The organism is Chryseobacterium nakagawai (assembly GCF_900637665.1).
Classification (GTDB): domain Bacteria; phylum Bacteroidota; class Bacteroidia; order Flavobacteriales; family Weeksellaceae; genus Chryseobacterium; species Chryseobacterium nakagawai.
This window is the reverse complement of the sequence record NZ_LR134386.1, coordinates 864,740-920,000: the sequence shown is the minus strand read 5'-3', so window position 1 is coordinate 920,000 and position 55,261 is coordinate 864,740. Positions and strand designations below refer to the sequence as shown.

Annotated in this window: 42 protein-coding genes, 3 tRNA genes and 2 rRNA genes (2 of these 47 cut by a window edge); 19 read left to right on the top strand and 28 right to left on the bottom strand. The window is 34.6% G+C overall.

Translation table 11 applies throughout. The annotated features are described in order from the left end of the window. From EL260_RS04160 to EL260_RS04090, 15 genes are all read right to left on the bottom strand, one after another. Window positions 1-109: ribosomal RNA gene (locus EL260_RS04160) — 23S ribosomal RNA — on the bottom strand; it reaches 2,655 nt to the left of the window's first position. Window positions 110-311: 202 nt separating this feature from the next. Next, window positions 312-385 (bottom strand) — tRNA-Ala (locus tag EL260_RS04155). Between the two features lie 88 nt (window positions 386-473). After that, a tRNA-Ile gene (locus tag EL260_RS04150) sits at window positions 474-547 on the bottom strand. Between the two features lie 209 nt (window positions 548-756). Then, window positions 757-2,273, bottom strand: a 16S ribosomal RNA gene (locus tag EL260_RS04145). Together the 16S and 23S rRNA genes with 2 tRNA genes alongside form the textbook arrangement of a ribosomal RNA operon. A gap of 1,433 nt (window positions 2,274-3,706) precedes the next feature. Continuing rightward, on the bottom strand, window positions 3,707-4,066 hold the full coding sequence (locus EL260_RS04140; protein WP_123858976.1) for a VanZ family protein: 360 nt from the start codon (window positions 4,064-4,066) through the stop codon (window positions 3,707-3,709). Beyond that, entirely contained in the window at window positions 4,059-4,436 is a 378-nt protein-coding gene (gene gcvH / locus EL260_RS04135; RefSeq protein WP_123858975.1) for a glycine cleavage system protein GcvH, read from the bottom strand. Before gcvH ends, EL260_RS04140 begins: the two co-directional genes overlap by 8 nt. Window positions 4,437-4,564: 128 nt before the next feature. Then, the gene (locus tag EL260_RS04130; RefSeq protein ID WP_123858974.1) at window positions 4,565-8,200 is read right to left on the bottom strand and encodes a T9SS type A sorting domain-containing protein; all 3,636 of its coding nucleotides are present in this window, start codon (window positions 8,198-8,200) and stop codon (window positions 4,565-4,567) included. Window positions 8,201-8,207: 7 nt separating this feature from the next. Continuing rightward, complete coding sequence (locus EL260_RS25875) at window positions 8,208-9,278, bottom strand: hypothetical protein (RefSeq protein WP_228445304.1); 1,071 nt, start codon at window positions 9,276-9,278, stop codon at window positions 8,208-8,210. A 142-nt stretch (window positions 9,279-9,420) separates the two neighbouring features. Beyond that, window positions 9,421-10,614 carry a hypothetical protein gene (locus EL260_RS25870; protein ID WP_228445302.1) on the bottom strand — a complete coding sequence of 398 codons (1,194 nt, stop codon included), beginning with the start codon at window positions 10,612-10,614 and terminating at the stop codon, window positions 9,421-9,423. A 127-nt stretch (window positions 10,615-10,741) separates the two neighbouring features. After that, window positions 10,742-17,788: a T9SS outer membrane translocon Sov/SprA gene (gene sov, locus EL260_RS04115; RefSeq protein ID WP_126367242.1), complete on the bottom strand. Its 7,047-nt coding sequence runs from the start codon at window positions 17,786-17,788 to the stop codon at window positions 10,742-10,744. 57 nt (window positions 17,789-17,845) lie between these two features. After that, on the bottom strand, window positions 17,846-18,430 hold the full coding sequence (gene ruvA, locus EL260_RS04110) for a Holliday junction branch migration protein RuvA (protein ID WP_123858973.1): 585 nt from the start codon (window positions 18,428-18,430) through the stop codon (window positions 17,846-17,848). Window positions 18,431-18,512: 82 nt separating this feature from the next. Continuing rightward, window positions 18,513-19,316, bottom strand: coding sequence for a GLPGLI family protein (locus EL260_RS04105; RefSeq protein WP_123858972.1), 804 nt, complete (start codon window positions 19,314-19,316; stop codon window positions 18,513-18,515). A 201-nt stretch (window positions 19,317-19,517) separates the two neighbouring features. Next, window positions 19,518-21,803 (bottom strand): NADP-dependent malic enzyme, encoded by a 2,286-nt coding sequence (locus EL260_RS04100; RefSeq protein ID WP_123858971.1) that lies wholly within the window; start codon window positions 21,801-21,803, stop codon window positions 19,518-19,520. A 15-nt stretch (window positions 21,804-21,818) separates the two neighbouring features. After that, window positions 21,819-22,670, bottom strand: coding sequence for a BadF/BadG/BcrA/BcrD ATPase family protein (locus EL260_RS04095; protein WP_123858970.1), 852 nt, complete (start codon window positions 22,668-22,670; stop codon window positions 21,819-21,821). A gap of 84 nt (window positions 22,671-22,754) precedes the next feature. Beyond that, on the bottom strand, window positions 22,755-23,018 hold the full coding sequence (locus EL260_RS04090; protein ID WP_123858969.1) for a hypothetical protein: 264 nt from the start codon (window positions 23,016-23,018) through the stop codon (window positions 22,755-22,757). Window positions 23,019-23,380: 362 nt separating this feature from the next. On the opposite strand from EL260_RS04090, the gene EL260_RS04085 reads away from it, so the two are divergent. The 4 genes from EL260_RS04085 to EL260_RS04070 all read left to right on the top strand — a co-directional run bounded on the left by EL260_RS04085 (window position 23,381) and on the right by EL260_RS04070 (window position 27,504). Next, window positions 23,381-23,839: a GtrA family protein gene (locus tag EL260_RS04085; protein WP_123858968.1), complete on the top strand. Its 459-nt coding sequence runs from the start codon at window positions 23,381-23,383 to the stop codon at window positions 23,837-23,839. 3 nt (window positions 23,840-23,842) lie between these two features. Further along, on the top strand, window positions 23,843-24,571 hold the full coding sequence (locus tag EL260_RS04080; protein ID WP_123858967.1) for a lysophospholipid acyltransferase family protein: 729 nt from the start codon (window positions 23,843-23,845) through the stop codon (window positions 24,569-24,571). Between the two features lie 40 nt (window positions 24,572-24,611). Then, window positions 24,612-26,381, top strand: coding sequence for an MFS transporter (locus EL260_RS04075; RefSeq protein ID WP_123858966.1), 1,770 nt, complete (start codon window positions 24,612-24,614; stop codon window positions 26,379-26,381). Window positions 26,382-26,475: 94 nt separating this feature from the next. Then, entirely contained in the window at window positions 26,476-27,504 is a 1,029-nt protein-coding gene (locus tag EL260_RS04070; protein ID WP_228445301.1) for a DUF3810 domain-containing protein, read from the top strand. A gap of 410 nt (window positions 27,505-27,914) precedes the next feature. Here EL260_RS04070 and EL260_RS04065 read toward each other — a convergent pair whose 3' ends face one another. From EL260_RS04065 to EL260_RS25470, 4 genes are read right to left on the bottom strand one after another with little or no spacing between them, the layout of a single operon-like run. Beyond that, on the bottom strand, window positions 27,915-28,751 hold the full coding sequence (locus tag EL260_RS04065) for a thiopeptide-type bacteriocin biosynthesis protein (RefSeq protein WP_228445299.1): 837 nt from the start codon (window positions 28,749-28,751) through the stop codon (window positions 27,915-27,917). A 6-nt stretch (window positions 28,752-28,757) separates the two neighbouring features. Beyond that, window positions 28,758-30,950: a lantibiotic dehydratase family protein gene (locus EL260_RS04060; protein ID WP_123858963.1), complete on the bottom strand. Its 2,193-nt coding sequence runs from the start codon at window positions 30,948-30,950 to the stop codon at window positions 28,758-28,760. Continuing rightward, window positions 30,951-33,128 carry a prolyl oligopeptidase family serine peptidase gene (locus tag EL260_RS04055; protein ID WP_123858962.1) on the bottom strand — a complete coding sequence of 726 codons (2,178 nt, stop codon included), beginning with the start codon at window positions 33,126-33,128 and terminating at the stop codon, window positions 30,951-30,953. 12 nt (window positions 33,129-33,140) lie between these two features. Beyond that, complete coding sequence (locus EL260_RS25470) at window positions 33,141-33,311, bottom strand: hypothetical protein (RefSeq protein ID WP_164466602.1); 171 nt, start codon at window positions 33,309-33,311, stop codon at window positions 33,141-33,143. 542 nt (window positions 33,312-33,853) lie between these two features. On the opposite strand from EL260_RS25470, the gene EL260_RS04050 reads away from it, so the two are divergent. The 11 genes from EL260_RS04050 to EL260_RS04010 all read left to right on the top strand — a co-directional run bounded on the left by EL260_RS04050 (window position 33,854) and on the right by EL260_RS04010 (window position 44,567). Further along, on the top strand, window positions 33,854-35,287 hold the full coding sequence (locus EL260_RS04050) for a helix-turn-helix domain-containing protein (RefSeq protein ID WP_164466601.1): 1,434 nt from the start codon (window positions 33,854-33,856) through the stop codon (window positions 35,285-35,287). Between the two features lie 142 nt (window positions 35,288-35,429). Beyond that, complete coding sequence (locus EL260_RS04045; RefSeq protein ID WP_164466600.1) at window positions 35,430-35,714, top strand: TIGR04139 family peptide modification target; 285 nt, start codon at window positions 35,430-35,432, stop codon at window positions 35,712-35,714. Window positions 35,715-35,783: 69 nt separating this feature from the next. Continuing rightward, a complete protein-coding gene (locus EL260_RS04040; protein ID WP_123858959.1) occupies window positions 35,784-36,644 on the top strand; it encodes a hypothetical protein in 861 nt (286 codons plus the stop codon). Continuing rightward, a complete protein-coding gene (gene gwsG / locus EL260_RS04035) occupies window positions 36,622-37,524 on the top strand; it encodes a grasp-with-spasm system ATP-grasp peptide maturase (RefSeq protein ID WP_123858958.1) in 903 nt (300 codons plus the stop codon). The genes EL260_RS04040 and gwsG overlap by 23 nt, the downstream gene beginning before the upstream one ends. Then, entirely contained in the window at window positions 37,521-37,706 is a 186-nt protein-coding gene (locus tag EL260_RS04030) for a hypothetical protein (RefSeq protein ID WP_123858957.1), read from the top strand. The genes gwsG and EL260_RS04030 overlap by 4 nt, the downstream gene beginning before the upstream one ends. After that, window positions 37,703-38,803 carry a grasp-with-spasm system SPASM domain peptide maturase gene (gene gwsS, locus EL260_RS04025; RefSeq protein ID WP_123858956.1) on the top strand — a complete coding sequence of 367 codons (1,101 nt, stop codon included), beginning with the start codon at window positions 37,703-37,705 and terminating at the stop codon, window positions 38,801-38,803. The genes EL260_RS04030 and gwsS overlap by 4 nt, the downstream gene beginning before the upstream one ends. A gap of 110 nt (window positions 38,804-38,913) precedes the next feature. Then, window positions 38,914-40,422: a vitamin K epoxide reductase family protein gene (locus EL260_RS04020; protein WP_123858955.1), complete on the top strand. Its 1,509-nt coding sequence runs from the start codon at window positions 38,914-38,916 to the stop codon at window positions 40,420-40,422. A 94-nt stretch (window positions 40,423-40,516) separates the two neighbouring features. Next, window positions 40,517-40,681: a bacteriocin-like protein gene (locus EL260_RS25465; RefSeq protein ID WP_164466599.1), complete on the top strand. Its 165-nt coding sequence runs from the start codon at window positions 40,517-40,519 to the stop codon at window positions 40,679-40,681. An 82-nt stretch (window positions 40,682-40,763) separates the two neighbouring features. Continuing rightward, window positions 40,764-42,956 (top strand): peptidase domain-containing ABC transporter, encoded by a 2,193-nt coding sequence (locus EL260_RS04015; RefSeq protein WP_123858954.1) that lies wholly within the window; start codon window positions 40,764-40,766, stop codon window positions 42,954-42,956. A gap of 71 nt (window positions 42,957-43,027) precedes the next feature. Further along, on the top strand, window positions 43,028-43,222 hold the full coding sequence (locus EL260_RS26245) for a bacteriocin-like protein (protein WP_449506069.1): 195 nt from the start codon (window positions 43,028-43,030) through the stop codon (window positions 43,220-43,222). A 46-nt stretch (window positions 43,223-43,268) separates the two neighbouring features. After that, window positions 43,269-44,567, top strand: a complete 1,299-nt coding sequence (locus tag EL260_RS04010) for an HlyD family secretion protein (protein WP_123858953.1) — start codon at window positions 43,269-43,271, stop codon at window positions 44,565-44,567. 425 nt (window positions 44,568-44,992) lie between these two features. Here the strand turns inward: EL260_RS04010 and EL260_RS04005 are convergent. The 7 genes from EL260_RS04005 to greA form a co-directional block, all read right to left on the bottom strand. Beyond that, window positions 44,993-45,066: transfer RNA gene (locus tag EL260_RS04005), tRNA-Met, on the bottom strand. 44 nt (window positions 45,067-45,110) lie between these two features. Beyond that, entirely contained in the window at window positions 45,111-46,403 is a 1,293-nt protein-coding gene (locus tag EL260_RS04000; protein ID WP_123858952.1) for a peroxiredoxin family protein, read from the bottom strand. Between the two features lie 62 nt (window positions 46,404-46,465). After that, window positions 46,466-46,678 (bottom strand): signal peptidase, encoded by a 213-nt coding sequence (locus EL260_RS03995; RefSeq protein ID WP_123858951.1) that lies wholly within the window; start codon window positions 46,676-46,678, stop codon window positions 46,466-46,468. Between the two features lie 5 nt (window positions 46,679-46,683). Then, entirely contained in the window at window positions 46,684-48,639 is a 1,956-nt protein-coding gene (locus EL260_RS25460; RefSeq protein WP_164466598.1) for a T9SS type A sorting domain-containing protein, read from the bottom strand. Between the two features lie 75 nt (window positions 48,640-48,714). Beyond that, window positions 48,715-49,902: an ATP-dependent Clp protease ATP-binding subunit ClpX gene (clpX, locus tag EL260_RS03985; RefSeq protein WP_123858950.1), complete on the bottom strand. Its 1,188-nt coding sequence runs from the start codon at window positions 49,900-49,902 to the stop codon at window positions 48,715-48,717. A gap of 66 nt (window positions 49,903-49,968) precedes the next feature. Beyond that, window positions 49,969-50,358, bottom strand: coding sequence for an HIT family protein (locus EL260_RS03980; RefSeq protein WP_045492597.1), 390 nt, complete (start codon window positions 50,356-50,358; stop codon window positions 49,969-49,971). Between the two features lie 57 nt (window positions 50,359-50,415). Further along, a complete protein-coding gene (gene greA, locus EL260_RS03975; protein WP_123858949.1) occupies window positions 50,416-50,886 on the bottom strand; it encodes a transcription elongation factor GreA in 471 nt (156 codons plus the stop codon). Between the two features lie 110 nt (window positions 50,887-50,996). Between greA and EL260_RS03970 the strand changes: the two genes are divergently transcribed. From EL260_RS03970 to EL260_RS03955, 4 genes are all read left to right on the top strand, one after another. Further along, a complete protein-coding gene (locus EL260_RS03970) occupies window positions 50,997-51,458 on the top strand; it encodes a hypothetical protein (RefSeq protein WP_123858948.1) in 462 nt (153 codons plus the stop codon). A gap of 8 nt (window positions 51,459-51,466) precedes the next feature. Further along, window positions 51,467-51,916 (top strand): D-aminoacyl-tRNA deacylase, encoded by a 450-nt coding sequence (dtd, locus tag EL260_RS03965; RefSeq protein ID WP_123858947.1) that lies wholly within the window; start codon window positions 51,467-51,469, stop codon window positions 51,914-51,916. Between the two features lie 15 nt (window positions 51,917-51,931). Next, window positions 51,932-52,525: a hypothetical protein gene (locus EL260_RS03960; protein WP_123858946.1), complete on the top strand. Its 594-nt coding sequence runs from the start codon at window positions 51,932-51,934 to the stop codon at window positions 52,523-52,525. Window positions 52,526-52,726: 201 nt separating this feature from the next. Next, window positions 52,727-54,382, top strand: a complete 1,656-nt coding sequence (locus EL260_RS03955) for a S8/S53 family peptidase (RefSeq protein ID WP_123858945.1) — start codon at window positions 52,727-52,729, stop codon at window positions 54,380-54,382. 127 nt (window positions 54,383-54,509) lie between these two features. On the opposite strand, the gene EL260_RS03950 is transcribed toward EL260_RS03955, so the two are convergent. Further along, a complete protein-coding gene (locus EL260_RS03950) occupies window positions 54,510-55,022 on the bottom strand; it encodes a hypothetical protein (protein ID WP_123858944.1) in 513 nt (170 codons plus the stop codon). Between the two features lie 59 nt (window positions 55,023-55,081). Beyond that, window positions 55,082-55,261 carry the final stretch of a hypothetical protein gene (locus EL260_RS03945; protein WP_123858943.1) on the bottom strand. The gene runs 360 nt beyond the window's last position, so 180 of the gene's 540 nt are visible here — the last part of the coding sequence; its start codon lies off the right edge, out of view; the stop codon is at window positions 55,082-55,084.

Here is a 55,261-nt window from a genome sequence, read left to right as displayed (position 1 = left end):
CTGCGGATCAATTCGTGTGTGCCAATCCCCGCAGCTTTTCGCAGCTTACCACGTCCTTCTTCGCCTCTGAAAGCCTAGGCATCCGCCATACGCCCTTAACGATTTCTTTCCTAATATTAAATTAGTTCAGTATTTTTTGATAAATTAAATTTATCGATATTTTTATAAACTCGGCACTCGAAAGTGCTCGGTTATCTCTTTGTGATGTCTTTACCGTTAATGTCAATGATCTTAAATTCTTCTTGTCCAACTGATGAACGAATATTGTTTTTGGCTCTATCCGTAACTTTTAAATCAGTCTTCCAAAACTGTGGAGAATAAGGGAGTCGAACCCTTGACCTCCTGCGTGCAAGGCAGGCGCTCTAGCCAGCTGAGCTAATTCCCCCTCTAGTAGACTTCAGATTTTAGATCTCAGATTACAGACTTTATTGTCTGACATCTGATGTCTTATATCTTCCCGTCTTTTTAATTAGTAGTCTCGGGCAGGCTCGAACTGCCGACCTCTACATTATCAGTGTAGCGCTCTAACCAGCTGAGCTACGAGACTGTCTGTTAGACTAACAGATTTCAGATAACAGATATCAGATTTAACTGACCATCCTATCTTCATCCTTGTCTCTCTCAATCCCTTTACTAATTTCTAGTGGGTTTTGTATTTTTTAATATAATCAACCAAACAAAAAACTAAAGCTTTACTTTGAATAAGTACTTGTATCCGAAGATACTAATTTTGTTTATCGTCTAAAAGACGCTCTAAAATGAGATGTTCCAGCCGCACCTTCCGGTACGGCTACCTTGTTACGACTTAGCCCTAGTTACCTGTTTTACCCTAGGCAGCTCCTGTTACGGTCACCGACTTCAGGTACCCCAGACTTCCATGGCTTGACGGGCGGTGTGTACAAGGCCCGGGAACGTATTCACCGCGCCATGGCTGATGCGCGATTACTAGCGATTCCAGCTTCATAGAGTCGAGTTGCAGACTCCAATCCGAACTGAGACCAGCTTTCGAGATTTGCATCACATCGCTGTGTAGCTGCCCTCTGTACTGGCCATTGTATTACGTGTGTGGCCCAAGGCGTAAGGGCCGTGATGATTTGACGTCATCCCCACCTTCCTCTCTACTTGCGTAGGCAGTCTCACTAGAGTCCCCAACTTAATGATGGCAACTAGTGACAGGGGTTGCGCTCGTTGCAGGACTTAACCTAACACCTCACGGCACGAGCTGACGACAACCATGCAGCACCTTGAAAAATGTCCGAAGAAAAGTCTATTTCTAAACCTGTCATTTCCCATTTAAGCCTTGGTAAGGTTCCTCGCGTATCATCGAATTAAACCACATAATCCACCGCTTGTGCGGGCCCCCGTCAATTCCTTTGAGTTTCATTCTTGCGAACGTACTCCCCAGGTGGCTAACTTATCACTTTCGCTTAGTCTCTGAATCCGAAAACCCAAAAACGAGTTAGCATCGTTTACGGCGTGGACTACCAGGGTATCTAATCCTGTTCGCTCCCCACGCTTTCGTCCATCAGCGTCAGTTGTTGCTTAGTAACCTGCCTTCGCAATTGGTGTTCTAAGTAATATCTATGCATTTCACCGCTACACTACTTATTCCAGCTACTTCAACAACACTCAAGACATGCAGTATCAATGGCAGTTTCACAGTTAAGCTGTGAGATTTCACCACTGACTTACACATCCGCCTACGGACCCTTTAAACCCAATAAATCCGGATAACGCTTGCACCCTCCGTATTACCGCGGCTGCTGGCACGGAGTTAGCCGGTGCTTATTCGTATAGTACCTTCAGCTAGATACACGTATCTAGGTTTATCCCTATACAAAAGAAGTTTACAACCCATAGGGCCGTCGTCCTTCACGCGGGATGGCTGGATCAGGCTCTCACCCATTGTCCAATATTCCTCACTGCTGCCTCCCGTAGGAGTCTGGTCCGTGTCTCAGTACCAGTGTGGGGGATCACCCTCTCAGGCCCCCTAAAGATCGCAGACTTGGTGAGCCGTTACCTCACCAACTATCTAATCTTGCGCGTGCCCATCTCTATCCACCGGAGTTTTCAATATCGAATGATGCCATTCAACATATTATGGGGTATTAATCTTCCTTTCGAAAGGCTATCCCCCAGATAAAGGCAGGTTGCACACGTGTTCCGCACCCGTACGCCGCTCTCAAGATCCCGAAAGATCTCTACCGCTCGGCTTGCATGTGTTAGGCCTCCCGCTAGCGTTCATCCTGAGCCAGGATCAAACTCTCCATTGTATGTTTGTCTGACTCACTCAAAGTTTTTTAACGCTTTAGTTTTTCCTTACTTGGTTGTTATATTGTATGTCAATGATCTTTATATCTTTCGCTTTTTAACGAAGCAATCTCTCTGTCAGTGTCGCTCCGTATTTGCGAGTGCAAAAGTAAAACTTTATTTTCATTTGATCAAATGTTTCGAAAGAAAATTTTAAAGTTTTTTAAGTAACCTTAATCTCTTTCCTAACCCTCAATCTATCTACTCCTGCGCTCCCTTAATTGGGACTGCAAAGATACAAACTTTATTTTAACTCGCAACTTTAAATCCTAAAAATTAAAAGTTTTTTTTCGTCTGTCTCTCTCGTAAAATATAATGTTTATGCTTATCTAAAAGCTCCTCTGCGCTTACCGAATCCCTTTCGTTTTTCAGTGGGGCAAAGATAGAAACTTCATCCATTCCCCGCAAGTTTATTTAACATAAAATTCATATTTAGGTAATATTTTACTCTTAAAGCACTGGTACTATGAGAGAAAAATTTTAAACATTTGTTTGGGGATTGGAGGGAAAGAGTTCGAGGGTATGAGAGTTGGGGAAAAATGGGGGTGTTTCTATATGATATACCATCTATATAATGATGAGTAATAAGTAATGGAAGGTATATATTATATATAATACATGGGGTAAGTTTTCAGAATTATTTTGAAATAGGTTTGGGCTAAAGCCAATGGAAAGGTGCTTAATTTATTTGAGTGGGCTCCTATTGATGAAAATCTGTACGTTGGATATTATAGATAGAGGTTTATTTTGATAATGCGCTGTTGAGATCCTTACAGGATGATAAGAATGGTGCGGAGGAAATAGATAAATAAAGAGACTGACGGATATGATAGTTATTCTCTAAGATTGCTTTATGAAAAAACGCTGTGTTTTTTTTATTTCCCACAGAGGACACGGATTTTCACAGATGATAGCGCTGGTTGTATTATGAGTAGGTTTCTTGTATATCTAATTGAAATAATCATTCGATCTTCTTAAAGCAATAGGTAGCTTTTGTGAGAGCTCTTACGGGAATAGAAGATTAAATCTCGCCAATGATAAAGATTCCAGGAGATGTTGATGTATACTTATATATAAGAAGACAGGTTTTTATAAAAACACATTCTAGTTATTAATCATGTGAATACTTACCTATGTAATAAAACTATCATCTATTACTTATCACTCATTATTTATAATATATGTCCACTACCCTAGCCCCGATAGTAACGGTTACCCCGCAACAGGGTTTGGAAAGGTGGAGGGTTTGAGCGTTGGAGGGTAAAGGCGTGAGGAGTAAGAGTGGATAGCGGGAAATAGCTCCGGAAAAGGTTTAAGGATGGGGGTAATTCTAAAAAGAAAAGTATGAGAGAAAGGTAAGGGACCTCATCCAGAAAGCCTAATTCTTAAAATAGAATTAGAAAAATCGCTTAATTAAAAACTTATAGGTAAAATAGCCAATGAGACAGCCAACCGTGTCTGCAACGATATCCAGTGTTTCCATAGATCTTCCCAATCCCATTTCTTCCTGCAGGATCTCTGTAAGAAAAGCATATATAAGAATGATCTGAAAAAAGTAAGAAAATTTAATTCTAGGAAATGCGGCAATAAAAGAAAATCCTAAAGCAGCAAATATACTTAGGTGCAATACTTTATCGATACCGCTGAACATGAACCAATATTCTTGGTTCTCTTCTCCTGGTTTGAGAAGCATATAAGTAAGAAATGCCCAATAAATGGGCAATATCTTACTAAATATTTTTGAAATTTTATCCAATGATTGCTTTGTAATCGTCTGCAGAAAGTAATTCAGAAAGATCTGCCCCAGCAGCCACTTCTAATTTGATAATCCATCCATCTCCATAAGGATCTGTATTTAACAATTCCGGCTGGTCTTCTAGTTCTGAGTTGAATTCGATAACCTTCCCTGCAATAGGTAAGAATAAGTCTGAAACAGTTTTTACAGCTTCTACACTTCCGAAAACGTCTCCGCCATTAAGATCATCATCTACTGTATCTACATCTACATAAACGATGTCTCCAAGTTCTCCCTGAGCAAAGTCTGTAATACCAATGGTAGCTACATTACCTTCAATCTTGATCCATTCGTGATCTTTAGTGTACTTTAATTCTGATGGTGTGTTCATTTTTTAATTTTTATTTTCTACAAATGTATTCAAAATTATAAAAGGTTCAAAGCCTTAATAGGCATCTTCAATAAATTTTGGTTGTAAATAAAAAAATCGCTGCAAAAGCAGCGATTTGGATTAAACAATTATTTTTTAATAATCTTATTTGGATAATTCTTTCCGTTTGAATCTATGAGGGTTACCATATAAATCCCGGCAGGATATTGAGATAAGTTAACCTGAATAGTATTCAAGGATGATAAATCTTTTGTTATAATTTTCTTACCATCTAATGAATATACGTCTAATGTTTTGAACTTTTTCCCATTAAAGTCTATATTCAATATATCTTTGGTAGGGTTTGGATAGAGCTTCACGGCCCTGTCAATAACAATTTCCTGGTTTGCAAGGGTACCATTAAGTACAATTTCTCCGTAATAAGGTTCATTTCCTAATTTCACGCCGACCTGTTTAAGATAGATTGTTTCATCAGGTGTTTCTGTTATCTGAGGATTAAGCATATCATCAAAAGTAAGAGAACATGCAGGAATATCTGCTGGCAAAGGAGCTTGTGCTTTTGCCGTAAATTCTACGCCGGTTGTAGCAGAAACACTAAAGCCAGGTTTCATTACAACAGAATATTTCCCGTGTATAGCCACACTCTTGTACCCCGTCAATTTCTGTGTTTTATCATCCAAAATTACTGTTTTGGTATCGTATGTATTGGCATTAAAATCATATCCAAAGTTAGGAGATCTGTATAGAAAGAAGTTCAGATTTGGATATGTTAGGTTTTTAAATTCTTCTCTTCCATTAACAACAATACCCGCACTAAAATAATAATTATCCAGCTTTTTTGGACGATGATAAGCTGCTGGATAAAATACATTATCATTATATCTAATATAAGAATGTGCTACATAATCAACTTCTCTTATACTAAACATTCTACGTTTTAGATTATTACCATAATAATCATCAGCGCTGATTATATATCGGTTGTCAAATGCTCCAACATCTTTCCATTTAAGTGGAAAACTTTTATCTTTTATCCAATTTCCACTAGCATCTTTTATAAAATTCTGATAGAAGTGATTTCCATATTCACTTGTCGCAGCTGATGTCCATCCCACTTTAGTTAACTTAATAATTTCATTACCTTTTATAATAAAATTAGACCCTACACCATATACATATCTAAAGTCGGCAGGCATCGTAATGTGGGAAGAACTGGCTGAATTACCAGATAAATTCACCTGTAAAAGTTCAAAAAAACTAACACCATTCGTATTTTTATAGACAACATTATATATATTATCTGATCTTTTAAATACAAAGATCGGATCCAAAATACCATTTCCACCAGGGGTTGATAAAAAAGGATTTGATAATGATGCCTGCAATGTAAGAGCAGCAGAGTTCGAAGAAATGTTATAAATATTCATTTTATTCTGCCCTGGCACAACCATAAAAATTTTATCCCCAACCATTTTTGTATACCCATTAGAAGGCAAATTGGTTATTGGGTTTGTATCTATCTGCCAACCAGCGTTCTGTCCACTATAAAAACATGAATACATCTTTCTGACTGAACTTTGATTTGCTACCAACATTAAATGATCATTATCAAATTCATAATAGGTCTCAACACCCATATTTTGTTGTTGATAAAAAAACGTTTTATAATTTTCAAATACAAGTTCGTTATTTATAATTTTATAAGATTGAAGTTCATAAGTATTATAAACAGAATTATTTCCATTACTTCCAACCCATCTTCTTTCGTCAATAAGAATATGAACTCTATCATCAGTAACTCCTACAACATTTATTGTATAATTATCTAGCTCACCAATTGTTCCAGGGTTTCGCATTGTTATTTTTGCAGGTTTTATATACTTAATTTTATTACAATCAACTATTTTATATATTCCCCAAAGCTGAAGTTTAGGTACATAATAATTTATATTAACATAGCGAATATTATATATATTTTCGCTCATAGCAAATGTATTCTTATTAGGAGACATGACTGATCTATAATAATAAAAATTTGCATCTACGTCTTGTTGTGTATTAGTCCCGCTATTTTCTCTTAAATAGATTTTTTTCCCCCACGTATTGGCAGGATGAACTCTTTCTCCGTTTATATCAATAGGTTCCTCTTCCCAATTTGTTGGTTGGGTTCCTCCTCCACCTCCCGGATTAACAATAACAGGAGCACCAACTTGAATATAAGATGGACAATATGGTCCTATAGATTGTACGTTTGCTCCGTTAGGATTTAGCCATGGAGACATAGTATAATAATTATTAGAAAATCTCGAATAATAAGTAAACCATTTGTTACTATAAATATCCGGATTATTACAATTAAAATGGTTAGGGTCAGGACCTGTTGATAAAGATCCTATTAATCTATCGGAACTATTGAATAATGGAGATCCGGAAGACCCTTTCTCTACAATACCATTTCTCCATGAGTTCTGTAAGAATGTTCCTGATGTATTTGTTGGCCATGGAACAGCATAATATCCGAATAATCCTGATTGTAGTATAGGCTGATTACTCATCACAGGATTTAATTCCTGAACTATAGATATTTTTTTTACATCTCCCTGGGGATGATGTACCGAATATGCATTCGTAGGATTTACCGAATATGCGTTAGGATTGTTATCCCAGCCAGCATAACAAATTTTATATTGAGCTAAGGCACTCGCTGTTGTATTCAATTTTATTAAGGCATAATCTAAAGAAGTTGCTGGGCTTTGCGTTAACAAGGTACATCCGAAAACTGAATTATTGGATAATGCAGCTGGAGCATCTGTTCCATTACTTGTACAGCTTAATGCTTCATAGTTAAATAAAGTAATTAATTCTGTACTCCAATTGATATTATTATTAGCGGCTTCATATCCTATACAATGAGCAGCTGTCAAAAAATAAGGTTCTCCATTTTGAGCAGTATTGTTCATTAAGTTACCTGAACAACTTGCCGAATATTTATGTGTATTGGTCCCCCATTGATATATTGGATATAGCATTAAACCAACAGATTTTATATTTCTTGATTTATTATCAATTGTAAATCCACACGCTATATTCTTATGACAATTACCTGCTGTGCCGTAAACTCCACCATAAAAATCAGTAAAGGAATGAATAACTTTTTCAGTAACTAATAAAGGTTTATTATTACTATCTACAGGATAAGAAAGTTCAATATAAAATGTGTTTCCTGGTATTGGCTGTGTTCCAAATTCTAATCCTTTGTTTTTAGGATCTGGATTATTTTTATCATTAAATTCTCCTAAGATAAACCCATTTTCTGCATATAGGAAAAGCTTACTATCTTTCGGCAAAAGATATTTTTTAAAATAGATTTGCAGTGCTTTAGCATCTGACGACTTAACCTTATATAAATAATAATATCTTCCATCGTACTCAATCCTATTATTATCATCTGCAATATTAATTTCTCTATAAATAGCTTTACCATAAATATTTTGATTAATATAATCTTTATCTTTTAAACCAGCAACCTCATCTATTATTTGCTGATTATTCACTCCATCTGTTTCAAAAGCTTTAATCTTTTCTTTTAATTGTAACAAAGGAAGGTTATTTCCAGAATTGTCTTTATATTCTTCTCTGATTGTAATACGGTTTTCAGAAGTTAATTTTTCATACAAAAATGGGTATCCGTTATCTCCTACTTGGCTTTTGAAAAAACTAATCAAAAGCAGGAACATAAATAAAGTATATTTTAATTTTGTCATTTTGAAATCAGTTTTTAGATTTTAATTCTGAGACTTCTTTCATTAGCTTATCATTATTCTTCTGGAGTTTCTTAAGCTGTTTATTTTGTTCTATGGTATACAGAGTGAGCTCTTCTATTTTTTGTAGCAACTTAATCTGAAACTCACCTATATTCACCCCTTCTTTTTCCATCTCTTTTGCAGATGCTATTTCAGGGAGATGTTTCTTTTCTTTGATATGTTTTTCAACGGCTTCTAACTTGGGTAAATCATAATTTTCATCAAATACGAAATCGGCTGTTGGAGTGAGGGTCACTTTGATTTCTTTTGCTTCAAATTTGCCTTGTAATGAAGCATTACCATTTGGAGAAAGTTTCATAAGCTCTTTCATTGTTACAGGAGCTTCTAAAGGAGTAGCCTGTGCTGGCGAACTTAAGAACCTCACTCCTTCATTATTCATTGTCATGGCAACTTTAGCAAAATTTAGAGTCCCATTAGAAGACAACCATCCTTCTGCTGTATTAGGATCTGCTTTAGCACCAAAACTCATATAAGTTGCGGCTGAACTTCTCAATGATCCCCAGTTACTTAATGATCCGTTTTCATATCTTATCGCAAAAGCATTGATTCCTTCTGTTGAATGGGTAGCTCCGGCTAAAATATTACCTAAAACATCTAGTTTCTCTTTTGGCTGTGAATTTCCCAATCCGACATTTCCGTTTTGGAGAATTAAAAATCTTTCAACAAGATTTGTAGCACTTGTGTTATCATTAACTAAAATGGAAAATCTAGATCCATTTGTATTTCCTGTTTCCTCAGTTGCCATCAACCTTACTTTAGGATAATTCAAATATCCGGCAAATTCTAAGATGGGAAGTTTAGGATTAGCAGATGATGCACTCCAACCTCCTGTTGATATTGTTATTTTACCTCCATTTTGATCAGCTACTTCTAAATTAGAATGAGGATCATGAATTCCTATCCCTACATTCGTAGATCCTGGAGTAGAGGTTGCATTCATACCACCATTAGGGGTATATAATTGTGCAAAAGAAATTTGTGCTGCTAATACTGCAGCCATGGATATTAGTTTTTTCATAATTATTGGGTATTCTTTTAATTTAATATTTCCTGGTTACCAGCTCACGAAATAAATAGCTGTTGCATATCAAATTATTCTGGACGTTTTTCATTTGTATTTCGGTAAATTTCTATGCCAGTATCATTATAATAGTTGATGATTATTTTTTGTTTTTTTTCAAAGCTTTAATTTCTTCCGCTTGTTTTTTCACCTGCTTATTCAGCTCAATAGTGTACAGGGTAAGTTCTTCTATTTTTTGTAGTAGCTTAATCTGGAACTCTCCTACATTTACCCCTTCTTTTTCCATCTCTTTTGCAGAGGCTATTTCAGGAAGATGTTTCTTCTCTTTAATATGCTTTTCAACGGATTCTAACTTTGGCAAATCGTAATTTTCATCAAATACGAAGTCGGCTGTTGGGGTAAGGGTTACTTTAATTTCTTTTGCTTCAAATTTACCTTGTAATGCCATGTTCCCCGCATCGGAAAGAAGAAGCTTTGCTCCATAGGCTCCTCCGTCAGAATAGCTCCAGAATTGTAAAGAATTTCCATAACTTCCAGTCATATTATAAAGCACCCATTTTCTAGCCATGTTGGCGGCTGTTTTTGTTGGATTTTCTAAAATAATAGCACCTCCTTCATTTGAGCTTATTTGAGAAGATAGAGAACCACTTACATCAAACCTATCCCTTGCCAAAGTAGCTATTTTCTTATTGTCTCCTGTATTGGAAATTATATTGAACTGGATCTGATTATCAAGTAATCTCATATAAGAACCTCCAGTACTAGCATTTATGCGGGGAAAAACTTGATTATTGGTACTGTTGTAGTTTTTCACATTGTTACCAATTCCTACTCCTGTATACGTTTCTTGTGGCTCTGAAGCCCAAAGCGTTAAATTGGCAGGACTATTTCCTCCATCACCAGACGAATTCAATAAAATCATCGATCCCGTATGACCACCAGAAACAGTTAGCATTTCAGAAGGTGTACCGGTACCAATACCAAGGTTTCCCATGATGGATTGTTTCCCCGTAAAATTATTAGTTCCCCTAGTTGCTAATTCATTCCAAGAATTCCAAACGTTTGCATCTCCATTTTTTGTTCTAAATGATATATGCTCTCCTCCATTGGGACCATAGTCTGTGTTTAATTGGGCATCGTAACTATTATTAAATCCACCAAAACTTAAGAGAGGGCCATTCCAGGGTGTTCCCGATGTTGCATAAGCAAAGGTATAACCTCCCTTAAAATTATCTGCAGATCCTGCCGCTGCAATAGAAACTGTTGGGGTCAGGCTTTGCGCCATAAGAACTCCTGACGCTAGAGTAAGAAAAGATAGAATAATCTTATTCATCGTTATTAGTTTATTTGTTTAATCACCTATAAAATTAACATTTAATTCAACAATTAGAGTATTATTAATAAAAATTAAAGCCTCTTTCTTCCAGAAAGAGGCTTTATTATAGAGTTTATATTATTATCTAGAATCCGCCACCGGACTCTCCAAATGTAAATGTTGCAGAGATTCCTGCTCTGATCGTAGACAGTGGGAAAGCTGTTGAGATCTTATATTTTGAAGTCATCTGTTCGTAGAAGACTCTCAGATTCAGATTTTCGGAAACATTATAGTCTGCGGAAAGCTTGATATTGAGAAGTCTCTGCCCTCCTGTAATCTGTGAATCATTCAAAAGGATATTCATAATAGAAGTTTTACTATCTCTTAGTGAAATATCTCCTCGGATGTTAAGATCACTTCCTTTTCCTCTGGTTCCTCTTCCTCTGACATTGGCAGTCCCTAGTCTGAAGTTACGAACAATATATCCTAATCTTACTACGTATTCTGAGTTGGAATCTTCAGTCAGGGTATGGTTTACTAATCCCAGCACCATCATTCTGTTTTTGTTGTACTGTAATCCGAACTGCATATTGTTTCTCATAGTAACATCTACTCCAATAAGTGGTGAAAAAGATTCTACATAGCCTACCTGAGCAAAGGTATAAGGGTTAATCTTATCTCCATCATTCAGTTTAATAGTACCGGCATCGTCTACAGTCTGATAATATCCATTCGGATTACTATGGTAATCAATATTACTTTGAATTCCAGTTGCAGTATAAGTAGCTGTATAACCATGTAAGATATCAAACTTCGTGAACTGCCCACTAATGATTGGAATATTCTTCAATCCTGAATAAGTAATTCTCCAGTTCGGCAATGGCATTCCTGCCTTTTTAGGATTTCCTATCGGAGAAACAGACTTACCTTCAAGGGCTGCTCTGAATGCAGGGATCAATACATATGCATTAGCTATACTATAATGTTTTGCAAATCCATCATTTCCTATTTCTGCATTTGGTCCTCCCAGCTGTTGTGAAAGTTTCATTGCATTTTCTCTGATTGCCTGGTATACCGCTGCTCCATCTTTAAATGATGACTTAAGAAGTACCGCAGAATTGGAATAGGTAATCATATCAGTTGCAAATGTAAAGCCTGGGTCAGGAACTCCTTCTGGATTAACATAGTTAAATCCTGAGTGCGAAAAATTACTATTGAAATTATGCAACACATTCAGGTCAATCCTAAAATCATTCATTGGCATCATCTGTAAATTGGCCCGTAATTCTCTAGTGGACATTCTTACATAGGCATCAGTCATATAATTAGAACTGCTTACCCATCCATTTTCCATTACTGTTCTTCTAATATCTGCCTGAGATCCTAGCAGGAACCCGATGGTAGGCCCTCCCAATGTCTGACCAGATCCATACCAGTTCGGTGCTGATAATAACCCAGGAAGTACAGTTCCATTGTTTTCAGTATAGCTTACATCCAATTGCTTGAATGAAGTCAGGAAGAATGCAGCACTTTGAAGTACTGTAAGTTTATTTTTGAATTTATACTTCTTATATGCGTATCTGTTCTTTTCCCATTGCTTTGTATATACATTGTTCAGGGAATCCATTTCCTGCTTACGCTTCTGAAGTTTAGTATTAATATTTTTAAAATAGTTAAACTGTCCGAAGAATTTAGGAATATCTGCCGATGCAGTTGCCTGGATCACATTGGTATTCTGACCTATGGAACCTAAGCTTCCTTCAGGGCTTGAAAGCAAGGCTGTAGATCTTGCATTCCAATTGTAGGTAAATCCATACCCTACTTCCGCATCAATAAAGTCCAGATAAGGTAAATACTGGAATGGCAGCTTATAGTTTAATTGTGCTCTATGATTATACAATACCGGTCTACCCGCTCTGAATACATTCCCGAAAATCGCCTTATTATTCATCGTATTTACGTCAATGTTATCGTTAAGTGTTCTCGTTGCAGAGTTGATCTCCAGCTTTAATGATTTTGTGAAATTGAAACCTAAACCATATTGCCATCCGAAGTAGAAGTTTCTATTTCTGATCGCATCTATATCTCCTGCGGTATTTCCACCTAAAATAGCTTCAATATTTCTAAATTCAAGTTCGTTATAGTTTCTGTCAACCTCCGTTCTGAAAGATAATCTTGTTGGAATAGGATTGATATTAAATTCTTTTACCCATCTCAGGTATTTAGTAGACTTGGCAGTATCACTAATCATTTTATTGAAAGGTTTAATTACCCATGGTTTGAAAGTATAGTTGTAATCAACATACCCTCTCAGATACTGTCTGTAATTTCTCTTTGTATAAATATCTCTGAAATAATCATCATTATATACCGCAGTTACTGAAACGTTTTCGATATCATAGAACTTAGGCTTTTTATTCTGATTGACTCTTTCTTTACGCATATTAACAACTCCGATACTTCTTTGCTGCGTATATGTTCTTGCTACTTTTTTCAGTTGCTCTCTGTTTGGAGCCTTACTAAATTCAACATCCGTATCCAAAGGATTGTACTTCGGATCTTCTATTGTTTGTGAATAAGAATAGTTCAATGGAATCTTTACCCCTGTTTTTTCCGGTAAAAGTTTATCAACATTAATGGCTGTATTGATACTGAACGCAGACTGAGTAGACTGATTTCTTTCTGCCGGCTTAGAATCAATATTTCCGAATCCTACTGAAGTATAAGAGGCATTGGTATTTACGGTTGCAAAATCTCCCAAGTTGAAATTTAAACTCGCGTTTCCTGCATATCCACCATCATTTTCAATTTCAGAAAGACGAATTTCATTAACCCATAAAATTCTATCTATAGAAGTCCCTATTCCTCTTTCCTGTCCATTTCGAATACCAACCATAATAGTTGTCACATTTCCTAAGCTTGGACGTCCCTTAACATAAATCCTTTTATAGTTATCTCCTGCTTCAAAATTCGGATCCAGAAATCGTTGCATAATTTTATCAGCATACATTTTATCTCTTCTGATTTTGGCATCAACAAAATTCTGAATCTCAAGATTCACTTCATTTTCTAGTGGCCAGATTTCCATAGGAGCTGTTGCCGAAGTTGAAGTAAGTTTCAAAGAAGCTTCATATTCATAGTAGTTATCTGTAGCATCATTTCCGAAACGAATAAAGAATTTAGTTTTTTCATCCATTTTACCTACATTAATATCTCTATTTATTGGATCATGAGCATGTACAAAAAGTTTTAATTTTTTATATCTTCTCATATCTAAGGTTGTATTTTTGAATACTCCCTGAGCTTTACTAGCTTCCAAATCCTTAGCTTTCATATATAATGACGCCTCATTCTGTCTTTGTGCTCCTGCATTTCCACTTAATACCTGTCTGTCAATTCCAGGAGGCAATACATAAGGAGGCTGGTTAAGAGCATTTTCTTCTATATTCACACTTCCTACTTCAAGCTTTCCGATTTCAGAATCTATTGTCACCCCTTCATTCGAAGCTGGATCTAACGGTACATTTGAATAAGCAGCAAGGGTCTTAGGATATTTTCTCCAATCTGATCTTACAAGATCCATTGTCCCGAATCTCAAAGTAGATGTGTTTTCAAATCCTGTAAGCATTAACCTTGCAAATCTTACATTATTAAGTACTGTTTCACTATGAGCTCCCTGCGTTTTATCAAAATTAGAAACCGGTATTCTGAAAAGGTACCATTTCACATCACCCGACTGACCGTTTTGGAAAACAGCTTTTACTGTTTTAATATCAACAATGTTATTTGCCCCTAATGAAAGGCTGGCCTGGTCTAATTTTATTGGATATTCATTATAACTTTCAATCTGATCCAGGTTATAATCCCGGTTAATATCTTCTGCATCCGGAGTCTGTGAAGCCACATTCAATGAGTTTGCTTCTGAGTTTCCATCAGGGTTTCTGAAGTATTTATAACGCTCCACCAATGAAGCGGCCTGGCTGCCTGTAAATTTATCTGACAAGTAAAATACAAAGTCATCCACTGCAGGGTCAACAATATTCGTTACCGGGTTTACAAAGGTATTTCCGAATCTCATTGCTTCTTGGTCTGAACTCAAACCGTCATATCCTACATCTTGCGCTTTTCTTCCATCTCCCTCAGTAGAGAAAGCATATAAAATAGGAGGTTGTTTTGGCTGTACTCCCCAATTGGAAGTTGTTGTATTAGATACTACTCCTGGTGCAGGAAGTCCATTTTCATACAACATTTTTCCATCTTTAAGGATATCTTCCGATACGTTCCCCAGGTGTAATAATAATTTCGGATCATCCCCAAGTTTATTACCATCAGCATAAGGATCCATCATCCAAAATTCAACATATTCAATGTTTGAACTTACAAAGTTAGGAACACTGATTGGTCTCATAATTCCTCCCCATCTGCTAACCGCCGGCTCTGTTCCAGGATTTACGTTATAAGGTCCTCTTTCCTTAGGATAAAAAGAAATATCTAAAGTATTGGTATAGGTTTGATCTCCCGCTACAAAGTCTCTGTTATTATAAATTTCAGAAAGCATTACCCTCCTTGAAGCATGGTTGGATACTGACTGTGGAGTAATTCCTCCAGGGGCTTTACCTCCTACTCCCCAGAATCTTGGGTCAATATTATACCATGACAATAATCCTCTTCCATACCCACTGGTGATATCATCACTTGTTGGCGGAATATTGAAAGGAGGTTCTGTATTTTTTTCTGGTCTTGATGCTAAACTCCAGGCTGCAGGTTCCTTTAAAGATATTTTAGAGGTTGTCTGCTCAAAATCATCAATATAAGACTGGCTGTTAGTTGCCTTATTCAAACCAGGAAGAAGGTAAGCTGCTTCCATCTTAAAATTGATATTAGACGGAGCTTCAGTCTTTATCAGCGGAAGTTTATCTGTAAACCTTGTAAGATAAGGAGCCTGATTATTATACATCAAATTAATCCCCGCCATTGTATTATTTACAGCTTCTTGTCCGAAGTTTACCTTTTGGGTAAGTGGAGATTCTGAATAATTAATAACGGTTCCTCCTAAAATAAAGTTTTCATTAAATCTTCTTTCCAAATTCAATCCCAGGAATCTTTTTCTCTGAGTATTGAATGTAAGTTGGTTTTCTAAGGAAATATTAATAGCCTGGCCAGACTGTTTTACATTCTCATTAATGATAGTTACTGTACCAAGCATATAATCTACAGTATAGTCTACCCCTTCAGAAAGCTGTACTCCATTTGCAGAAACTTTTACAGATCCTTGAGGTACATTTACTGCACCAAGAGAAATCCCTTGTCCTTGTACCCCTTTGTAGCGACCTTCAATGGTATATCGTTGAGGAACTATGGTTTGACCATTTGTAGGCTTTATTTGATCATACAGATCATGGAAAACATATTGTGGGTCATTGGTTCCTAATACCTGTTGCATATAATCACCAAAAGGCTGCACCTTGGTAAAAATAATTCTTCCGGTTTCCGGTCTCACCGTAATTCCGTTAACAAAGTCAAAAACCCCATCCCCTTTGGTACCATCTTTATTGTTCTGAATATCACCATTCATATTAAGGCGATCCCAGTTCAGTAATTTCAATAGATTGACATCTTTAACAGAAGTATCCGGAAGATAATTTACTTTACCTCCAGTTTTCTGATCTTTATAATATACATTAAGAATAAACCCATCAGGAGATACCTGACCTGCATCTAAAGAATAAACGTTCTTCATCATCAGTTTCCACATAGGAGAAGATACATCTACACTGTTGTTCACTTTCAATACTTTAGTAATCAAAACCGGGCTTTCTTCTGAGAATTCTCCGACTTTGTATACTTTACTGCTTCCATTTACCGTATATGAATAGGATACGGCAAGAAGCTGCTGATCATTAAGTTTCTGGTTCAATGAAATATATCCCAATTGTGGCTGGAATGTAAATTCATTAGCATTCAGTTTTCTTGCTTTGCTATTAAAAATAAAATGCTCACCGTTTATATAAGGTTGTGATCCCCCAAATACTTGTCCTTGGTAAACACCATTATAATCTTTACCAGCTTCTCTCGTCCCAGCTTTTGCTGAAATTTCATTATATAAATCATTTACGGAGTTATCTGGCAATACACCGCCACCTTCACCAAGATCCCTGATCCCAATGATTCCTTTCTGATAAGCCAGGTTACTGTTTCCTTGATCCAGCACCCAAACTTCAAGTCTGGTGATATTGATCGTTGAATTGATTTGTGGATAATTAAGTAACGCATTATCATATTTATCTAAGAAATAGTGACCTAAAAAGTAGTGCTGATTTTCTTCATATTCATTAGCACTGACTTTAAAGTTATTCATTACTCCACCTCCTTGTACTACGATATTCCTAGCTTCACCCTGTTGTTGCGAAAGAACAACAGTTCCAAAAGTTTTTCCTAGCTGGAATTCTGTTTTCACCCCAAACAATGATTGTGAACCACGAATCAAACTTGTTGAAAGTGGCATATTTACGTTACCAAACTCAACTCTTTTAATGATTTTATCTTCACCACCTTCATTCGGTTTATCCACATTTCCAAGACCTTTCTGCTGAAGGTCTTTCCAGCTCCCTTTTGCCTGCCACACAAGGTTCATCCTGTTTTCAAAAGCAAAACCACTTTGAGTATCATAATTGGCCTTCAGTTGAAGGTTTTCTCCAACTTTCCCTAATAATCCAAGCTGGATTCTCTGGTCTATATCAAAAGTAAAGCTGGTCCTGTTCTGTGGAAGGATCAGCGGGTTATCTATTTTCTGGTAAAGTCCTGCAAAATCAATGGACGCATATCCGGAAGGAATGATCTCAATTTTATTTCCCCCGAACAAGGTTTCAAATAATTTATTGTTAATCATTACTGAAGGAATCAATCCTCTCTTTCTGGCATCACTTTTGTCTTTTCTAAAAAGAAGATTATATTTTTCCGATTTTTCCTTATAGTATGCCCTGGTCTGTAGAGCGAGTACATATTCTTTATACTCTTCGGGAGACATGGCAGTGGGAGGACCGGTAATCGTATTTCCAATTTTGGGATATACATAGTACATCCCGGTTTTTATATCAAAATAGGCCTCATACCTCGTGGGGTCTGCTATTTCGTATTGCTTTCGTATGATCGTTGTGTCTTTTGCCTGCTGTGCAAAAGCACTTACAGACATAAATAGGAACGACAGGAACAAAAATATTTTAAAATGCTTATTATTCGCCACCAAATGTTAAATGTTTTTTAAAATTTGTTTAACCAATTCTTCAACTGAAAGGTCAGGATTCTGCTTTAATATCCTATCTGCCATCTTCTCGCTGGTTCTCTTAGGAATTCCTAAAACTTCTAATGCAGATAACGCTTCTTCCTTGATTTTATTATTCACCATCGACGAAATATTCTCCGCTGGACCACTGAATTTCTGTACTTTATCTTTAAGATCAACAATAATTCTTTCTGCTGTTTTGGCTCCTATTCCTTTGGCTTTCTGAATGAGTGCACTGTTTCCTGAAAGGATTCCCGCAGCAATTTCATCAAGGCTTAATGTGGATAACAGAATAAGTGCAGAAACTGCTCCTACTCCATTAACGCTTATTAACAGATTGAACATTTCTTTTTCCGAACGAGTGTTAAAGCCAAACAGAAGATGAGCATCTTCACGGATGATCTGTTGGATAAACAAAACAGTTTGCTGATTTAAAGTAAGTGTCTGTGAGGTCATTAAGCTGATCCCCACATAGTAGCCAACGCCTTGTACGTTGATTACTGCATAGGTAGGTGTAAGTTCTTGAACAGTACCTTGTAAAGAAAATATCATTATTAATTTTTGAAACTCCCCAAATATAAAAATTTAACCTCCAAATACAGCATTAAAGGTCAAAATAAATTGTTTTTAACGACTATGGATATTTAATCGCTTCTGATAATTCTATAGGATTATTGTTTTTTTTCAGGGAAGTTCGCACATTCTTTGTCATTTCCCTAAAATTGGGTTCTATCTCATTTCCCTTTTCATCCCTAAATTTTGCTTTCACATTTCCGGAAGTCATCTCGCGAAACGGATCATTATAATAGTCCAGCTTTACCTTTTTAAGATCATTTCTTGAAACATTTACCAGCTTAAAGCCCAAACTCTCAAAGTTCATTTTTTGAAAGTCTTTTTTCAACCCTGAAAAGGAGAATTTATAGGAATGACTTTTATCTTCCATCTCCACAATCAGCCCCGGTAATCCTTTGAAAATATAAGGACCTTCCTGCAATGGAATATCTTGTGTAAACCAAGCTTCCCAAATTCTTCCTTTATAGCTTAATGTTGCTTTCTGGCAGTTATAACCATATTTTTTGGCAACCTCTTTCTCTATTTTCCAGTCCAACTGTATAGGTTCTGTCAGTTTATATACATCCGCTGACAAATAGTAATATATTGAGCTTCTGTTCTGCTTATCTCTTACTGCATCAAAAACATAGTCTCCCACAGCAAAGCCATGAAATCCAGTACTTCTCAGAGAATCTACCTGATATTGTTTTTCTGTACAAAATCTGGATTCTCCATTCTGGACAAGGAGTACCATTTTTTTTGATATTGTTTCAGAACTTAATGAGTCTTGTTTATAAACAAGATTATAGTCTATTCTCATATCCTGAGAATAAAAATTTTGAGCGAATGAGAAAAGTAGAATTGCGATGAACGTTTTCAATTGCATATATCAGATTATTAGTTTTGTTCTTCTGTTCTTTGAATGTGGGTGATCTTAAATAGTAAAAATATATCACCAAATGCTGATGCTAAAGGTAATAAAATCCTTATTAAGAGAAATAATTATTCTAAAAATTAATAAATTCCTGGATATAAACAAGAAAAGCACCTTTTATCAAGGTGCTTTTGTATAATAAGGTCAATCAAATTACTTTTTCTCTCTTCTCTGTGCGTCAAGAACAGCAATGGTTGCAAGGTTTACGATCTCGTCTACGCTTGAACGCATCTGAAGAACATGTACCGGTTGTTTTAATCCCATCAGGATTGGCCCGATTACCTGTGCTACTTTCATTCCTCTCAGAATCTTGTAAGAAAGATTAGCACTTTCAAGATTCGGGAAGATGAAGGTGTTTGCCGGAGTTGTTCCTAATTTTGAGAAAGGATAATCACTCAGGTGATCTGCATTCATCGCAAAATCCGGTTGAATTTCACCATCAACGATCATCTTAGGATATTTCTCATGAAGGATGCTTACCGCTTTTGCTACTTTTTTGGACGTATCTGAAATGGCAGCAAAGTTTTCAAATCCAAGCATCGCAATTCTAGGCTCAATAGCAAAAGATTTCACTGTAAATTCAGCCATTTTAGCAATATTCACAAGATCTTCAGAAGTAGGATTTTGGTTGATAGAGGTATCAGCAAAGAAAATAGGTTTCTTTTCAGACAGGATCATCATCATTGCTGCTACTTTATCTACTCCTTTATCCTTTTCAATAACTTCTAAAACAGGACGTAATACAGAGGCATAGTTTTTAGAAAAACCCACAATAAGACCATCAGTATCACCATGTTTCAACATTAAAGGTCCAAAATAATCTCTCTGACGAACATATCTCTTAGCTTTGTACTCGTTCATCCCTTTTCTCTGACGAAGCTTCCAAAGTGTTTCTCTATATTTTTTTCTGTTTTCTTTCTGATCATCATCACTTGGATCAATGATTGGAATATCCAGGTTGATCCCGTAACGTTCCATCTGTTCCTTGATGTATTTCTTATCTCCTAAAAGACTTGGATACGCAATTCCTTCTTCGTAGAGGATCTGAGCTGCTTTTAATACATTATATTCTTCAGCATTTCCAAGGGTAATTCTCTTCGGATTGGATTTTGCACGGCTCTGCATCATTCTTACCAATCTTTCATCTCTACCCATTCTGTCTAAAAGCTGGTGCTCATATTCTTCAAAATCAGCAATCGTTTTTCTTGCTACTCCACTTTCAATAGCGGCTTTTGCAACAGCACTTGATACTTTTGTAATCAATCTGTTATCAAATGGTTTTGGAATAAAATAATCTCTTCCAAACTGCAGGTTCTGAACGTTGTATGCAAGAATTACTGCTTCCGGCACCGGTTCTTTAGCCAGGTCAGCAATAGCGTGTACTGCTGCAAGTTTCATTTCTTCATTAATTCCCGTAGCCTGAACGTCTAATGCACCACGGAAAATATAAGGGAATCCTAACACGTTGTTTACCTGATTAGGAAAATCACTTCTTCCTGTTGCCATGATCACATCTTTACGGGTTGAAAGAGCAAGATCATAAGCAATCTCAGGATCCGGATTCGCTAAAGCAAATACGATAGGGTTCTCATTCATGCTTAATAGCATTTCAGGAGTCATCACATTTCCTTTTGACAATCCTACGAAAACGTCCGATCCTTTTACTGCATCTTCCAATGTTTCGATATCTGTCTGAGCAATGAAATCTAATTTTTCAGGAGTAAGATTTTCTCTCTTATGATTGATTACTCCTTTACTATCGCACATCAGAACATTTTCTTTTTTCAGTCCTAATGAAATATAAAGTTTGGTACAAGCAATGGCAGCCGCTCCAGCTCCGTTCACCACCATCTTTACTTTATCAATATCTTTATTGGCAATTTGCAATGAGTTGATTAATGCAGCAGCAGAAATAATTGCTGTTCCGTGCTGGTCATCGTGCATCAAAGGAATATTTAATTCCTCTTTCAGTTTTTGTTCTATATAGAATGCTTCAGGAGCTTTAATATCTTCAAGGTTGATTCCCCCGAATGTAGGAGCAATTCCTTTTACGATTTCAATGAACTTATCTGGATCTTTTTCGTCAATCTCAATATCAAAAACGTTGATATCAGCAAAAATTTTGAACAAAAGTCCTTTTCCTTCCATTACCGGTTTTGAAGCTTCTGCTCCGATATCTCCCAACCCAAGTACTGCAGTACCGTTAGAAATTACCGCTACAAGGTTTCCTTTTCCTGTATAATCGTATACAGTTTCCGGCTTATCGTGGATTTCCATACAAGGAACCGCTACTCCGGGAGAATAAGCCAATGATAAGTCTCTTTGAGATGAGTGTGGCTTGGATGGTATAACTTCGATTTTCCCTTTGGGTTCTGCTTTATGATAATCTAACGCGGCCTGACTGAAATTCTTTTCGTCGCGATTGTTGTTACTTGACATACGTTTTATTTTTTGTTAGAGTATATATTTAATGTGGTAGTCTACTAAGCTTTCAATTGGTTTCTGAACTACATGTCCCACATTTAAATTAAGTTCTTCCGCTACAGAGCGTAAAATATTTTCATAATAATAAGCAATAGAGCCAATAAAATTGATTTCGGCATCATGAGCTTCCTCATAAGGCATAACCTGATATTCGAAAAAGCTTTTCATTTCTTCGAAAACCATGTTCATGAAGTAAGGATGATCTTTTCTTTCGACAACAAATTTATTGAAATCAGCTAAATAAGCATTTGGTCTTGGAGTATGATACATATTTTTCAATGCATCTTCTATAGTAAGTTGATAACCTTCCTCAAATTCATGATGAAGATCTAAGGGAAGTTTTTTCATGAAATATCTGCGCACCAGCTGTTTTCCAATGGCACTTCCGCTTCCCTCATCTCCCATCAGAAATCCAAGGGATGGCAATTCAATTTTCACCTCTTTGCCATCAAAATAACATGAGTTTGATCCTGTACCTAAAATGCACACGATCGCAGGTTTCCCTTTATAGGCAGCATAAGCTGCAGCCATCAGATCTTCTTTGACAATGATTTCGGCTTTGTTAAAAACTTTTTTAAGTTCAGCTTCTATAATCTCTCGGTTTTTTTCCACACCACATCCAGAGCCATAGAAAAAGACTTTCGTAATTGAATTTTTGACCAATATAAGGTTGCTGTTCTTCTGTATTTCAGGAGTGATAAGTTCTCTGTTGATAAAATTCGGATTAAAGCCGATGGTTTCAGTTTTCAGAAAAACCTTTTTGAAGTCATCCAATATTACCCAATCCGATTTAGTAGAACCACTATCTACAATAGCAACCATATTTTACATTTTAATTTAAGGATGCTAAATTATGAATTTATCTTCAATTAGCATTTAAAACAACCTGGAAGCTGTCTAAAATCATTAATGTTTAAGCTGAGTTTTATTTTCATTGAATTGCAGAAGCCAATCTTCAATTTCATCTTCGAGATAAGATGCCTGCAGTACCATTGCATTGATAAAATCATCAGGTACGGGTTCACCATTGGAATTTTCAAGATTCCAAAGTTCATTAGACATATTTTCATATTCAGAATACACTCGTTTGAAGCGGGAGTTTTCTTTTTCCAACGCTTCAATATTTTTTTGTTGAAGCTGGAATTTTCTGTATTTGTTTTGACGTTTCATACAAATATTATTAACAATTGGTCATAAAAAATTAGAGTAGTATGCTTTCAAATAGGCATTACAAGATAGAAAAACCCACATCACAAGGATTTGAAAATGAATTTATTATCAGGTTATAGTGACATCATTCCGCTTATTAAAATTAGAAATAATTTTTATTTAAAAAAATATTTTAACAACTTTTTTCAGTGTTTAACATATAGTTATAAATTTGCAGATTGATATTGTAAAGAATCCTGATTTAAAATAATTGAAAAACATTATGACACATAGGATCTAAAGAATTACTGATTGTTTTTCTTATAAAACATCCTAGTATCCACTACAATATAAGATATATTTTCAGCTTTTATATTAATAAAATGAAAGAAATACTCATACGCCAGAAACAGGTTTTGTTCTTCATTATTGCCGGAGGACTGAGTGCCATTGTGGAGATTGGCAGCTTTAAAATATTCAGCACTTACCTGCCTCACTTCCTTGCTAGAGAAACTAATTTTCATGGTATACATTATCCTTTAAGCAATATTTTCTCTACCAGTTGCGGGATCATCAGCAATTATTTTCTGAGCATCTGGTTTGTTTTTGAAAGAGGAAAGCACTCAAAGAAAAAAGAGTTTGCTTATTTTATGGCAGTATCTTTTTTCTCCACTTTATTAAGCCTTGGTTTCTTCCAGATATTTTACAGTTTTATATTTAAAGATAATATCAATTTAATTTTTTATACCTTGAGTCCGGAAATAACAAGTAAGATTGCAGCCATTCTATTGGTTTCCATTCTTAATTATTCGGTAAAAAAGAAAGTAATTTTTAACGGTTAAACTGTGGCAAAAATTTTGAATTATCTCTGGAGATTTTGGCTGTTGTTATTAGCATTTGTTCTAACAACCACTCTTGGGATCCCCGTTTATATTTTATCTTTTAGTAAGAAGCATTATAAATACGCTTATAAGTTTGTCCGTTTATGGTGTTTCGGCATGTTTTACGGCATGGGCTTCCGATATGATCTCATTAAACTTTCTGAGCAAGAAAAAGACAGAAACAAAGAATATGTTTTCATCTCGAATCATACTTCTATTATGGATATTATGCTCACCTGCATTCTTTTTCCGCATCACCCAATTTGTTTTGTTGGAAAAAAAGAACTTGTTAAGATTCCTATTTTCGGAACTATTTATCAAAGAATATGTGTAATGGTAGACAGATCAAGCGCAAAAAGCCGTGCTGATGTATACCGCAGATGTGCTGAAAAAATGGAGGAAGGCAACAGTATTGCCATTTTTCCTGAAGGAGGTGTACCGGATGGCACGTCTATTATTCTGGATGACTTTAAAGACGGGGCGTTTATGTTAGCATCAAAACATAACTCTCCAATTGCTGTTTATACCTTTATAGGACTTAAAGAAATGTTTCCTTTTGATAGCTCTAAGGGTTATCCTGGAAGAGTAAAGGTCTATTTCAATGGAATTATAGAACCTACTAATTCTCCAAAAGACTTAAAAGCAGAGGCTTATCAAGTAATTAAAAAAACTTTGACAGAGCATTCTATTTAAAAGAATTAGTTATATTTGTTTGCGAAATTTTCAATAAAATATGTCAAAAACCAACCAGCCGACTAATTACCCGGCACTGTACACACTTGTACTTGTATTTTTTTTCTGGGGTTTTATTGCTGCCGGCAATAGTATTTTCATCCCCTTCTGTAAAAACTATTTTTCTCTCGACCAATTTCAGTCTCAGTTAATAGATTTTGCTTTTTATACTGCTTATTTCCTGGGAGCTTTATTGCTTTTTATATCCAGTACCATAAAAGGAATTGACATTATCGGAAAATGGGGTTATAAGAAGAGTATTGTCTACGGACTTCTCCTCTCAGCCCTTGGTGCTGCCATTATGATTATTGCCGTTAAAAGTAATGTATATTATGGTATGCTCATCGGACTCTTTGTGGTTGCACTAGGTTTCTCTATTCAACAGACTGCTGCAAACCCTTTTGCTGTATTGTTAGGAGACCCTAAAACAGGAGCCAGCAGACAGAATCTTGCGGGAGGAATCAACTCTTTTGGAACATCCATCGGGCCAATTATCGTTGGACTGGCACTTTTTGGAACTACAGCGACAGTAGATGACGACCAGATCAAACATCTTGCTCTTGATAAAGTAATCCTTCTTTATACAGCAGTAGGAGCTCTTTTCCTGATTGCTGCCGGGATCTTTTACTTCTCAAAGAAGCTTCCTGATGGAATTTCTACTGAACCTATGGAAAAAGCTGGAAAAGCAAGAAAAACATTGATTGCAATGACAGTTCTTGTTATTCTTTTCTTTATTCCAGTATTCAGCAGCTATAATTCTGATGAAGCTAAAACCATTGAAATTTTGGGCAATGAAATCACAGTATTAGATCAATCTGTAGAGAAGGAAACTGATGCTGCAAAAATCACAGAACTCAAACAACATATTACAGATAAGAAAACAGAATTGGAGTCTGTTAAGCATCCGTTAGAGAAAAAAAGAATGATGTATCTGGGAGGTGCATTACTTGTTGTTATTATCTCTCTTGTATTTGCCAACTCCAGTGCTAAGAAAAACGCTGAAGGTTGGGGCGCTATGAAATATCCACAGCTTGTATTGGGGATGATCGCTATTCTTGCTTATGTAGGAGTGGAAGTTGCCATAGGAAGTAATCTTGGAGAACTTTTAAGCATGCCTGAATTCGGGGGACATCAGTCTTCTGATCTTGCACCTTATATTTCCATGTATTGGGGAAGTTTAATGATTGGACGATGGACCGGTGCTATCGCGGTTTTTAACCTGAATAAACAACAACAGACCATTGCTACTATCATTGTTCCTTTTATTGCTTTTTCTGTGATTATTGGAATCAATACGATTGCTCAAAAAGACATGTCACATCTATATTTTTATGCAGTTTGTGTGGCTATCCAGGTTATATTATTCCTAATCAGTAAAAATAAACCGGCATTAACGCTAATTATTTTTGGATTATTTGGAACTGCTGCTATGATCACAGGATTATTAACTACAGGAAATGTGGCGATCTATGCATTCCTTTCCGGAGGTCTTGCCTGCAGTATCATGTGGCCATCTATTTTTACACTGGCCATTACCGGTTTAGGAAAATATACCGCTCAGGGATCTGCATTCCTTGTAATGATGATTCTTGGAGGGGGTATTATTCCACCGCTTCAGGGTAAGCTTTCTGACATTATCGGAATTCACAGCTCCTATGTAATTCCTGTATTGTGCTTTGTTTACATTACTTTATTTGCTTATCTGGCTAAAAAATCTTTATTTAGACAGGGAATTAATGTTGACGTTTTAGAATCCGAAGGTGCACACTAAAAATAGACTACCTATATATAAGAAGAAAAGATTTTGGGCAGGTGTATTACTTGCCCAATTTCTTTTGTTTTATGGTTTTTCAAAATCTTTATTGATGATTTCTTTTTTTGAAAAATTCTTCGAGTTCCAGAAAAGACTTCATCAGATGATCTTCAGTGGGCTTTCTTTTTCAGTGGGAGACATTATCTATGTCGTATTGGGAATTGTTCTTTTATATAGCCTTATTGCGTTATTTAAAAAGAAAAACAGGAATACTTCACTGTTAAGAATCCTTATCATTGTAAACATCTTTTACTTTACTTATCAGATATTCTGGGGAATGCTTTATTTCCAGACTCCAATCATTAAGAAACTTTCCAGTCAAGATACTCCTGACCTAAATAAAGCAAAAAAACTGGCCTTACATTATCTGGAAAAATGTAAACTTACCCGTGCATCGATACATGAGGACCATAATGGGATCTTCATTGTCACCAATCTTAGGGCAGTACAACAGGAAATTTTATTCCGGCAAACTCAGCTTCCAAAATATATTTCGGATAAAAAGGCGCCTCAAATTCTTTCTATTAAACCTAGTTTATTTAAAAATGTAATGAACTTTACTGGGATATTAGGATATTATAATCCTTTTACCGCAGAAGCACAATATAACGCTGAATTGCCCCATACTTTCATCCCTTTTACAACAGCCCATGAAAGTTCTCATCAACTTGGTTTCGCGAGAGAACAGGAGGCTAATTTTATTGGGTATCTGATAGGAGTTCATTCCAGTAATTCTGAGCTACGATACAGTACTGAATATTTTACATTGAAAAGTCTTTTACATTTTATAGTTGATAAAGATCCGGAATTTGTAAAATCAGTTATCCAAAATTACTCTCCCGGAATGAAAAGAGACCAGGCTTATGAGAAAAGTTTTGTACTCAGGCATCAGGGTTGGTTGGATAACTTCTTTGGATTCACGAATAATCTGTTTCTGAAGAGCAACCAACAGGAAGGTTCAGTGACGTATTCTTACTTTATTGATCTCCTTCTAAACTATGAAAATAGGCATAAAAAAAGAATCGTATCAGGCGATACGATTCTAAAAACACAAATGATGAAAAAAAATTTATTACCTTGACTTGTTCCCTCATTCAAGGCGATGTAAAAGTACGACATATTTTATAAATACAAAAACATTTCTTTTCTTTTTTGAAACTTTATGAAAACTTTATGATTTTTTAAGTTTTTTTGAGTTCGACAGTAGTTAACATGAATTACAATCACACCTTACATATACTATTAAAATAATAAACAAATTATAGTTAAACTGCGAAAAATTTACAAAACCAAATATTTATTTAAACATAAAATATTCCATTTATTCTGGATTTTGAATGAGTAAAAAATTAGAGTTATCCTTCCGAAAATTCAAAATATCTCCACTATTCCTCTCCTACTCTTTCATTAAATTCCCCATCTATTTTAAATAGAAATGGGAATTTCTTTGAGCCCAAATTATAGTGGGATATGGATTAAATATTCCCCATATTATATCGTTCTGTTACTTCTAAAAGCCAGGCTCTTATAATATCTGAATAAATAATCATAAACAATCATTTCAAACAGTCGTTGATTTGAAACAAAAATTCGATTGATATGCATATGAAATACACTAGAAAAAAAGTGCTGAAGAGAGTTTGAATGATGTTTTATATGTTGCAGGGCTTCCTTAGATTCATGAATATTATTTAGTATATCGGATCTAAAAGGAATATAATCCTCCAATTCAATAAAGTCCTGATATTTAGTAATAAATATTCTATATTTTTTATCAAGCTGAGTATTTAGCTTTTTATCTGCATTGAATTCCTGTTTAAAAGCAAGATTAAATTCGTGGATCCAATTTAGTTTTTCTTCCATGGACAACCCTAGATATTCTAATACCTTATCAATATAATAAAGGCATACCATAATTTTTTCTTCATCATCGAAATGAAGATATTCATAAAGTATACACTCACTGCTTTTCCAAAATAAAAGCTCAGCTTCTTCCATTGTTTTTTCTCCATATCGTTCAATTTCTCTCCGGTAAACATCTATGATACATTCCGATACTTCTCCAGAATCTCTATATTCCTCCAGGGAGTTATTTATTAACGAAACCACCCTACTAAAATTATTAAGGTCTGAAAGTTCAAAACGAAGTCGAAGATGGACCCGTGGATCATAATAACGAATAAAAAACCATTTCTTTATCAGGTCTTCCTCTTGCAGCTTCTGTAATAAAGGGACTAGAGCCTCATCCAAAATAACATCTGCTGTTTTCACTCCTGTATAAATTTTGACATATAGCCACTCACTTCCGGGAATAAACTTTCTTATCATCAATATTTATTTTAATTTATACATTGCAAAAACAAATTCATGTTTAAAGTTTTCATTTTCATTATATAAAAACTCTTCTATCATGATTGTTCTTTTCTTTTTAACGGCCTGGATAAAAAGCATGGCCATATCGTAATTGTCAAGGTGTAGAGCTAAAGTATTATCTGACTCTGCCCATTGTATCCATGTAGGAACTTTCCTTTTGGTCCTCCAGTTTTTTAGTTCGGATAAAAAGTTAGCTTGATCTAAAATAAACTCATCTAAAAAGATAATCTCTTTATCTGAGATTTTCCAACGAGCTTTTACAAGAATGATATTTTTATATTCTACTCTTGGTAGAAATCTGTAAATATCATTCAATCCTCCCCAATCAAAATACAATCCTTTTCTTATTTCCTGAGAATACAGATCAGAAAGGAAATGATAAACGGGTAGTGTATTTTGAAAATAATTATGAGCATTTGTCAAATACGGTCTTATTTCTTTATTAAGCCTTTTGGATCGTAAAACAAATCTATTGCCTTGCAATGAAATATAAAGATCATCTAGTGTTATTTGGTTTTCTTCCGGCAAAACAGATTGTGCCATGTAGGGAATTTCATAATTCCTTATTGTAGGTCTTCTCACCACATTACCGATTCTGGCTTCAGGTAAGTGAATTACCTCTGCCAAAATGTATTCAGGATTCAAAGCTTCTTCTTTATCGGCAATAGCTTTGGTAAGCTTATGTATTTCAGATTTTTCAGAACAAAATCTTCCTAATAAATTGGCAGCACTACTTCCTGTACTCCCATTTAAGAATAATTTTTCTTTATTATCCTCTGATATAATTTCTGTCAAAAAAGAGATTGTATCAGGTAGATCTTGCCAATTTTCTTCTAAGCCTTCAAAATCATCATCCGATAATTCTATCCTGTATTGGTTTTCTAATAATGCATCCTGTAACTTCTCATTAAGGATCTTTTGAATCAGATTCAGCTCAATACTTATCTTTTTATTTCTTTTAGAGATTGGAAGTCCTAGGTCGTCTAAATACGGATGAACTCCTCTTATTGATATATTTTGTTTATAACCAATACCTATCTCAGAATCTAGAACATATTGCAATGATATTTCCTCTGTTTCAAATCGGTCATAAAAAGCTTTCTTGAATTTTTCTAAACGAGTATCTTCTTGAGCTAGGGTTATTTTATTCAAAAAACTAAATGCTCTTTTAATATCTTTTTTCCAAGACGATGATAAAGCCAATTGATGTCTATAATATAAGTCGGTTTGAAATAGATATTTCCGTTCATATTCTATTCCAAAAGATGCAATGAGATCTTCAATCTCAACATAGTCTGAAACCTCATTTCCTATATTTTGATCTAACTTATTAAGTCTATCTTTTATAGAAATCAAAATATTGACTTCATTTGCCTTGAGTCTTTCTAAAACAGAAATGATAATATCTAAAAAATCCATTCCTGAAACATTAGGTTCAATCTCACTTACTAGAACCTGATTATCAATCAGTTCTTCTATAAACTCTGAGGCCTCTTCTTGAGTTATTTCTTCCGAAATAAGGATTTCTGAAAGTTCCTGTATGGTCTTTCCTTGTTTTGAAAATTGTAATAATTCTTGCAATTCTTCAGAAAGCGGAGCCGATGAGATAATGTAATCTCTTTTACCTCCTGAATATTGATACTCTATATATCGTATTTTTTTTCCTACTCTATCAATCGTATTATTAGGATAAAACAACAGCTTATCTCTTATCTCTTTTTTTTTAACGAAATATTGAGCCAGAGATACCAGAAAATACATATCCAATTTTGTATCCCGAATTACATTATCATTATGCAATTCTGAGTTGTCATAGTCTTCCCTAAACTCCCCTAGCCCAACTCCAGAAAATAAGCCGAATGGCGTACAACGGGTACTCATTCGGCTATAGTATTTTAATAAAGTATGTTTTAGTTTTTGGTGTTCTTTTGGTAAAAGGTCTTTTTCTGAGTAAAGCCATCTTGTAATTTCCTCATACAAATCAGGTGAAGCTAAATAAATTGCTTCCAGAAAAACCGATTGAGCGGCAATTTCATTTTTTAATTCTTCATCAGAAATTTTATCTTTATTTACCGCTTCAAGAAATCTTTTACATGAAAATAAAGGAGTACGTACAATATATTCTTCGAAAAATTGATAAGGAAAACGAGACATTTATTTTTTTATTTCTTCTTTAGGCTGGTAGTCAGGATGTCCTAGTTGCCATAGTGCAAATTCAAACATATCTCCTATATTGGCATATCTCTGTGCTATAGGAACATTACCGGAATGTCCTCCTTCAAAGTCTATTTTCAATAATATAGGATTATCAGAAGCGTTATCAGCTATTAATTTAGCCGCAAATTTTGTAGGCATCCATGGGGTTACTCTCTGATCATTCATTCCTCCAGTAATAAAGGTAGCAGGATATTGTATCCCCTTTTTTATATTTTGATAAGCATCCATTTCCAACACTCCTTTGAACTCTTCCGGATCTTTTACAGATCCAAATTCTTTGGGCTGGCTATTGACAGCGGCTTCATCTCTAAGCATATTCAATGCTCCCACTTCTGCAATAACAGCCTTAAAAAGATCTGGCCTTTCGGTCATAGCTCGTCCCACGGTAATCCCTCCTGCACTTGCTCCCCAGATAGCGACCTTTTCTTTGGAAGTATATTTTTCATTGATTAAATATTCTGTACAGTCAATTAGGTCTCGCCACGTATTAGGCTTTGTAGATTTAAAGCCTGCGAGCCTCCATTGGTCGCCCTTTTCACCACCTCCTCTTACATGGGCAATGGCTACTATTCCTCCTTCATTTACCCACAATAAGTAAGTTTTGGCAAAAAAAGGAGTACTGGATAATCCATAAGACCCGTAAGAATCAATTAATAATGGATTTTTCCCATTTTTCACAATGTCTTTATTATAAATTAAAGACACCGGAACTTCTTCGCCATCTCTTGCCTTTATAGTAATTTCTTTAACTACAATGTTTTTAAATTCAGGATATTCTGCAACCGGAGCAATATTTTCCGGTTTGAAAGTATTCGTTTTTAAATCATAGCTAAAACGCTGTTCATCATTGGCCCAACCTGAACATGTCACCCATATATCTGAAGATTTTTCATCTTTAACTTCTAACCCAATATTCCCTGATGGATAAGGAAGTTGAATAGGAGTATCTATTCCGTTTTTATATAAATACAATTTAGATTCTACTCCGTTTTTCGTAGTTGTATAATAAATACCATCCTTAGTGACCTCATAACTTTTAATGATTTCATCCTTCTTTTCAGGTATCAAAATCTCTGCATTCTTGAAGTCAGGGTTTTTAATATTGGTTTTACAAAGCTTAACAAATGGAGAATTATAGCTTGATTGAAATATAATCTGATCTTTTCGTACTTCTAGGCTTTTTGCTTTATCACTTGGATCAGAAAGAGCTTTCCAATTATTCTTACCATCTAGTAAATCATTTTTCTTAATGATGTAGGTTTTTCTGTAGGTTTGATAATCTACTACCATTCCTATATAATAATCCTGATCTAAATCAAAATTTAAAATCATAGGATACTGATCCTCAGTGATGTTGAGATTAGGATTATTTTTGGCAGAAAAAACCTCACGAATAGTGTTGGGGTCCGTACCTATTTTATACAAAACAGTTCGTGTATTTCTATAAAAATTTTTAGATTTAGGATCTGTTACCGAAAATGCAACATAGAAAAAGCCACTGTTATCATCTATCCATTTTATTCCACTAAAAGTAGCAGGAGCGCCATTCGTAATAATTTCAGGATGAATATATTTTGTTTTGACATCCATAATAAGTATATCTGCCAATTCATTCCCTTTTTCAGACATGGAAAAAGCAATTTTATTACCATCCCAACTAGGATTTATACTATTGATAACAAAATTGTGGTTAGTTTCGGTGCTTTTGTAATGAGCAGGATCGTAAAGTAATTCTTCTTTCCCTGTAAATCCATTGCGATAATACAATTTCTCTACTTTCTCATCTCCCTTCTTCTTTAAATAAAAATATTTATTATTACCTGATATTTTTAAGTTAGATACAGAACTGCCTTGTCTCTTATCAATTTCTAACCTTTTCTCTAAATAATAATTCTTTTTCGGAATCCGATCAAGAACAGAATTGGTGTATGCAGTCTGTGACTTCATCCAATTTAGAGTTTGGACATCTTCTATATTTTCTAAATTTCTGTATTCATCCACAATGCTAGTTTCAAAATATCTGTCAGTAACAGGTTTTGATGGAGCTAGATTTGTTTTTTGAGCATGAATGCAAACAGATAACAAACAGAAAATAACAAATATTCTTATTTTCATTATTCTTAAAAATTATTTACCGCTGGCTGTTTGAAAAGGTGTTGGAGGTGGATCATCACTTCCATTTTCATTAAAACCAAGTGTAATACCAAAAGCTCCGCGAATGGTTTTCATTTGACTTGCTTTCATCATTTGCATCTTGTTTAAAGATAGTCTTTTTTCTTCTTTTCCCCTCTTTTTCATGTTTGTTTATGTTGTAGGTTTTGCCTTACAAAGAAAGTAATATTTTTTAAATTACATTAAAACTTATACTATAGATTTATAAATTCGAAGTATAATAAAAACACAAAAAACTACTGTAAAGCAACCAGTTAAACTAAAATTCACTTTACTTATTATTAATTTTTTTTTGGATTAAAAAATGTAAATTTGTACTGTATTTATATAATATGATGAGATTTAAAGCCCTTTTTTTATTTATTCTTTTAAGTAATTTACTTTATTCACAAAATAAAATAAATGATAGCTTAGAAACATATAGCTATAAAGAATTGAAAAATAAATTTTATAATTATTTTGAAAATATAAAGACCGATCAAGCTAAAACTATAGCGAAATATTACCTCCAAAAGGCTAAAAAGGAGCAAAATACTCTTCAGACAGCAGATGGATATGTTCTTATTCATTTCAATGAAAATTTTTCAAACGCTCTAAAGTATCTGGATAGTGCAGCCATCATTACCAAAAACTTAAAAGGAACTATATATCCCTCTCAGACTTATTTGATGAAGGGAAATCTTTATTATAAGTATGATAATTTAAAATATGCTTTAGACAATTATATTTTAGGATTACAACACTCAAAAGCCCAAAAAGACAAGAAACAGATTGCCTATGCTAATATGAATATTGCCTATTTAAATAGCTATATGGGTAAAAATGCCGATGCTGCCAAAACATTCAGATATTATTTATATAACGGAGATGGTATCACAGATGAATCTCAGCATAATCAAATGCGCATAAGCCTTATCTATTGTTATGTTGAACTTAATAAATTGGATTCTGCTAATATTCTGATTAATGAAGGGCTAAAAGCGCCATTGACTTCCCAAAACAAATACGTTAATCATCAATATATTTATTATGTAGGAGCATATAATTTAAAATTAAAAAAATATGATGTTGCAGTCAAAAATTTTTTAAAAGCTTATCAATATTTTTCTGGTATCCAAGATCAGAATATGAACTACTCTCTTTTAAATATTGGTAAATCTTATGAGGGGTTAAAAAACAAGGAGAAAGCCGTAGAAAATTATACTAAACTGGATTCCATCATTGCAAAAAGTGGATATACATTTCCTGAACTGAGGGATGTCTATACTTTTCTTATTGATTACTATAAAGAGAAAAACAACAAAGAGCAACAACTTTACTATATTGAACGCTTTCTAAAAGTAGATCAAAAGCTTGATGAGCAATTCAAATATCTTTCAACAGAAATACCAAGAAAGTATGATACCCCCAATCTTCTGCAAGAAAAAGAAGATATCATTGGAGAGTTAAAGACTAGAAAAAGAGTGCTCTATATTTCTGTGGGGATACTTTTATTAATCCTTTTATTCATTATATATTTATATTATAAATCTAAGAAAACAGAAAAAGAGCAAAGAAAAATTGCTCAGGATTTAATCAATCTGGTTGAAAAGAGAAATATTGAAGAGAGAAATGAAGATGAAAAAAATGAAGTTAGTACCTTTAAAACAGCTCATATTGAGGCTCCAGAGCAAAGTGAACAAAATGATAAAGCCCCTAAGATTATTTCCGAGGAAGTCACTCAATTTATATTACAAGAATTGAGGATATTTGAATCTAAAGAACTTTTCTTAAAAAAGGGTATTACATTAGCCAGCCTAGCCAAAAATATAAAAACAAATACGACCTATTTATCAGAAATAATCAATACTCATAAAAGCAAAAACTTTGCGAGTTATCTTAATGATCTTAGAATAGATTTTGCTTTAAACAGATTAGTAAAAGATAAAAAATTCCGTTCCTACAAATTATCTGTCATTGCTGAAGAGCTGGGGTACAATAATGAACAGGCATTTTCTTTAGCTTTTAAGAAAAAAACAGGCACTACTCTTTCTATGTATATTAAAGAAATTGATAGTTTAAACGATCCTCAAAACAACAATAACCAATTGATATACAAGTGATTTAATATTCTATTTTTATAAATTCATATATGTAGATTTATAAATCTACAACCTTAAGACTTTTTTTACGATTTGTTCTTGTGTAAGTTTGCTTCAGGTAAAAACACAAAATTTATTTTTTTGTATGTGTACAGTACAAAATATGAATATACAAGCTGATCAGCACCTTCCCAAGCCTGGGATATATGGCAAGAAAATATTAATTCAAAAAAAAATTTTAACAATGAAAAAGTTAACAGGAATGAAGAAAGGTTTTTCTTCTTTAGAAAACAAAAAACTAAAAAGAGACGATTTAAAATCAGTTAATGGTAGTCTAAGATCTTATGCTATTGAGTCTAGTGCTGCAGTTACAACGCCAGGATGCTATGAAGCTGACCATTATACATCTAATGGAGGTGATTATATTGGTAGACTAGAAGTTTGCTAAACATATGAAAAAGAAAAAGGGAGGGTGAATATCCCTCCTTTTTATCCATATTATTAAATTGAATTATTTATGAAAATTTTACCATTTCTCTCTCTTATCATTTTATTATTCCTTACATCTTGTAAAAAAAACTATATAACTTATTATAATAAGGTGAACGAGATTGACAGCATATATAGACTGGCCAACAATCCTAAATTAGCTGTAAATGAGTACAGGCAAATTTTCAAAGAATATGATCCTAAAAATCAGGACCGTATTGAAGAATATGCAACTTATATCACTCTTGCTGATCAGTATAATGAAGACTTTGGTGGAAAAAAAAGTCTTTATCAATTAATTTCTCTGATTGCCCCTAATGGAGACGAATATAAAAAGTATCTGCCTCTTTTTAATAAATATGGAATAGACAATGCATCTGTTGAAGAAAAAATAACAGAATGGAAACAAGGACTAGATAAAAAGCTGGTTGACTCTTTCAAGATTGCTCTGATAAGAGATCAGGCAGGTCGTCCTCTTGATACAGCATTGACCAGAAAAAATGTAGAGAAAAACGCAAATTTTCTTATATGGACCTTTAAAAATCATGGATTTCCAACACCTCAAAAAATAGGATGGTTTCCTATGCCAACCTTTATCACTCATATGGTTGAGTCCAAAAAAAATTATCCTTTTATAAAGGAAAAATTATTGGAATATGTAAAATCAGGAGATTTCTCCCCGCGTGATTATGCAAGAATGGAGGATACCTACTTAGGAGCCCATAAAAAAATTACACTATATGGTTTTAATATGATTCCTGTAAAAGACAGTGCACTGACTGACCGTAACCGGAAAAGCCTGGGAATTCCAAGTATGAAACACAGTTCCAAAATAAGAAAAGATTTTTTTAAAAAACTAAAACAGGATGATACTCATCATATCGAATAACGGAGATTCTACAACCACAAAAGTTATCAAATATCTTTCGGCAATGGGAAAGAAGTTTATTCGAGTGCATGAAGATGAGTTTTTTGAAATTAAGGCTGATAAAAAAAGAATTTATTTGGTGAGTGACAGAAACAATTTTTTTCTGGATGAAATTGCAAGTACATGGTACAGAAGAGGAGGTTTAAAATTCAAACGCCTATCCTATGATAATAATGCTGCCAACCACCATATGGATGAACACCAACATTGGCTGGAAGATTACGTGATAAAAACCTTGGAATCAAAAAAAAGCATTAATAAACAGAGCAACAATCATGTCAATAAACTTTTGGTCCTGGAGCAGGCAAAAAAAATTGGGTTAGAAGTTCCAGAATATTTTCTAGCAGAAAACACAGATGAAGTTGTTATCAATAAAACAATTACAAAACCCATTACAGAAAATGTAATATTAGATTCTGTCGAGAAAAACTTCAACGGCATCATTTACACTTCAGTAATACAGGAAAAAGAGAAGGAAGAATTCTTCATCACCTTTTTTCAGGAAAAAATTGAAAAGGACTTTGAAATAAGAAGCTTTTATCTGGCTGGTAAAATGTGGTCTACTGCTATTATTTCTCAAAATGATGAGCAGACTAAAACCGATTTTAGAAAATATAATTATAAAAAGCCCAATAGAAAAGTACAATACCAACTTCCTGAAGACATTGAAGAAAAAACGCATCTGCTTATGCAATCACTGGACTTAAGCTGTGGCTCGATAGACTTTATAAAAAGTGGAGACACATTCTACTTTTTGGAAGTTAATCCTACAGGTCAGTTCATTGGGCTATCAGAAATCTGCAACTATTCATTAGAAAAAGAAATAGCACAATATTTATGAAAAAATTATTTAAAGAAGAAAAAAATAAATTACCTCTTACCTTTAAATTTATTGAAAAGCTTGGCACTAAAAAATCTAATGATAAAACCAGTATTAACATAAACTATATAGAGTGTGAAGTCTATCAAACAGATTATCTGATGAGGGAAAGGCCAATAAAAGCACTTACAAGATTATTATGAGATATTTTAACCTATTCAGTAATATTTTAATCACCAAAGGTGCCGGAAGAATTTTGATCTCTGATCTTCAGAGGAAAATATCAGATCTTTATCCTTTGGAATTATATGATATTATCGAGGAGCTGAAAAATGATTCTATTGAAAATATCTTAGAAAATTATGATGCTGAATCTAAAGAGATTATTCATGAATATATAGACTTTCTGCTAGAAAAAGAATATGGTTTTATAACAAATGATGATTGGGATAGGAGCTTTCTTCCCATGTCCTATGAGTTCCAGGAGGTAAGCAAAGTCTCAAATGTTTTCATTGAAATTGATGATATCATTATTCTTGACAGGATAACAAACTCTATCAACAACTTAGGGGTAAAACATTTAACAATTTATTGTACTAAGAAACTTTCTCTTGAAGAATACCAAGCTATAGACAATAAATTTAAAGGCTCTGTTTTAGAAGGTATAGAAATATACTCTCCATTTCATAATGCTTTAGATGAGGAATTTTTCCAAATACTCAACCAAACAACCACAAGAATTTATAATTTCTTTTTTTACGATTGCAAAAAGATCCCTTTTAAGACCACAGAAGTATTTAGATTTACGATAAACTTTAACCATGAAAACATCAAAATATCCGCTTGCGGAAAAATAGATCTAAAATATTTCAATACCAATCTTCCAAAAGTTCTTGAAGCAATTAATCACAATTCCTGTTTACACAAAAAAATAGGAATTGATATCAACGGTAATATAAAGAACTGCCCTTTAATGCCGGAAAAATTTGGAAACATCCATCAATCAAGTCTTGAAGAGGTTCTGATACAAAACAATTTCAAAAAGTATTGGAACCTCACTAAAGACAAAATAGAAATTTGTAAAGATTGTGAGTTTCGGTATGTTTGTACTGATTGCCGTGCTTACACAGAAAGAACCCACAAGAATAAAGAGGGCCTTGATATTTCAAAACCTTTAAAATGTGGTTATAATCCATATACATGCACTTGGGAAGACTGGAGTCAAAATCCTTTCCATCAAAAAGCAATACAATATTATAATTTAGGAAACTTGGTTTTAAAGCCGAATTCTGTAAAATAAAATATTGATATTCAAATCAAATCTACCAATACCACCTTATATCTCACTAATAAAAGAAAAATTCTTTTGTTAATTTAAAACATCTGTGTATTTTAGTTGAAAATATTAATATGATTTTTGATAAACTAATTAACTACCTAAAACTTGATAAGCAGGAATTTATTTTCCAGTTTAACTCTCACCCCAATTATCCGTCTGCATTAGCCTTCAGTGATACATTAAACTTTTTGGGAGTAAAAAATGATGCCTATCAACTTGACAAAGAATATTGGGACGAGCTTCCGGAAGAATTTATTGCTATTGTTGACAATTCGTTCTCACTGGTAAAAAAATCTGGAAGTAATTATTCTGTTTATTCTGAAAAAGCAAAAACACTAGACAAAGAAGAACTTTACAAGAATTCTACAGATTTTGTTCTTTTGTTTGAAAAGACTGAAAATGCAGAAAATAAAGCAACCTTCAATTTCAAACCAATTTTATACGCTGTTTTTGCAGTGATTCTTATCTATTCATTTATATATCAAGAACCACTTGAAGCGCTCTTTAATCTTCTTTCATTAGCTGGTGTTTATATTTCATTAGAATTATTCAATCAAAAATTTGGAAATACTTCCAGTGTAATTGGAAGCATCTGCGGAGCCACTCCAGCTGCTCAAACCGCTAATTCATGTGACAGAATTATCAAACAAGATAAGACCAGTATATTAGGGTTGAAATTTTCAGACTTCTCATTAATTTACTTTATCGGACTTGCCATATTAGGATTATTTTTACCAGCCACGGCTTATATTGTAAAAGGATTTACTTTCGTTTCCATACTTGCAATTGGTTATTCTTTGTATATCCAGGCTTTTGTTGAAAAGACATTTTGTAGAGTTTGTTTGTTAATTATATCAATCCTTGTTGGGCAATTAATTATCAGTGCTTTCTTTTTTCAGAATCTCTCTTTTGGAATTGGAGCCCTTTTACTAACAGTTATTTTATGGGCAGTAATCTTTTCAGCAGTAATGTATTCTAATACCCTGCTTGAACAGAAAGAAGAACTTCAGAAATCGAATGCTAAAAACCTTAGATTCAAGAGAAACTATGAACTTTTCAAAAGCCAGCTATTAGAAAAAGATAAAATAGAATTTCAGGATACTGAAACATTTTCAGTAGGAAAAAAAGATGCAAGGCTTCGTATTTCCATTATTTCCAATCCTTATTGTGGCTTCTGTAAAGATGGCCATAAACTGGCAGAAAGTCTTTTAAAGAAATATCCAGAGGATGTTTCCTTACAAATGAGATTCAACTATACTCCTGAAAGATCTAATGAGAAATACAATGCATTGATTTCGGACCTTACCTATATCTACAATAATAAGACAGAAAAAGAATTCTTACATGCCGTTGAAGAATGGTTCGAAACAAGGGACGAGAACAAAGTCAATATTCTATCCGGAGGAGTTGTTACATCAGAAAATATGGATTCACTAGTTCAAATGTCTGTAGAAAACAGTAATGCAGGGCTTAACTTCACCCCTATCCTTGTGATTAACGGCTATCAGTTTCCGGAAAAATATGATAGAGAAGATATTTCGTTCTTTGTTGATGAGTTAATAGAAGACGAAGAAATTTAATCATAGCCAGTGATTCAAAATTCACTATCTTAGGAAAAACAAAAGCGATATCCGAAAAGCTACAAAAGAGTAGGTAACCCAAAAACTATTTATTATGAAAAATCTAAAAAAACTTTCAAGAGAAGGCCTAAGAATTCTGAAAGGTGGTATTACTCAGGAATGTGCAAGAATTCAATCTGAAGCGAGCTATTGCGAATCCAAAATCAATCCACCTAAAGAGGGTGCTATAAATGCATGTAACAAATGGTGCTACTACTAGTACATCATTTCATTGAGTTATAATATTGAATAAAGTAAAAATGTCGTCAGAATATGACGACATTTTATAATGATTATTAGTTTTGAAAAAATTTCCTTTTTATAAACAACCAGACACTAAAGACTGTGGACCTACATGTCTTAGAATTGTAAGTAAATATTACGGTAAAAGTATATCCCTGCAACAAATCCGGGCCCTTTCTGAAACTACCCGTGAAGGAAGCAGCCTTCTTGGATTGAGTGATGCTGCAGAAAATCTTGGGTTCCGTTCATTAGGAGTTCAGGTCGACTTTAAAACCCTCGTAGAAGAAGTTCCACTTCCATGTGTTGTACACTGGAATAAAAATCACTTTGTCGTTGTTTATAAGGTTGATAAAAATAATAAGATATACATCTCTGATCCCAGCTACGGATTGATTACTTACAATCAAGAGGAATTCATCAAATCATGGATCGGAGAAAATGCGAACGAAAACACTGAGGAAGGAATAGCTCTTATTCTGGAAACAACACCGGCATTCTTTCAAACCGAATTTGACAATGAAGAAAGTAAAGCTAGTTTTTCATTCCTTTCCAAATATCTTCTTAAATACAAATCACTTGTTCTTCAACTGGCCGTAGGACTTCTCGCAGGAAGTTTACTATCCCTGGTTTTTCCATTTCTTACCCAGAGTATTGTAGACGTTGGAATACAAAATCAGGATATTAATTTTATTTATCTTGTCCTGCTCGCACAAATTATGTTATTCTTTGGCAGAATGGGTATTGAGACCATCAGAAGCTGGATTCTTCTCCATCTTTCTGCGAGAATCAATATTTCGATTATTTCCGATTTCTTTATCAAATTAATGAAGCTTCCTATCAGCTTTTTTGATACCAGAATGACCGGAGATATCATGCAAAGGATCAATGACCATCATAGAATAGAACAGCTCCTTACCAGTTCTTCATTAAATACCCTGTTTTCACTAGTCAACCTGATTATTTTCAGTATTGTTCTTCTGCTTTATGATTACAGACTATTCATTGTTTATCTTGTAGGGGCAATAGCATATATCGGATGGATCAGTTTCTTCCTGAAAAAGAGAAAAGAACTTGATTATAAAAGATTTTCCCAAGTTTCTCAGGAACAAAGTAAAGTTATTGAGCTTATCAACGGAATGCAGGAAATCAAAATGCATAATGCTGAAAAGCAAAAAAGATGGGATTGGGAATTCCTTCAGGTAAAACTATTTAAAATCAGAATAAAATCATTGTCTTTAGAGCAATGGCAATCTGTAGGAGGAAATTTTATTAATCAGATGAAAGATATCTTGGTAAGCTTCCTCTCCGCAAAATTAGTATTGAGTGGAAACTTAACTTTAGGGATGATGCTTTCTGTACAATATATCATTGGACAGCTAAACAGCCCGCTTCTTCAGCTTATTGATTTTATTAAACAAACTCAGGATGCTAAAATCTCCCTTGAAAGACTAGGGGAAATTCACGATAAAGAAGATGAGGAAAGTAAAGATGAGCAGTATGCAATGGAAATTCCTCAAAGAGATATAGAGATCACCGATATGTCATTCAGATACATCGGATCTGACGTGCCGGTTTTTGAAAACCTAAGCCTTACGATTCCCTATCAAAAAACTACTGCAATTGTTGGAGCCAGCGGAAGTGGAAAAACGACCTTATTGAAACTCCTTATGAAGTTTTATGAGCCAGACAATGGAGATATCAAAATTGGAAATACAGCACTGAAAAATATTTCCCCACGGTTCTGGAGGGACCATTGCGGCGTTGTAATGCAGGAAGGATATGTATTTAATGATACAATTGCCAATAACATCGCTGTTGGTGAAGATCACATTGATAAAAAGAAATTAAGGCGTGCCGTGGAAATAGCTAATATAAAAGAGTTTGTTGAAGGATTGCCACTAAGTTATAATACAAAGATTGGAAATGAAGGTGTTGGAGTAAGTGGTGGGCAAAAGCAAAGACTTTTCATTGCAAGAGCCGTTTATAAATCTCCTGAATATATTTTATTTGATGAAGCAACTTCTGCATTAGATGCCAATAATGAGAAGATCATTATGGAAAACCTTGAACAGTTCTTTAAAGGTAAAACAGCAGTCGTTATTGCCCATAGACTTTCTACTGTAAAACATGCCGATAAGATTATTGTACTGGACAGAGGAAAAGTTGTAGAAGAAGGCAGCCATGCCGAATTGGTAGATCTGCGCGGTGAATATTACCGATTGGTGAGAAATCAGCTTGAATTAGGAAATTAACCAAAGAGAATCAATATATAGCGGAATCCGAAAAGCTTATAGAGTAGGAAATTATAAAACATCTATTAATTATGAAAAATCTAAAAAAACTTTCAAGAAAAGATTTAGTTTTTGTCAGTGGAGGTGTAATAATTCCGGACGACAACTGTTGCGGATCATGGTGCCTGGGTAGCTGGATGCCATGTCGTATGCATCATATTGCATGTCCACCAGACGCAGACACTTCACCACCATCATGGTATGACGGGACTTGCCCACGTATTTAAATTATATTCCCCCTGAAATATTGGGGGAAATTTTACCTCAAAAACAATGAAAGAAGACGTTTTAGACAATATTGAACTCCGTTCAGAAAGTGTACAGGATATCCTTACCCAGCCTCCTAATTGGATGATTCGCTGGGGAAATACACTTATATTCATTATTATTCTACTCATTTTTGTAATGAGTTACATTATAAAATATCCGGAATTTGTACCGGCGCCTATTATAGTAACTTCTCAAAATCCGCCGGAAAAATTAGAAGCAAGAATCAACTCAAAGATTGAGAAAATATTCATTAAAGACCATCAGGAAGTAAAGAAAAATGACGTACTGATGGTGATGCTGTCAGCTGCCAATTATAAAGATGTAATCGCATTAAAAAAACTGATAGACTCTACCTCTCCTAATCAGCTTAGCTCCTTTCCTATCGCTCAGACCTCAAGATTTAAACTAGGCGAATTGCAGGGAGAATACAACAGTTTTGCAAAAGCTTTTCAGGATGAGGAACTTTTTACAAGATTACAGCCTTATGCTCCGGAAAATTTGGCCACCAATCTAAGCCTTTCCGAATCTAGAGCAAGGATTTCCACTTTAAAACAGCAGAAAAACCTGGAATCTGCCAAATACGACCTTACCAGAAAGAATTTTCAACGGTCTCAGGAATTATTCAATCAGGGAGTAATTTCTGCTATGGAGCTTGAGAGCGAAAAGATCAAATATCTTCAGGCGCAACAGAACCTTGAAAATATCAATATTTCTATTTCACAGGCTGAAGAGGGGATTTCCAATCTCAATAAAACCAAAAGCGGAACAGTAATTAATACAGAAAAAGATAAAATTACTTATTCTTCACAAACCCTACAGCTTTTTGAACAATTAAGAAAAGCATTAAAACTATGGGAACAAAATTACCTTGTTGTTTCATCTACGGATGGTGTTGCTAGTTTCCAGCAGTTTTTCGGCGAAAATCAGTTCGTAAAAGCTGGAGAAGCTATTGTTTCTATCCTTCCTGAAAACAAAGAGAAATTAGTTGGCAGAATGTCTGTTCCTACTGCAAACTCCGGAAAGATCCATCCGGGGGAAAAAGTACTAATCAAACTGGATAACTACCGTTTCCAGGAATATGGAATTGTAGAAGGGAAAGTTCAGAATATATCTCTTATTCCTGACGATAAAGGGAATTACTATGTAGATGTTGTTTTACCAAAAGGATTAAAAACAAGCTATAATAAAAATCTGAAATTTGATAAAGAACTTAGAGGAAGTGCAGAAATTGTAACTGAAGATCTGAGACTTATCGAAAGATTCTTCTATCAGATCAGAAAGCTACTAGGATATCAGGCCTGATAAAAGGTTTATAACAATACAACATGCCGTTTCTCAAATTATAGAAACGGCTTTTTTATGCCCATTTCTGGTTTATAAATTAAATCATGGTAGATAACCTTATCAAAAGGCGATAACAAGAAAATACAGCAATAATAACGGTTTAGAGCGATCATCATGATTTCACATAAAGCTTACTGTATCCAAAAAAAACTAAAAACATTCTATACTTCAGGAATGAAAATAAAATCAGCTCTATTCTTTTTCTCAAGCTTACATCTATAATCCAGGGTTGATTTATATAATTTATTTTCCAACAATTAAAATAACCGTTTATATCCTCTAAACAGGAAAGAATTACTGTAATGCAAAAAACTATTCTGGAAAATAAAGTGTATTGTATAAAAATGAAAACCGCAACCATTAATGAATGATTGCGGTTTTTGTAGCGAAGACGGGAATTGAACCCGTGACCTCAGGGTTATGAATCCTGCGCTCTAACCAACTGAGCTACCTCGCCGTTTTGGTGGTGCAAATATAGAAAAATATTCTTTACCTCCAAAATTATTTTAGCATAAAATATTCTAAAACGTTCCCAACATGTTCTGGTTTATTGATTATCTTGTTGTTAGCATCTAAAATAAAATATGTCGGAGTTGCATGAACATTATACATATCTACGTAACTACTGTTCCATCCTCTCAATTCTGAGTCATTGACCCATGGAAATGCAGCAATCTTTTTAGAATAAGAATTTTTATCTACATCTAAAGACAGGGCAATAACCTGAATATTTTTCGCTTTTAAATCATTATACTTTTCCAACAACTTTGGAAGTTCGGTTTCACAATGTGAACAAGTAGATGACCAGAACACAATAACCTTCTTATCAGCCTTCACATCGTGAATTGATTTTGCAGTAGTATTTGTTGCGGATTGAAATTTATAATTAGGAAATACAGCTCCCATTTCTACATTTGCATTGGATTTTAACGTAGAAGCCAGCCTATCATTAATAGTACACTTAAGGTTTTTAGCTAAACCAAGATATTTATTCTTAAACTCATCCATCTGATAAACATCAAAAATATCGATAAGTTCGGATAATACAGTCTGTCCTCTTGGAGTTTCTACCTTTAAACGGTCTAAAAGTTTATCTACTGAGCCTGCAACATTAGTATTCCCTCCGGAGTTCAAATAAGATACTAATACCGGTCTTAATAGCGATGAGCTTTCAAGCATATCGTTAGACTTATCAAGGAAGTTGATAATTTCTTCCTGATCAACCTTTTTATTACCTTCTGTCGAATTTCCAAGGAACTTACTATAATTGGTATTGTAATACGTTATAAACGGATGTTTAGCAGCATCTATGGAAGAGGATGTACCTGCAAGCCTGTCAATCTCTGTTTTCAGCGCTTTTCCAAAATCCGTGTTATCTTTATAATATTCTTTAATCTGAGTTAAAGCAGGAAGAATAAGCTCTTTCTTTTGAGAGCCTTCCTGTTGCTTGCTCATTAGCTCATTAGCTTCGTCCAGATAAGTAACATCCTTCACTTTATTATTCTGAATATCCAGTTTGATATTTACATTCTTGTTTTCAGAAATGAAACTTACGGTATTATTGGTTGTGGGGAAATAAATCTTCATCATCCCCATATAATTATTTGGATATTTAAACGTCCATGTATTGTTCTTGCTTTGTTCTTTGGTAACAATGATATCTTTTGAACCGTTTAATGTATATAGAATAGCATCCTGATCTTTAAAATCTGCTGGTGTCTGAACTGTAACTGTAAACTGAGCCTGCAATGCAAATGCAGCTAAAACCGCAGATAGTGTATAAATCTTTTTCATAGAGTAAAAATAAAAAAAACTCTCTGATTAATCAGAGAGTTTAATATTATTTTAATAAAATTTTATGCTTTAACGTTCTTGTACTTTTTTGTAAAGTAAACAATCAGAGCGACTGCTACAATACCCAGTACATAAACATACATATCTATGGGTGAAGATGGAGCACCTGTACCATTACCACCACCTCCTCCTCCTCCAGGAATTGGCGGAGCAGCTTGCACTAATGCTAATGCAAAAAGAAAAAATGCGGATACTAGCTTATTAATAGTTTTCATATTATTTATTTTAAGATTTTTGTGTTAACAGTTTCTCCCTTATCTGAGACAATTTTTACAACATAAGAGTTTTTAATAGAGTTATTAAGTTCTATTACAAAATCTCTAGAAGTATCAACAGCTTTCTTAGAAATAACTAGTTTACCGCTCATATCATAAACTTCAATATCAGCTTTCTTCCAATTTGGATCAAATCTTACAATATAATTTGTAATTGAAGGATCATAAACCACCAATGTTCTTGACGGTGATGTATTCTTCTCTTTAACAGCTAGAGTACCCTTAGCAGGTTCTCCGTAATATAGGTTAGCTTCTTCGTTTGTTACAGGAATAATATCTCCCTGTTTAGCAGGTATTACATTTCCATTTTCAGCTTTATAGTAAAATCCTATACCTGAAGATAATTGATGAGATCCAGCAGGAATTAATTCTGCGTTTTCTCTTACTTCAAATTTATAGAATTGAACTTTATCCTGATAATAGTTTACCAATTTAACATTCTTACCTTTGAAATCGTTTTCATTGGCTTCGTTAATGTATAACCAATAGCCAAGATTGTTATTGTCATAACCTCCATTAACGTTTTCTTCAAAAGTCCCAATAATATTCTTACCAGCAGAAGCCTGTACTGTGGTTGCAATAGAATTTTGGTGTCCTGTAACTGATGAATTAGAAACTACATAATAGGTTCTTGAAATTTCATTTTTATTAGCATCAAGGCCAATAACACCAAGCTGCTTTACAGAACTATTAATACTATTTACATTTTTAGCAGCAGATACATCATATGGAGTTCCGGCTGCTCTTGCAGTTCCATTAAACCTTCTTAAGGTATTAAAGTTTAAAGTCTGAAGAGAATTATCTCTTAACTTTATTTTGAACGACTGCATAGGCTTAATTACTACCAAGTCAACATCTCCAACAGCAGGAGCAACACCATCACCAGTAGCCATGAAAGTTACCACCTTATTATTGGTTGCATATGTAGAACCATTTGGCAGTGTGTTTACTGTACCTGGATTATATTCAACACCCCAGATATTCTTCACTGCATTTCCATCTCCGTTAGGTCCTTCAGTGTAGCCTATTTTGGATAAATCAATATTCGTTAGGAACGGATTCCCGAATTGATACCAGTTTTTACCAAACGTTCCCTGCCATGCAGAAGTTGTCCACTCAAAACTGTCATCCAGATAAGTATTATATTTCTCGTTGTAAGCGTTGTTATTATTCCCCCCTGCACCAAAAGTTACATTAGCTGCTGCATTTTGAAGTGTAACAGCACCGGCAAGAGGAGCATAGGGTTTTCCGTTAATCGTGAATACATTACCTGTTGTAGGAGCACTTGCATTCCAATCCTGATTGGTAACCTTCAACATGTAGTATCCGGAAGGATCACTTGTTGCAGTTGACAAACTGGTGAAATTATTGGCTACAGCATTCGTATTATCCCATTTAAGGACAGGGTTGCTGTATCTTCCTGTATCAAAAGTTTTACCAATTTCTGTAGATAATGTACTTAGTACTTTGCCAGAGAAAGGCAAAGCAACCTGCTGATAATAACTAGGGTTTGTAGAACCACCATGACTGGTTGTTCTATATTCCTTACTTACAATACCAGTAATATTGGACTGGGATAATCCATCGATGTACAACTGACCATACGTAGAAGTCGCATACGTAGCAGGTGTATTCATTCTTAAAATGATATTTCCACCGTCAGTTTTATCTGAACCGCTGGTGGTAATCGTTTTAAAAGTGTCTGTACCTGATCCTACGACCATTACATTTCCGTGTACATCCAAAACACCATTGTCTTTTGTCTGTACACCTCCACCACTATATACTAGGGTGCCTTCGCTCACATACATATTAGCACCAGTGTCAACATGACATAATATCTGCGCCTGAACAGAATAACTGATTGCTAAAAGACCTATAGCAAATAAACTTTTTCTCATTGTATAAATTATTTGTGTGTTAATACAATCTTCACCCGCAAAGGTATTATTTTTTTCTTTAAAAAAAAAACTTTTTTATCTATTAATCAAAATATTATCTTCCGTTAATACAATCTTTTTCTCCTCTCCAATTGAAAACATATAGTCTTCTAAAACCTTTTCAGTGGTCCCTCTAAGACCTCTTGCTCCTAGTCCTTTTTCAATGGTTTCCTCAACAATTTTTTCGATCGCACCGTCTGTAATTACCAAATCTGTGCCATCCATTTTGAAAAGTTCCACAAATTGATTCACAATTGAATTTTTAGGCTCTTTCATAATTCTTACCAACGTTTCTTTTGAGAGTTTATCGAGGTAAGTAATGATTGGAAATCTTCCTAAAAGTTCGGGAATTAAGCCGAAAGAACGTAAATCAATGGCATTAATATTTGTTAATACATATTCATCTTCATCAGTTTTATTGATTTTTTCGGAACTGAAACCAATAGCCTGCTTATTCATTCTTCTTTCAATGATTTCTTTAATCCCATCAAAAGCTCCACCGGCAATAAACAGAATATTCTGAGTATTCACCTGAATATACTTTTGATCAGGATGCTTTCTCCCTCCTTGTGGTGGTACGTTTACAATACTACCTTCCAACAGCTTCAATAATCCCTGCTGTACACCTTCTCCGGATACATCTCTTGTAATACTTGGATTGTCTGATTTTCTTGCAATCTTATCAATCTCATCAATAAAAACAATTCCTTTTTCTGCTTTTTCAACATCATAGTCTGCAACCATCAATAACCTTGAAAGGATACTCTCCACATCTTCTCCTACATACCCTGCTTCTGTTAGGATTGTAGCATCCACAATACAGAAGGGAACATTAAGTTCTCTTGCAATGGTTTTAGCCAGCAAGGTCTTTCCTGTTCCTGTCTCCCCTATCATGATGATATTGGATTTTTCAAGCTCTACGTCTCTGTTTTCGTCCTGAGCGTGAAGCAATCTTTTATAATGGTTATACACCGCAATAGAAAGCTGTTTTTTTGCCTGATCTTGCCCTATGACATATTGATCCAGAAATACTTTGATTTCTTTTGGCTTTTTAAGATCTTCCATATTGTCTGCCGGCGAATATCCTGCTTTGGAAGCACTGTCTTTTACAATTACATGTGCCTGCTCTATACAATTTTCACAAATAAAACCGTTCTGCCCAGAAATCAACATCTGTACTTCATTTCTTTTTCTTCCGCAGAAAGAACATTGGTTTGGATTCATATTATATAATATATGTATATGTTAAAGAAAATCGTAAAAAATTACTTTTTTACGATTTTCTGTGTTTTAAGAATTAATAATTGAGTTTTGAATCTCTGTATATTCTTCGTTCGTTAATTTTAGTCTTTCATTTCTGAAGTTCATGTCTTCCATCTTGTTTAAAGGAATAAGATGGATGTGAGCATGGGGAACTTCAAGTCCTACAACCGCTACTCCTACTCTTACACATGGAATTGCAGTTTTGATCTTCTTGGCTACCTCTTGGGCAAATCCCCAAAGGTTTTTGTATTCTTCACTTTCAAGATCAAAAATCAAATCCACTTCTTTTTTTGGAACTACTAAAGTGTGTCCTTTCACCAAAGGCATCGCGTCGAGGAATGCAATAAAATTTTCATCCTCCGCAATTTTATAAGAGGGAATTTCGCCATTGATGATTTTTGTGAATATAGTGCTCATTTTTATAAAAGTTAGAGATTAGATACTAGAAGTTTAGAAATGAAAAGTGGTATCAGATTATAGAGAAATGTCTAATACTTCAAAAGAAAGTTTATTTCCGTTAGGTAAAGTAATCTCAGCAGTTTCGCCTTTAACCTTACCTAGTAACCCTTTAGCAATAGGAGTATTTACAGAAATCTTTCCTGTCTTAAGGTCGCTTTCGTTATCGGGTACCAATGTAAATACCTGCTCCTGCTTCGTTGCATTATTCATAAGCTTCACTGTAGTTAAGATAGAAACTTTTGAAGTATCTAATTGGCTTTCGTCTATAATTTTAGAAGTTGAGATAACATCTTTTAGCTTAGAAATTCTCATTTCAAGCATTCCCTGAGCCTCTTTAGCCGCATCATATTCTGCATTTTCAGACAAATCACCTTTGTCTCTAGCTTCTGCGATCTGCTGAGTAATTTTTGGTCTTTCCACAGTTTCCAACTGTTCCAGCTCAGCTTTCATTTTCTCAAGGCCCTCCTTTGTTACATAGCTTGCCATAATTTTCAAAATTTAGTTTTAGTATAAAAAAATAATCCGACATTTGTCGGACAATGTTTTACGTGTTATAATCGTTTAATTTTTACAAATATATAAAAATTTAAATTGAAATGAAAAAAACTTTTTCGATATTATCTATTTTCATTTTATTGATTTTCAGTAATTTATCTATAAACTCATGCGGAAGTAGAGAAGATACTGTGAGCTGCTTTCCGAGCAATCCAATCAATGTTACTTTAAATTTAAACCTTCCCGCCTATAACGCTTTAAATTATGATGACGGTTGGATTTATGTTAATGAACAACAGTCAGGAACCAGAGGGCTAATCATTGTTCGTGTTGGGAATACATTTAAGATTTATGATCGCAATGCACCTCATTTATGCCCTGATAATGGCACAACCCTTGAGGTTACTAAAGATAATCTTGCTATTTTATGCCCAAAGGATGGTACCAAATGGATGTTAAGAACAGGTCAACCATTGGATGGAGCAAAAACCTCTCTTCCTCCAAAGACTTATACCACTTATAATTATGATCCTGCAAGCAAAACTTTAACTATTTACTATTAAAATAAAAAATGAAGATTGTTATACAAAGAGTCTCTGAAGCCCATGTAAAAGTAGAGGGAAAAATCGTTGGAGAAATAGGAAAAGGACTCATGCTGTTGGTAGGTATTGATGAAAATGATGAAAAAGCAGATGCAGATTGGCTGGTTCATAAAGTATTGAATATCAGAATCTTTGGTAATGAAGATGACAAACTCAATCTTTCGGTAAAAGATATTTCCGGAGAGATCCTGTGCATCAGCCAGTTTACCCTTATTGCAGATTATAAAAAAGGAAATCGTCCTTCTTTCATCAAAGCTGCCAAGCCTGATAAAGCCGTTCCGTTATTTGATTATTTTAAAGAAGAAATGGTAAAATCCGGATTAAAGACTGAAAGCGGCATTTTCGGGGCAGATATGAAAGTCTCATTAATCAATGATGGACCTGTAACCATCGTTATGGATTCAATTACAAAAAGCTGATAGTTAAAAACCTGCATGAAGAACAAAAATATAGTCATTGCTTATCTTATATTGACATTGATCTTCCTGAGTGAAGTTGCTTTAAATTTTAATAAATACAGCTATTCTGGATATTACACCGATAAAATTATTGGCTGGCTTTGGCTGGCCATGACCATTTTTATTATCATCAGACTTTGGAAGAAAAGGGCAATCAAGGTATATTTTGGTCTTTTGATTACCGGAATTATTTTAAGTATTCTACCCATGATGATTCCGTTCTTTGCTCTGGTCAGTTATTTTTCAACCATTGACAGCTACCAAAGAATCAAACTCAACAACAACTATCGAATTGAGAGATATCGTCCTGGAGTATTGTCTAAGCCACAAATCGCCATTTACAAACAGGATGGTATTTTTGAAAAAAGAATCGGTAAAACTCCTTATGTTGAAGTTTTAGAAAAGGTTTTACAACGTTCCTCATCCGATATTCCGAGTGACGAACAGAAAGAACCTATTCAGGAATCAAAACTCATTAATGTAACCAAAGACAGCATTGGAATTGAGTACCAGATCATCAATAAAAAGCAAGTCTTTTATCATAAAATCAATGAGGATCAATTTGAATAATCATCTAATTTAATCCTCATTTTATCCCTAATTAAGAAATACCTTTCAGCAAAACTGAAAGGTATTTCTTATAAAAATCCTTTAGACAAAGGAAAAACCCAATCATTGAAAAATAAATTCACAAAAACGTGATTTGTTTTCGTTTTTATTATTATTTTTGATATTATCCAAATTTATTCACAATCATTTAATAAAAATAATATGAAAACAAAAATCAAACTCCTTACCTTATTTGTATTCTGTTTCTTCCTTTCATTTGCACAATCTCCATTAGGTCGCAGTGCTCCACAAAACGATATTATCTATGTATGTTTTTCAAAAGGCATTACTTCAGAAAAAGATGCACTTAGTAAAAACCCTGAGCTGGAAAGGTTTATCCGCGAAAATAAAATATCATTTACTTACGATCTGGGGTTTAGCAATGAAAAAATTAGTGAAATGATGGCCAGCAGCAGACAGAATGGAAATTCTGGTGAGTCTGTTCAAAAACTGAAAAGGATATTTAAGGCAAATATCCCTGTTCAGGATGGCGATTCTTTTCAAAGGCTGACTCAGGTTCTTGAGAAATTTCCTGAAATAGAATATGTATCAGTAATGAGTAGTACTCCTGTTGAGCCTCCTTTGGTCAACATGTTTGTGGCAACTCCGGATCTGGAAGGCCTTCAAACCTACCTGAATGATAATCCGGGCATCAATGCAAAATATGCTTGGTCTAGAGGAATTACGGGACAAAACATTCGAATCCGTGATGTGGAATATGGCTTCTACAAAACCCATGAAATGCTGAGCAATCAAAATTCGATTCAGCTGGAACCCGGTTATTCTCCCAATTCAGGATTATCTGGCAATAATTACCGGGACCATGGAACAGCTGTAGTCAGCATTCTAGGATCTGTAAAAGATAATATCGGGCTTACAGGTGCTGTTTATAATGCTTCAGAAATAAAAGGATATATGGAATGGACAACGGTTGGATACAACAGAGCTTCGGCAGTAAGCAGATCCATCAATGCATCTCAGTCTGGAGATATTATCTTATATGAAATGCAGACTGGTGGAAAAAACGGTGAATATTGTCCTGCTGAATATGATAGTGTGATATGGGACCTTACAAAAGCGGCTACAGATTCAGGAATTATCATCATTGCGGCAGCAGGAAATGGAAATCAGGATCTTGATGAACCTTTCTATGCAACTTACAGAGCAAGAGGAAACAGTGGAGCCATCATCGTAGGAGCCGGAACTCCTAATACCACCCATTCAAAACAAAGCTTCAGTACTTATGGAAGCAGAGTGGATGTACAAGGATGGGGAAGCAGCGTTCTGGCTGCAGGATATGGTTCCTATGCAAAGTATGACAATGATAATAACAGGACTTACAATTATTTCAGTGGAACAAGTTCCGCTACTCCTACCGTAGCCTCTGCAGCAGTATTGATCCAGTCTTTTTATCGTCAGACTATGGGCCAAAATTTAAGTCCGGCAGCGATGAGAAATCTTTTGGTTTCCACTGGTATTCCACAGGGAGGAACCGATGTTAATAAAAAAATTGGTCCACTTCCGAATGTGAAAAATGCCATTTTGCAATTGGAAGGTAAATCTACAGCTTCCGCTAAAGCCCTGCCTGCCCTAGAAGTAAAAATTTATCCTAATCCTTCCAGCAGCTATATAGCCATTCAGAGTGCTGAAGATAAAAAGCTGAACATTGAAATCATCAATATGAATGGAAGGTCAGTGATAAAAAGCACGGTTTCTCCAGGTGAAAAGATTACTATTTCTGAGCTTCCTATCGGTCAGTACATTATCAATATCAATGAAGGATCAAGACGGGTTGTGGAAAAGTTCACTAAATTATAGGAAGAATGAGGTTTGAAGTTACTTTTACTCATATAAGTGGCTAAGCGTTATTTTAAACTCACTTTAATATAAATAAAAACTCCTTTCAGCAATTGAAAGGAGTTTTTTGATTCTTAACCTTTAAAACTTATTTCGCAGGGACGCTGCTGAAATTAAGGGCTACTTTTATATTCATATCTGAAGAAGTCTGGTTCTTCAATTCATAAACTGTTCTTACGGTAAGTCCTGAACTTTTTACAATATTATCCAGAAAGCCGGTATCATTCAGATCCAAGTTCATACTAGACGAATTGGTAGATATATTAGAACGGGATGCTATCAGCCTCTCCCCTGTTCCGCTGGATGATACATATATTTTAATCGTTTTAAATGCGCTTAGATTTCCTCCGGAAGGAGAAGCTACGGAAATTTTTGCGTCAGAGATTCTTACATCTTTTATCAGAGCATTATTATTTCCTCCAAACCACGTTTGTACATTAGTTGCTGTTGCTGTTGAAGAGACCTCTTTATCTGCAGGCACTCCTGTGGAAACTAAGACATTCGTTGTATAAGGAAATGTATTCTGAACCAGCGACTGTACGGTTCCGCAACTTACAAGTACAGCTGAAGCGGCCATTGCTGTTAGAACTATATTTTTCATAATTTTTAAATTTAAACTTACGATGTTAATTTGCAGAAACTGTACCAAATTGATGGAGGCTACTCGATGCTTACTGTAAAATGACCCTTTGTATTTCCAGAAGCCATATTACTTTTTCCGATAATCAGCCATACTTCTCCTTTTTCAGGAATTTCATAGGAAATCTCTCTTCCGAAAGGGCCATCATAATTTCCATTGGGGAGTCTTATCTGGTTGAACCTGATATTAAAGTCTTTTTC

Excerpts from the sequence above, each read along its gene's own strand:
- EL260_RS04130 (WP_123858974.1), bottom strand. The coding sequence starts at position 8,200 with ATGACAAAATTAAAATATACTTTATTTATGTTCCTGCTTTTGATTAGT.
- EL260_RS04020 (WP_123858955.1), top strand. The coding sequence starts at position 38,914 with ATGATTTTTGATAAACTAATTAACTACCTAAAACTTGATAAGCAGGAA.
- EL260_RS25875 (WP_228445304.1), bottom strand. The coding sequence starts at position 9,278 with ATGAAAAAACTAATATCCATGGCTGCAGTATTAGCAGCACAAATTTCT.
- EL260_RS04095 (WP_123858970.1), bottom strand. The coding sequence starts at position 22,670 with ATGGTTGCTATTGTAGATAGTGGTTCTACTAAATCGGATTGGGTAATA.
- EL260_RS04070 (WP_228445301.1), top strand. The coding sequence starts at position 26,476 with ATGATTTCTTTTTTTGAAAAATTCTTCGAGTTCCAGAAAAGACTTCAT.
- gwsS (WP_123858956.1), top strand. The coding sequence starts at position 37,703 with ATGAGATATTTTAACCTATTCAGTAATATTTTAATCACCAAAGGTGCC.
- EL260_RS25460 (WP_164466598.1), bottom strand. The coding sequence starts at position 48,639 with ATGAGAAAAAGTTTATTTGCTATAGGTCTTTTAGCAATCAGTTATTCT.
- EL260_RS04090 (WP_123858969.1), bottom strand. The coding sequence starts at position 23,018 with ATGAAACGTCAAAACAAATACAGAAAATTCCAGCTTCAACAAAAAAAT.
- EL260_RS03970 (WP_123858948.1), top strand. The coding sequence starts at position 50,997 with ATGAAAAAAACTTTTTCGATATTATCTATTTTCATTTTATTGATTTTC.
- EL260_RS04100 (WP_123858971.1), bottom strand. The coding sequence starts at position 21,803 with ATGTCAAGTAACAACAATCGCGACGAAAAGAATTTCAGTCAGGCCGCG.
- EL260_RS04055 (WP_123858962.1), bottom strand. The coding sequence starts at position 33,128 with ATGAAAATAAGAATATTTGTTATTTTCTGTTTGTTATCTGTTTGCATT.
- sov (WP_126367242.1), bottom strand. The coding sequence starts at position 17,788 with ATGTCTGTAAGTGCTTTTGCACAGCAGGCAAAAGACACAACGATCATA.
- EL260_RS03995 (WP_123858951.1), bottom strand. The coding sequence starts at position 46,678 with ATGAAAACTATTAATAAGCTAGTATCCGCATTTTTTCTTTTTGCATTA.
- EL260_RS25470 (WP_164466602.1), bottom strand. The coding sequence starts at position 33,311 with ATGAAAAAGAGGGGAAAAGAAGAAAAAAGACTATCTTTAAACAAGATG.
- dtd (WP_123858947.1), top strand. The coding sequence starts at position 51,467 with ATGAAGATTGTTATACAAAGAGTCTCTGAAGCCCATGTAAAAGTAGAG.
- EL260_RS03960 (WP_123858946.1), top strand. The coding sequence starts at position 51,932 with ATGAAGAACAAAAATATAGTCATTGCTTATCTTATATTGACATTGATC.
- ruvA (WP_123858973.1), bottom strand. The coding sequence starts at position 18,430 with ATGATATTTTCTTTACAAGGTACTGTTCAAGAACTTACACCTACCTAT.
- EL260_RS04030 (WP_123858957.1), top strand. The coding sequence starts at position 37,521 with ATGAAAAAATTATTTAAAGAAGAAAAAAATAAATTACCTCTTACCTTT.
- EL260_RS04085 (WP_123858968.1), top strand. The coding sequence starts at position 23,381 with ATGAAAGAAATACTCATACGCCAGAAACAGGTTTTGTTCTTCATTATT.
- EL260_RS04040 (WP_123858959.1), top strand. The coding sequence starts at position 35,784 with ATGAAAATTTTACCATTTCTCTCTCTTATCATTTTATTATTCCTTACA.
- EL260_RS04000 (WP_123858952.1), bottom strand. The coding sequence starts at position 46,403 with ATGAAAAAGATTTATACACTATCTGCGGTTTTAGCTGCATTTGCATTG.
- EL260_RS04105 (WP_123858972.1), bottom strand. The coding sequence starts at position 19,316 with ATGCAATTGAAAACGTTCATCGCAATTCTACTTTTCTCATTCGCTCAA.
- clpX (WP_123858950.1), bottom strand. The coding sequence starts at position 49,902 with ATGAATCCAAACCAATGTTCTTTCTGCGGAAGAAAAAGAAATGAAGTA.
- gwsG (WP_123858958.1), top strand. The coding sequence starts at position 36,622 with ATGATACTCATCATATCGAATAACGGAGATTCTACAACCACAAAAGTT.
- gcvH (WP_123858975.1), bottom strand. The coding sequence starts at position 4,436 with ATGAACACACCATCAGAATTAAAGTACACTAAAGATCACGAATGGATC.
- EL260_RS04060 (WP_123858963.1), bottom strand. The coding sequence starts at position 30,950 with ATGTCTCGTTTTCCTTATCAATTTTTCGAAGAATATATTGTACGTACT.
- EL260_RS04050 (WP_164466601.1), top strand. The coding sequence starts at position 33,854 with ATGAAGGGAAATCTTTATTATAAGTATGATAATTTAAAATATGCTTTA.
- EL260_RS03955 (WP_123858945.1), top strand. The coding sequence starts at position 52,727 with ATGAAAACAAAAATCAAACTCCTTACCTTATTTGTATTCTGTTTCTTC.
- EL260_RS04045 (WP_164466600.1), top strand. The coding sequence starts at position 35,430 with ATGAATATACAAGCTGATCAGCACCTTCCCAAGCCTGGGATATATGGC.
- EL260_RS25465 (WP_164466599.1), top strand. The coding sequence starts at position 40,517 with ATGAAAAATCTAAAAAAACTTTCAAGAGAAGGCCTAAGAATTCTGAAA.
- EL260_RS26245 (WP_449506069.1), top strand. The coding sequence starts at position 43,028 with ATGAAAAATCTAAAAAAACTTTCAAGAAAAGATTTAGTTTTTGTCAGT.
- greA (WP_123858949.1), bottom strand. The coding sequence starts at position 50,886 with ATGGCAAGCTATGTAACAAAGGAGGGCCTTGAGAAAATGAAAGCTGAG.
- EL260_RS25870 (WP_228445302.1), bottom strand. The coding sequence starts at position 10,614 with ATGAATAAGATTATTCTATCTTTTCTTACTCTAGCGTCAGGAGTTCTT.
- EL260_RS04075 (WP_123858966.1), top strand. The coding sequence starts at position 24,612 with ATGTCAAAAACCAACCAGCCGACTAATTACCCGGCACTGTACACACTT.
- EL260_RS04010 (WP_123858953.1), top strand. The coding sequence starts at position 43,269 with ATGAAAGAAGACGTTTTAGACAATATTGAACTCCGTTCAGAAAGTGTA.
- EL260_RS03950 (WP_123858944.1), bottom strand. The coding sequence starts at position 55,022 with ATGAAAAATATAGTTCTAACAGCAATGGCCGCTTCAGCTGTACTTGTA.
- EL260_RS04065 (WP_228445299.1), bottom strand. The coding sequence starts at position 28,751 with ATGATAAGAAAGTTTATTCCCGGAAGTGAGTGGCTATATGTCAAAATT.
- EL260_RS03980 (WP_045492597.1), bottom strand. The coding sequence starts at position 50,358 with ATGAGCACTATATTCACAAAAATCATCAATGGCGAAATTCCCTCTTAT.